This is a genomic window from Paludibacterium flexuosum (assembly GCF_037076605.1).
In the GTDB taxonomy this organism is placed as follows: Bacteria; Pseudomonadota; Gammaproteobacteria; order Burkholderiales; family Chromobacteriaceae; genus Paludibacterium.
This window is the reverse complement of the sequence record NZ_AP029060.1, coordinates 2,273,618-2,329,042: the sequence shown is the minus strand read 5'-3', so window position 1 is coordinate 2,329,042 and position 55,425 is coordinate 2,273,618. Positions and strand designations below refer to the sequence as shown.

Here is a 55,425-nt window from a genome sequence, read left to right as displayed (position 1 = left end):
AGAGCGCAGGGTGTCCTGGCGGCCGATGCCGTGCTCATCGCCTGTGGTATCTGGAGTGATCGCTTCTTTCGCCAGCATCGCTATCGCGTGCCGCTGGAGAGCGAGCGCGGCTACCACGTCACCCTGCCGCATGCCGGGGTGGCACTGCACCATTTCCTGCAATGCGCCAGCGAGAGTTTTGTCATCCTGCCGATGGCCAATGGCGGGCTGCGTCTGGCCGGCACCGTTGAACTGGCGCACCGGGATGCGCCGCCAGACTGGCGTCGCGCCCATCTGCTGGTTGACAAGGCGCGGCAGATCCTCGGCGACTTCGAGACCCGTGACATGAGCGTGTGGATGGGCAATCGCCCCTCCTTGCCGGACACCGTGCCGCTGATCGGCCCGGCGCCGGATCGGCCCGGACTATACTTTGCCACCGGTCACGGCCATCTCGGCCTGACCCTGGCCGCGACCACCGGCGCCCTGCTGACCGAACAAATCTGCCAGCGTCCGGCCACGCTGGATCTGACCCCTTACCGACTAGGCCGTTTCTGAGCGCAGTAGCACAACCACGGTGATACACCAGGAGGAGCATCGCAGATGAAGCAGAAAACATGGGCTGCATGGTTGGCCGGCGGTTCGCTGGCCTTGTCGCTGCCGGTTTACGCCGACACCACGGTGAAGATCGGTTTTGCCTCGCCGCTGTCCGGGCCGCAGGCACACTATGGCAAGGACAACGAGAATGCCATCAAGATGGCCGTCGACGATCTCAATGCCAAACCGATGACGGTCGGCGGGCAGAAAATCCACTTCGAGCTGGTATCGGAAGATGATCAGGCCGACCCGCGCATCGGTACCCAGGTCGCCCAGCGTCTGGTCGATGCCGGAGTGAAGGCGGTCATCGGCCACTTCAACTCCGGCGTATCCATCCCGGCATCGCGTTTGTATGCCGAAGCCGGTATCCCGCAATTGTCGGTATCGACCAACCCCGCCTATACCAAGTCCGGCTACAAGACCACCTTCCGGCTGGTCGGCAGCGACAGCCAGATCGGTGGCGCGCTGGGCCGCTATGCCGTGCAGCAGCTCAAGGCCAAACGCATCGCGGTCATCGATGATCGCACCGCCTATGGCCAGGGCATTGCCGATGAATTCGTCAAAGCCTTGCAGGGCATGGGCAAGCAACCGATCGCCCGGCAATACACCACCGACAAGTCGACCGACTTCGCCGCCATCCTGACCGCGCTCAAGGCACAGCGTCCGGATGTGATCTTCTATGGCGGGGCCGATGCCCAGGCCGCACCGATGGCGCGCCAGCTGAAACAACTGGGGATCAATGCCCGTCTGATGGGCGGAGACATGCTCAACACCCCGACCTTCATCCAGCTGGCAGGGGCCGATGCCAATGGCCACTATTCGGCGGTAGCGGGGGGCTTGCTGGAAGCACGTCCGGCCGGCAAGGCCTGGGTGGCGCGCTACAAGGCGCGCTTCAATCAGGATGTCGTCTTGCTCGGACCGCAGTTCTACGATGGCATGATGCTGGTGGCCGATGCCATGAAGCGGGCCAACTCGACCGAGCCGGCCAAATTCCTGCCGATGATTGCCAACAGCCGTTACAAGGGGGTGACCGCCGACTTCAGCTTTGACGCCAGCGGCAATCTGCAAAACGCCCCGGTGACGCTGTCACGGGTCGAGGGCGATCACTGGAGCGTGGTCAGCGTGGTGCACTGATCCACGGGGTCCCTAGTGCGGCCACCACCAGCTGGTATCGGTTGGCGGTGTACCGGCAGGGAGTTGCGGGTTGGTCAGCAGAATGACCCGGCGATGCTCGCGTCGCAGGCGGGCGATTTCCTGCTGATGGTACTGCTGGAACAGGGCCTTCAGGCTGCCATCGGCCAGCGCGGCGTTGAGCCCGCGACCAATGCGCTCGGCCAGCGCGGCATTGCTCTGGTTGACCCAGAAATACACTGGCAAGGGAAAAAACAGTGCCAATCCGGGCTCGGCGACCAGCCCGGGATACTTGGCCCGGAACATCTCCAGTTCCGGGCCAATCTCATTCAGCCCGCGCGGCAGGGCATCGAAGCGCCCGGCGGCCAGCATGGCAAACAACTCCTCATAACCCACCGTGGGCGTCACGCGGAAACCATTGGCGATCAGAATCGGGTAATCGGCCCATTGGCTGTTGAAGCCCAGCAGGATCTGCTGCCTGAGCTGGCGATCAGACAGCCGGGCAAAGCGCGTCTGTTCTTCCGCGCGCACCATCAGGATGCGGTAACCCAGCATGCCGCGCAGGATATCGAAGCGCACCGGGCGCAGGATTTTCTCACGCACCGGGGAGCAGGGAATGGCCACCACATCCAGTTGCGCACGTTCCAGCAGGGTGATGGCCCGCGACTGACTGACCGGGGGGCCTTCATAGGGCTGCAGCCGGTACGGGCCGTCTGTGGCGCGGGTATGCGACAACGCCAGATCCAGCACGCGCCAGCGATATTCATTGATCGGGCTGACGGGGCCATAGCGCACGACCAGCGTGCTTTGTGCGGCCAGCGGCAGACAGCTTGCTGCCATCCAGCATGCAATAACGATGCGTCCGAGCCAGTGTCTGGCAGTCATGACCGGGGTGGCCTTGTGCAGTGATGCTTTGATGGATACTTGCAGCCTACATGATGTGTATTGCAAAAAGGAAACAGTGCGGCCTTTGTGGCATGCGGCTGTGGTGCACTTGACCCGCTTAATGACAAAAAAATACAATGCGATACCGTTTTAATTCTTGGGGTTATACCTTGGACAGTCAGAGTTGTCAGTCAAACCGGCTTTCCCGTTAATCCTGGCCTGACCGCTGCCCTCTCTTGCGCCGCCGTCTTGTCCAGGCAGGCGGTGCGTATCCTGATCGTCGATCCGTACCTGAAAACACGTGTTTGAGCACCCGAGCCGAGCCCGGTGCGCAGTGTCTTGTGCTGCGTCCGCCCGGCGGGCGACCTGCTGCCATGGCCCGAATCTGCCAGATAAGGAGCATGCCATGAGCTTGATGCCGCATTTCGGTGAAGCCGAATTCTGCAAATCCCTGATCAGCCTGATCACCGCCTTCGTCATGGGGACGGCCATCGGCTATGAACGACAATTCCGCCAGCGGACCGCCGGACTGCGCACCAATACACTGGTGGCCGTCAGCGCTGCCGCCTTTGTCGATATGGCAGTGCGCATGGATGGTGCCGCCAGTGCCATGCGGGTCGCCGCCTATGTGGTCTCCGGGGTCGGTTTCCTCGGCGCCGGCACCATCATGAAAGAGGGCCTCAATGTACGCGGGCTGAATACCGCCGCCACGCTGTGGGGCTCGGCGGCGGCCGGGGCCTGCGCCGGTGCCGGTCTGCTGGACTCCGCCTTGCTGACCACCCTGTTCGTACTGGCCTCCAACACCCTGCTGCGTCCGGTCGTCAATTCGATCAACCGCCAGCCGATTGACGACCAGACCAGTGAAGTCACCTATCAGCTGTGCGTCATCTGCGACCGCGAAGAGCAGAAGCAGACCCTGACGCTGATCGACGATTTGCTGGAGGCCGCCCACTACCCCCTGGGCGACATGGATGTCGAGCCCTTTGGCGACGAGGAGGTCGAGCTGACCGCCACCCTGTTGTCGACCTCGGTCAAATCAGAAGAGCTGGACCGCATTGCCGATGTACTCAAGCAACTGCCACATATCAAGCAGGCCTTCTGGAACCCCAGCACCACCGAGTAAGACAGCTTGTCGCTGATTCGGGACAGGGAAAGCGCTGGAAAATCAGTGGTTTGCATTTTAAGTGCGACCAGCTGTCGCTCTCAGGAGACAGAACGGCGACCAGTGTCGGTGGGGGGGATGGCTAACTGACTGATTAAAAAGGATTCGTTCGGGCTGGCACGCCGTTTGCAATCAGGGTCGTGCATTGTTAACAAACCGAAAGGTAACCCGATGAAAAAAATCCTGATGGCCTTTGCCCTGATCGCTTCACTGCTGGCCTGCTTCAGCTGGGCAGCACAAAGTACCCCGGCAAACCAGGCCGGCTCGGCCTCCCAGCCGCATGCTGAAGCCAGCGCCGCCATGCCATCGGCCGACGCACCCGCTCAGGGTGACAGCAGCGTGAAGCCATAATCGCCATGGCTTGAACACGCATCGAACTTGGGAGCATCAAGCGGGGCAGCCAGATGGCTGCCCTTTCCCTTGAGTGGGGCGGCTGGCGCGTCACAACGGGGACATCATCCGTGCCGTGGTTGGCGCTTTCGCCCTGCGGAGCAGAGGGTTTTCCACAGACAAAAGGGGCCGCCTGATGGCTGCCCCTTTTGACTTTCAGAAAAAACGGTAAAAACTTAGTGCTCTGCCGCCTTGACCAGGTCTTCGACCACCTTCTTGGCATCGCCGAATACCATCATGCTCTTGTCCATATAGAACAGATCATTGTCCAGACCAGCGTAACCCGTGCTCATCGAACGCTTGACGATGATCACCGTGCGCGCCTTGTAGGCTTCCAGAATCGGCATGCCGTAGATCGAGCTCGACTTGTCCTTCTGGGCCGCCGGGTTGACCACGTCGTTGGCGCCGATCACCAGGACCACGTCGGTATTGGAGAAGTCGGAGTTGATCTCTTCCATTTCCAGTACCTGCTCGTAGGGCACGTCGGCCTCTGCCAGCAGCACGTTCATGTGCCCCGGCATGCGGCCGGCGACCGGGTGAATGGCGTAACGGACATTCACGCCCTTCTCGGTCAGCATGGTGGCAAACTCCTGCAGCGCATGCTGGGCACGCGATACCGCCAGACCATAGCCAGGCACGATGATCACCGAGTCGGCATTGGCCATCAGGAAGGCCGCATCTTCGGCCGAGCCCGAACGATAATTCTTCGGGCCGGACGGGCCGGCCGAGCCACCGCCGGCTTCCGCACCAAAGCCGCCCAGCAGTACCGAGACGATCGAGCGGTTCATCGCCTTGCACATGATGTAGGACAGAATGGCACCGCTGGCGCCGACGCAGGCGCCACCGATGATCAGTACCGGGTTATTGAGGGTGAAGCCGATGCCGGCCGCTGCCCAGCCCGAGTAGGAGTTCAGCATCGAGACCACCACCGGCATGTCGGCGCCGCCGATCGGGATGATCAGGGTCACGCCCAGCACCAGGGCAACCGCCACCATGGCCAGGAAGGCCGCATGGCTGTCACTGACAAAATAGGCGACGCCGAAGCCGACCATCACGATGGCCATCAGCAGGTTCAGCAGGTGCTGACCGTTGAACACCACCGACTTGGCGCCGAACTTGCCCGACAGCTTGCCGTAGGCGATCACCGAGGCCGTGAAGGTAATGGCACCGATGAAGGCACCGATGAACAGCTCGACCTTCTGGTCGGCACTGTGGGTCAGGCCGCTGTGGAACACCGAGGCCACAGCAATCAGCACCGCCGACAGACCGACCAGCGAGTGCATGGCGGCGACCAGTTCCGGCATGCCGGTCATTTCCACCGTGCGCGCCTTCCAGGCACCGATGGCGGCACCGGCGGCCATGGCCACGGCGATCAGGCCGAGGACCGGCTTGTCCATGATCAGGAAGGTGGTGCCGATGGCAATCACCATGCCGATAACGCCGAACAGATTACCGCGTCGCGCCGTCACCGGCGAAGACAGTCCCTTCAGTGCCAGCACAAACAGCACGGCGGCGATCAGGTACAACATCGCAGAGAGGTTTTGCATCATCGTTCCTTAGCGTTTCTTCTTGAACATTTCGAGCATGCGCTGGGTCACCATGAAGCCGCCGAAAATGTTGATACTGGCCAGAAAAATCCCGACGGCGCCGAGCACCGAGGTCAGCGTGATCGACTGACCGTTGATGTCGACCACCTGCAGCAGCGCACCGACGATGATCAGGCCGGAAATGGCATTGGTCACCGCCATCAGCGGGGTATGCAGGGCCGGGGTGACGTTCCAGACCACGTGGTAGCCCACGAAGACCGCCAGAACGAAAATGGTGAAACTGGTGATGAACGGATCAACCATAGTGTGTAACTCCTGTTCCTTTGAATGCCGGGGCCATCAGCCCTGAGCCTTGCCGAAGCGCACTTCGCCGTTGTGGGTCACCAGCGTGGCGTCGAGCAGGTCATCGGCCAGATCAATGGCAAAACCTTCCTTGCTGAGCATCAGGCTCAGGAAGGTCAGCAGGTTGCGGGCATACAGGCTGGAAGCATCAGCGGCCAGCAGGCCAGGCAGATTGTGCGTTCCAACCAGCGTGACGCCATGCTCGGTCTGGAACACTTCGCCACTGCGCGTCAGCGCGCAGTTGCCGCCACTTTCCGCGGCCATGTCGATCACCACCGAGCCCGGCTTCATGCCCAGCACGGTGTCTTCCGACAGCAGACGCGGCGCCGGGCGTCCCGGAATCAGCGCGGTGGTAATGATGATGTCGGCCTGTCGGGCGTGCTTGTCGACCAGCTCGGCCTGACGACGCTTGTAGTCCTCCGACATTTCCTTGGCGTAGACGCCGTCGTTTTCCGCCTTTTCCTCATCGGTCATCGGGACTTCGACGAACTTGGCCCCCATCGACTCGACCTGTTCCTTGGTGGACGGACGCACGTCGAAGGCTTCCACCACCGCGCCCAGGCGCTTGGCGGTGGCAATCGCCTGCAGACCGGCGACACCCACCCCGAGGATCAGTACGCGGGCCGGCTTCACCGTCCCGGCCGCCGTCATCAGCATCGGCATGAAATGCGGGTAGTACTGGGTAGCCAGCAGCACGGCGCGATAGCCGGCAATATTGTTCTGCGAGGACAGCACATCCATGGACTGAGCCCGCGTCGTACGCGGCAGCAGTTCCATGGCAAACGCCGACAGCTTCTTTTCCGCCATCAGCGGGAAAGTCGGGTTGGCATAGGGGTTCATCAGCGAAATCAGCGCGGCACCGGGCTTCATTTCCGCCAGCTCCTCGGCGGTGGCCGGGCGAACCTTGAGCACAATGTCACCCTGAGCCAGCGCAGCCTGACGGTTGTCCGCCAGCGTGGCACCGGCCGCGACATAGGCCGCATCCGGAATGGCCGACTTCAGACCCGCACCTTGCTCGACCACCACAGGGTGCCCCATGGCCACCAGCTTTTTCACCGTTTCCGGTGTCGCGGCCACGCGCGTCTCGCCAGCCGTATACTCGGCCGGAATTGCGATCTGCATCGTCTTCCTTTCACATAAAGTCAAATAGCATTAAAACCACGAAGCGGAGAATTCTGGCGCCCGAACGCGGCTTTTATTACGTTCGGGTAAACAAATCTAGTTTATGCCGGAATCCGGCGCAATACGTTTCCTGAATAGCTTGGCGTGAAGTTTTATCGCGCTTGCCGGGCAAACGAGAAAAACCACTGCTAGAGTAATAATCGTATAGCGACTGTTAGGTATGATAACCAAGAAAGCCGGTGAATATTGCATCGCAAAATATTTTCGCCCTGCAGGTGTTGAAATCGCGCGACGTTGTCGTTCGACAACAGCAGGCCTGACCGCGCAAACGCCCTGTCCGGCTGTCTGACAAGGAAAAGCGCCGACAGGCTGGTTGGCTCGTCGTAAGACTTTGGAAAAAATGGCAATATTCCGTTCGAATTCGATTAGTATTTTGACAATGTCGTTAAACCGGCAATTGCCGCCGCCATTCACAAGGATCAAGCATGCAGTCCTGGCCTTACCCGCGCATTTTTGCCCACCGCCTCGGTGGCGCCCTGGCCCCTGAAAATACCCTGACCGGGTTGCGGCGTGGCTACAAGATCGGCGCCCGTGCCGTCGAGTGTGACGTCAAGCTGTCTGCCGATGGGGTACTGTTCCTGCTGCATGACGATACCCTTGAGCGCACCACCAACGGCCAGGGCCTGGCCGGGGCGCTGACCATGGCCGAATTGCGCCAGCTCGATTGCGGCATCAAGCATCACAAGGCCTACCGTGGCGAGGTGCTGCCGACACTGGAAGAACTGGCCGCCTTTTGTGTCGAACATGGCGTGGCGGTGAATCTGGAAATCAAACCCAACCCGGGGCAAGACGAAGAAACCGGCCGCAAGGTGGCGCTGGCTGCCCGCGCGCTGTGGCAAGGCGCCGCCATCCCGCCCTTGTTGTCGTCGTTCTCCCCCGCCGCCCTGCGCGCCGCCCGCCAGGCCGTGCCCGAGCTGCCGCGTGGTTATCTGGTTGAAGAGATCCCGCTGGATTATTTGAGTGAAATGAGCCAGTGCGCTGCCGCGGCGCTGCATGCCGATCACCAGCATCTGACGCAGGCGCTGGTGCAGAAGCTGCACGGCCAGGGCTACCGGGTGATGGCGTATACGGTGAATGAGCCGCTCCGGGCTCGCAAGCTGCTGTCCTGGGGGGTCGACATGATTTGCAGCGACCGGCCGGATTTGTTGCTATCGCTGTAAGCGCGGCGAGTCGCCGGGCTGATGACGCGCCCCGCCGCGAGACGGCCGGGCGCGTTTATTGTTCTACCGGGGCCAGCAGACGGTGAATTTCTCCGGATTCCACCATTTGCCGCAAGGCTTTCTGCAGTTTGTCCTTCATGCCGTAATGCTGCGAATGTCTGGCCAGGACCACATTGCGCGGTCCGGTCTTGATCGGCGGGCCGGCCAGCACCAGACGATGGCGAAATTCCGGGCGTTCCAGCAACAATTCGGCCTCGCCACACACCATGATGGCCACATCGACACGACTGGCCACCAGCTTGCGCAGATTGGACAGCTTGTCCGGCGCGCCATCCTTGAGCAGATTCTTGTCCTGATCGAAGCGCGGGAAGTAGTGCGCACCGTTGGTAACGCCGATATGCAGGCGCTGCAGATCACTGTAAAGCTCGACGCGCGAGTCAGGATCATTCTGCCGGCGATAGAAGCAGACCGTGCTGCCCTCGGCAAAAGGCGGGCGCAGAAAATCGACGATCGCGTCGCGATCCGGTCCGGGTGCGATGCCGATGCCCAGGTCGGCATCGCCGCGCTTGAGCATTTCCAGGCAGCGCATCAGCGGGCAGGGGCGTACCTCCAGCGGCACGCCGACCCGGTCGGTCAGCTTGCGGATGATGTCCAGATAGGGACCCGATGGCGTGCCCTGGGCGTCAATCACCTTCCAGGGGGGCAAGGGACTGAATGCCAGCACCAGCGGCTGAACCGCGGGCGTGGCAAGGGGTGCGGCCAACAACAGGGGCGCTGACAGCGCCAGCAGGCTGGCCAGCAGAAAACGCTGAATGAGGCGTATGGCGATAGCCGGCATCGTGCTGCTTCTCGAGTGACCCACCTGGCCCTGTCAGACCGGTGGGCGGGTTCCAATGGCACTGGGCTGCCAGTACTTGCTTCAAGTCGCGGCCAAACCGCGGATTGCCCCGGCATGGGCCGCCGGGAACAACACCCTACTCGGGGTTCCCCTAGTATGAGGCAAGGCGCCCGCGACAGCAGGATTGTGATGGAAATTAGTAATGATAAATGACAGCAGAATCAAGCTTTTTGGGTTTTTGCCACAATCAACCGCCTGATGGCGCTGGCGGGCACCGGCACAGCCTGCCCGGGAAGGGCAGGCTGCCGTGTCGGACTTATCCCTGCAGCCGGAAATGACCGGCCTTGCTGCGCAGTGTACTGGCCAGCTCGATCAGCTGGTCCGCCGAGGACGACACCGACAGCACGGCCTGACTGTTTTCCTCGCTCATGCGCGCGATTTTTTCCACATTGTCGGCGATGTCATGGCTGGCCGAGCGCTGCTCGCCCAGGGCCTCGGAAATGCTGGCGACTGCAGACAGTACCTTGCGCACCCCGCCTTCGATCTGCTCCATCGCCTCGCCGGCGCGCTCCGCCATCGCGACACCGTCCCTGACCTTGTCGCTGCCGGTTTCCATGCTGAGCACCGCTTGTTGCGTGCCCTGCTGGATGGCGCTGATCATGTCGCCGATTTCCTTGGTCGAACGGGAGGTTTTCTCCGCCAGCTTGCGTACCTCATCGGCGACCACGGCAAAACCGCGGCCGGCCTCTCCGGCACGTGCCGCCTCGATCGCGGCATTCAGCGCCAGCAGATTGGTCTGATCGGCAATTTCCTTGATCACATTGATGATCTGCGAGATGCGGTCCGACTGGCTGCCAAGCTGGTGGATCACCTCGGTCGAGCGCTGAACTTCGTCGGCAATCAGATTGATCTCGCCGATCGTGCCATGGAACAGCTCTCCGCCCTGCACCGACAGTTCGCCGGCATCGCGGGCGATGCCATGAGCGTCCTGGGCGCTTTCCGCCACATGATTGATGCTGACACTCACCTGTTCGACCGAGGCCGCCACCGCGGAGGCGGCCTCACTCTGCTCGCGAGCCCGGCCGGAGACGTCCGCGGAGGCGCCGGACAGATCCCTGGCCGAGTGCAGCAACTGATCGGCGGCCGACTGGATGTCGCCGATCAGCTGACGCAAAGCCCTCTGCATCACCACCAGCCCGGCCAGCAGGCTGTCATGATCACCGGGGCGCAGCACGATCTCCGCCGACAAATCACCGCTGGCAATCGTCTGGGTCATGCGGGTGGCGAACTCCGGCTCGCCGCCCAGGCTGCGCGTCAGCCCGCGCACGATGATGGTGGCCACCACGATGCCGGCCAACAGCGCCAGCAGCAAGATGGCCAGCATCAGCAGGGTGGCGTTATGGATCTTGTCCTGCGCCGAGGCCAGGTCGGCGGCGGTTTTCTTGTTCACCTGCTCCACCACCTTGAGGATGGTCTGCTGGTGTACCTCATACGAGGCCTTGATCAGGGGCATAACCGACTGGATGCCATCCCGGTCGCCCTTCTGTACTGCCGGGACCAGCTGGCTGAACACCTGATCGTAAAAATCCTCGACCGACGCATGCGATTCCTTGAGGAAAGACTGCTGCAAATCGCTGTCCAGCCCCTGATTGGTCCAGTAGCGATAGCGCGCTTCATAGCGCTTGTGCAGGGCGTTCAGCTTGTCGAGCAGACGTCCCTGCTGACCCGGATCCGTCGTGTCGGCCAGCTGCATCGTCACCAGATAGGATTCGATGATGTTTTCCGGCGGCGGCTGCACCTCCGCCACCAGGTCCTTGCTCTGAACGATACGGTTATACAGCGGGCCGTTGACCTTGAGATCGTTGAGTGTCTTGAACGACCAGACACCATAAAGTGCAAAACCCAGGGCAAAAACGGCGAGGAGAATGGCGAAGCGATGCGCCAGCTTGAGCGTGCGACCTTGATGGTTCATGACGACATCCGGGTTGATGAGGGGCGGCAAGGCAGTCTTGCCGGAGGCCAATAATAAATTATCTTTATCTGAAAATACCAGTGTCATCAAGCGGCCGGCCGTCAGATCGGTTGGAACCAGATGTTCTATGACAGGCAAATGGCTTTTATACCAATAAATGCAACTCACCCGCGCCGAAGGTGCCTTTCCGGCGATCACACCATACAATATGCAGTTGCTGCATGATTAACGACTACCCTATGTGCCGATGCCGAGGCATCGGTGCCATCGCACCCGCTGGCGGATGATGCGCCCGAAAAGAAGGAATTGGTGAAGTGAGTCAGGCATGGCCGTGTTGAAGCGGCGTTATAGCCCGGTGCAACTGGGACTGTTGATCCTGTTAGGTGCCGCCTTGCTGGCCCCCCTGCTGGGGCAGGCGAGTACAGCGCAGTCGGGCGACCAGGCAAGGTATCTGCCGGCCCTGCTGCAGGGGACGGACTGGCTGTGGCTGCTGGTGCTGATCGTACCAGCCTGGGCGCCCTGGCGCCGCCAGGACGGGCGGCTGCACCTGTGCCTGCTGCTGGCCGTGGTGCTGCTGGACTACGCCATGCTGCGACTGGCCGGACAGACCGCACAGCGCTTGCTGCCCGACGATGCGGCCGCCGGACGTGTCTCGCTGGGTGCCGGCTTCTGGTTGTTGCAACTCTATGCCGTGCTGCAGGGGCGCGAATCCTTGCGCCAGCTCGAACTGTCCCGCCCGCTGTGCTGGCTGACAGCATGCTTGCTGTGCCTGCCGCTGATCTGGCTGCTGCACAGCGGACAATGTGACCAGCTGTCCCTGCTGCGGGCCTATCGCCGCCACGCAACGACAGTTGATCAGGCACTGTGGCGCCATCTGCTGCTGCTCCTCCTGACCATGTTGCCCGCCACGGTGCTCGGAACCGTACTGGGCCTGGCCTGCGACGAGCACCCCCGCATGGCGCGGCAACTGCTTGCCGTGCTCAAGGCGCTGCAGACCCTGCCCGCCCTGGCCGTATGTGCCGTGCTGTTCGTGCTGCTGGGGCCGGGCAGCCATGACGCTGCCCGAGTCAGCATCATGCCCTCCCTGCTGGTTTTGTTGCTGTTTGCCTTGCCGCCCGTCGCGCAGGGCACGCTGGCGGCCCTGCGGCAGATTTCCCGGACCGCGCGCGACAGTGCCCGCGGCATCGGCCTGACCGAGTGGCAATGCTTTCGCCAGGTCGAGCTGCCGCTTGGCCTGCCGGTCTACCTGTCTGCCCTGCGCACCACCACCCTCCAGACCATCGGTCTGGCTGCCGTGGCCGCACTGATCGGCGCCGGGGGCTTGGGCACCTTGCTGTTCGAGGGCCTGTCGGCCCGCGCCGTTGACCTGATCGGGCTGGGCGTGCTGCCCATCGTGCTGCTGGCCATGCTGGTCGACGCCAGCTTCCGGCTGGCCATTTCCCTGATAGGGGTTCCCCCACATGATTAAGATTTCCGGCGTCAACAAGCGGTATGGCGGCTGGTCGGCCGTCACGGACCTCAACCTGAAAATACCGGCTGGCCAATTCACCTCCCTGATCGGTCCGCCCGGTTCGGGCAAGTCCACCCTCCTGAAACTGATCAACCGGCTGGTCGAACCGGATACCGGCCTGATCACGGTCGATGGTCACGACATCAACAGCCAGGCCCCGGAGATGCTGCGGCGTCAGATCGGCTATGTCATCCAGTCGGTCGGCCTGTTTCCACACTGGACCGTGGCGCAAAACATCGCGGCCGTGCCGGCCCTGCTGAAATGGCCCGCATCACGCATCGACCAACAGGTCGACAGCCTGATGGCTCTGCTGGAACTGCCGCCGGAGCGCTTCCGCCAGCGCTATCCGCATCAGCTGTCCGCCGGGCAACAGCAGCGGGTCGCACTGGCGCGGGCAATGGCGGCCGAACCATCCGTCCTGCTGCTGGACGACCCGTTCGGCGGGGTCGATGCGCTGACACGCCAGAGCCTGCAGCAGGCCCTGGTCCGCATTCACCAGCAGTACGGCAAAACCGTGCTGCTGGTGACCCATGACCTGGACGAGGCGCTGCGCCTCGGGGAAAGAATCGTGGTGATGGATCAGGGGCAGGTGGTGCAGCAGGGCACCCCGCGCGAGGTTCTGTTGGCACCTGGCTGCGCGTTTCTGCGCCAGTGGGTCGATCAGAGTGATGTCGGTGTGCGTCTGCTGGCCCTGGATCGTGTCGAACATCTGGTACGGCGCAATGTGCACAGCAGCGGACAGCCAATTGCCGCCGACTGCACGCTGCGCGAAGCCTTGTCGATTTTCATCGCTCGCCATGTCAGTTGCCTGCCGGTGGCCGATGCGCAGGGGCAGATGCTCGGCACCCTGCACTTTACCGATTTGCTGGATGTGACCCGATGAGGCTTTCGATTGGCAAACCCTGGCGCCCCCTGCTTGGCTGTCTCTGCCTGCTGCTGATCTGGCTGCTGCTGTTTCCCGGCCAGGCCGGGCAGGGGTTTGCGACGCTGCTGTGGTACCAGCTGTCTCTGGCCGCTGCCGCCTCGGGGCTGGCGCTGCTGGCCGGCGTCGGGCTGGGCGTGCTGGTGACCAGACCGCAAGGCCGGGCTTGGCGACCCCTGCTGCACAGCCTGCTGGCCATGCTGCAATGGTTTCCGCCCCTGGTCCTGCTGGCCGTGGCGGCACTGCTGATGGGTGGTGGGGTGGGGCCGGCGCTGCTGGCCCTGATGCTCGGCGGGATGTTGCCGGTGGCACAGGCTACCCTGGACGGGCTGGATGCGGTGCCGGAGGCGACGCGTGAGGTCGGGCGCGCCATCGGCATGACACACTGGCAGCGGCTTTGGCAGATCGAACTGCCGCTGGCCGCGCCCGTCATGCTCGGCGGCATGCGCCGTGCGGTGATGCTCATCCTCGGTGGCGCCGCCCTGGCCGCGACGCTGGGGACATCGACCCTGGGTCTGCCTATCATCGCCGGACTCTCCGGCTTCCAGGCCGCCCCGGTGTTTCAGGCAGCGGTGCTGCTGGTTCTGCTGGCGCTGTGTGTCGACCAGCTGTTCGAATTGCTGGCCCAATCCCTGTCACGCCAGGTGCCCGGCGACACCCCCACCTGAATCAGGCTTGCTGCGGCAGCTGTTGCGCCCCGGTCAGGGTGGAGACGAAATCCACCGTCCGCGGATGCTGCGGTTGCCCGAACAGCGCCTGCGGACTGCCCGACTCGATGACCTGACCATCTTCCAGAAACACCACGTGCTGGGCGATGTTCGCCGCCAGACGCAGATCGTGGGTGGCCATCAGCATGGTCATGCCTTCCTGCGCCAGCTGGCGCAGCACCTCGACCACCTCGCCGGCCAGCTCCGGATCCAGTGCCGACGTCGGCTCGTCACACAACAGCACCTGCGGTTGCGGCGCCAGCGCACGGGCAATCGCCACACGCTGCTGCTGCCCGCCCGACAGCGTGGCCGGCCAGGCATCGGCCTTGTGTGCCATGCCGACCTTTTCCAGCAGACTCATCGCCCGGACCCGCGCCTCGGCCTTCGGCACCTTCTGCACGGTGACCAGTCCTTCCATCACGTTCTCGATCACCGTACGGTGCGGAAACAGCTGGAAGTTCTGAAAGACCATGCCGGTCTGACGCCGCAAGGCCTGCACGGCATGGCGCGAATGCTGACCGCGATGATCGAAGTCGATGCGATGCTCGCCCACTTCCACACTGCCGTGCTGCGGGATTTCCAGCAGGTTGACACAGCGCAGCAGCGTACTCTTGCCACTGCCGGACGGCCCAATCAGCGCCGTGACGGTGCCGGACTCCAGCGCCAGGTCGATGCCCTTGAGCACCGGGTTGTGGCCGAATTGCTTGTGGATCTGCGTCAGGCGAATCATGGTCGCGCTCCTTCCTGCGTCAGATGCTGGCCAAAGCGCAGCTCGAGCTTCTGCTGCCACCAGGACAGCACCGAGCTGAACAGCAGATAGATCAGCGCGGTTTCGGTATAGAGAATCAGCGGTTCATAGGTGACCGACGCAATGCGTTGCGCGGCCTGAAAGATTTCCGGCACCGTCAGTACGGCGGCCAGCGAGGTGTCCTTGATCAGCGAGATGAAGGTATTGGCCAGCGGCGGCACGGCCACGCGGGTGGCCTGCGGCAGAATGGTACGCTGCATCGCCTGACGCCAGGTCATGCCAATCGAGTAGGCCGCTTCCCACTGCCCCTTGGGCACCGACTGAATCACCGCGCGGATCACCTCCGAGGTGTAGGCGCCGACATTGAGCGAGAAGCCGATCAGCGCCGCCGGGAAGGGATCGAACACGATGCCCACCTTCGGCAGACCGTAGAAAATCAGGAACAGCTGCACCAGCAGCGGCGTCCCGCGGATCAGCCAGACGTAAAAGCGCACGATGGCCACCAGCGGGGCCGGCGCAAACAGCCGCACCAGCGCCGTGACGAAGCCCAGGCTCAGGCCCAGCGCGAACGACAGCAGCGTCAGCGGCACGGTAAACACCACCCCGGCGTAGAGCAGGGAAGGCAGGGAGTCCAGCATCAGTTTCAACCAGTCCGGCATGATGTCCTTTCAACAGAGTGGTCGGGCACAAAAGCAAACACCCCGGCGCATGCGCCGGGGTCGTCGGTGCCTGTTGCGGCAGCTTACTTGGAAACGTCGGCGCCGAAGTACTTGTGCGAAATCTTCTTGTAGGTACCGTCAGCGCTCAGCTCAGCCAGCGCCTTGTTGATGGCGGCCTGCAGTTGCGGGTTGCCCTTGCGGAAGATCACGCCGGAGGAATCGGCATTGGCATCGGTCGCCACGATTTTCACCTTGGCATTCGGCTGATGCTTCTTGAAGTCCAGGAAGGACAGGCTGTCGTTGATGGTGGCATCGACGCGGCCGGAAGCCAGCAGTTCGATGGCGTCATTGAAGCCTTGTACCGGCACGATTTCGGCACCGTTGGCCTGGGCGATCTTGCCGAAGTTGCTGGTCAGGGTGTTGGCCGATTTCTTGCCCTTCAGATCGGCAAACGACTTGATGCTGCTGTTGTCGCTGCGCACGATCAGCGCCGCCTTGGAGACGATGTAGGGATTGGAGAAATCGTACTTGGCCTTGCGGGTTTCCGTGATGCCGACTTCGTTGATCACGGCATCGTAGCGCTTGGCATCCAGACCGGCGATCAGGCCGTCCCACTTGCCTTCGACAAACTCGGCCTTCACGCCCAGACGCTTGGCGATAGCCTGACCCAGTTCGACATCGAAGCCGACCAGCTTGCCGCTGGCGTCATGGAAGGTGAACGGGGCATAGGTGCCTTCGGTACCGAACTTGATGACACCGGCAGACTTGATGGCGGCCAGATCATCGGCGAGGGCGGAAGTCGCTGCCAGCGGCAGGGACAGGGCGAGTAACAGGGTCGGGACGAGTTTCATGGATGCTCCTGGATTTTGGTTGGTTTTGCAGTGACTTTAACAGCAATAAATTAGTTCTAGAAATAATAATAACTTATGTTTTTATTTCGGGAGGGTATATATCGCGGCTGTCCTGAGCCAGAAACGCCCGCAAGGCAGAGAGAAAGACATCGACCTTTCGAGGCCGCAAACCCTGCTGTGGCAGCACCGCGCTCAGCGGCGTGCGCTGTCGTCCGCTCAGGGTGAACGGTGTCAGCACCGCCTGCAACTGGCCCTGCCGCAGCGCCTCGGCCAGCAACCAGTCGGGCTGTCGCAGCAGCCCTTCGCCTGCCAGCGCCCAGGCAAGCAGCGCCCGGGCATCATTGCTGACATGCCGGCCAGACACGGCCACTTCCAGCATTTCTCCTTCATGCTGGAAGCGCCAGCGGCTGTGGCGGCGGTAAGTCAGGCAGGCGTGTGCCGCCAGCTCGCGCGGATGCTGCGGTACGCCGTGTCGTGCCAGATAGGCCGGACTGGCACAGGTCAGATGATGATAGTGCAACAAGGGCAGGGCAATCAGGGAAGAGTCGGCCAGATGGCCGGTGCGCAAGGCCAGATCGATGCCTTCGCCCTGCAGGTCGAGTACCCGGTGATCGATGAGCAGCTCGACCTCGATGTGCGGATAATCGTGGCAAAAATCCGCCAGCCAGGGATAAATGAAATGCGCCGCCACCCCAGGCGTGGTCGTCACCCGCAACTGACCATGCGGCTCGCGCGCATGACGCCGTACCGCCTCCTCGGCCGCCTGAGCCTGCTGCAAGATCTGGCGTGCCTGACCGTACCACAAGCGGCCAGCTTCGGTCATGGCCAGCGCCCGGGTACTGCGCTGTAACAGACTGACGCCGAGATGGCGCTCCAGCCGGGAGATGGTGGCGGTCACACTGGCCGGAGCCAGATCCAGCACCCTTGCCGCGGCCGCCATGCTGCCGGCGTCCACCACCTGACAGAACACCCGCATCGCCTGAAGCTGATCCATGCTGCCCCTGAATTCTTCACAAAAAACGAATAATCAATCCATATTGCATGACTTTATTCGCCATGGCCAGTGACCTAGCCTGAGTACTTTCCCCCGAGATGGAGAACGAGTCATGCAAGGACAATGGTTTCACCTGATTCGCCGCCCAGACGGCATGCCGCGCCCGGAAGACTTTGCCCTGGTCAGCGGACCCTTGCCGGATCTGGCGGCTGACGAGGTGCTGGTCGAGAACCTGTTTCTGTCTGTTGATCCCTATATGCGTGAATGCATGGATGCCGAATGGGCATTGCATCAGCCGCTGGAAGGCCGCAGCCTGGGGCGGGTCATCGCCTCGCGAGCCGCCACGCTGCCGGTCGGTTCGCTGGTGTACCACCGCCAGGGCTGGCGCAGCCATGCCGTCCTCCCCGCCGCCGGGGCCGTGGTGCTGACGCCGCCACCGGGTGTGCCGCTGCGCGCCTGGCTCGGCCTGCTGGGCGGCACCGGCCTGACCGCCTATGTTGCCCTGACCCGTATTGCCCGGTTGCAGCCCGGCGAAGATGTTTTCATCAATGCCGCCGGAGGAGGGGTCGGCATGGCGGCGGCACTGATGGCACGCCGCTTGGGCGCGGGGCGCATCGTTGGCAGCACCGGCTCCGCCAGCAAGGCGCAAGCGCTGATGGCTCAGGGGATCTTCGATCAGGTGGTGGATTACCACGATGCCCATGCCACAGAAGCCTTGCAGGCCGCGTTGCCGGGGGGCGCGCAGATTGCGCTGGAAAATGTCGGCGGACAACAACTGGATCAGACGATCTCGCTGATGGCCGAGCGGGGACGTATCGCCTGGGTCGGTGCGGTCAGTTTGTACAACGGGTCCGGCGCCCCGCCTCAGCCGAAGTTATACGATGTCGTTGGCAAGAGCCTGACCTTGCAGGGTTTCCTGGTGCGGGATTACCGCCCCGTACAGGGCGAACTGGAAGATTGGCTGCTGCCGGCACTGCAACAGGGGGAACTGCCGCTGGCCGATACCGTGGTGCATGGCCTGGAACGGTGCGCCGATGCGCTGATCGCCATGCTGCAGGGAAAAAACCTCGGCAAGATGGTGCTGGCTCTGCAAGGCGCGGCGGCTCAATAACGGTCGCGTCCGCGGAATGCCCACCAGCCTGCCAGCCCGGTGAAGCTGGCCACCAGCAGCACCAGAATCCAGAAACCGTGCGGGTGGCTGGACAAGGGCACGCCGCCGACATTCATGCCGAAAAAGCCGGCCACGATATTGATCGGCAAAGCCAGCACCGTCACCACCGTCAGGGTGAACAGCGTGCGGTTGGTTTGCTCGTCCAGACGGGTGGCCAGCTCCTCCTGCAACAGCTTGATCCGTTCCACCAGTCCATCCAGATCGCTCAGCACCAGGGAAAACTCCTCGGTCGAGGTGCGCAGCGCCTGCACATCGGCCTCGGTCAGCCAGACCGGCGGGCGATTGAGCAGGCGCAGCAGCACACCCGGCTCCGGTGCCAGCAGGCGCCGGAAACGTACCAGCACCCGGCGCATGGCCGCCAGATCCGAGCGGTGGTGGCTCAGACGCTGTGCCAGCAGATTGTCCTCGATCACGTCCACCCGGGTGGTGGTCTCGCGCACCATGCCGACCAGCACATCCGCCTGATCCTGCAGCAAATGCACCATCAGGCTGACCGTGGAAGGAAACACCGTACCCTGCCGGACCGCAATGCGCAGCATGTCCACCGATCGCAGCGGCTTGAGGCGCGCGGTCACCAGTACCCGCTGGCTGGCATAGGCCCAGAGTGTGGAAATGTCCGAAGACAGCAGGTCGGCGCTGAAGGTCACGTCGTTGACCACCGCCAGCAAATCCGGCCCGAGCTGCTCGATACGGGTCGAGCGCGAGCCGGCATGGCGCGCCTCGTAGAACTCGTCCGGCAGCGGCAAGTGCTGGCGCAGCCAGCGCTCGGCCGCCGCATTGGCCAGATTGAAATGCAGCCAGACGAACACCCCTTCCTCGCGGGCGGCCAGACAAGCCTGCGCTTCACTGGCGTCCAGCGGCTCGCCGGGTGTCCCGGGGCGAAAGCGGTACGCCGTGATCAGACCGGCCTCGTCCGAGCCGTATTGGGAAGGTGCAATCAGATTTGCCATGCCGAGAGACGATCCTGCACTGGTTAGGGTGATCGGGGAGTGTATCCGCGCCAGATTACCATGTTTGTAGATTGTTCCATGCAGTCCGGATAGACGGATGCAGCAAGATAATACTTGACGAAAACCGTTGGCTTTTCTATCTTGGCACTATCCCAAGGGGGAGTAGCTCTTCGCTGTGGTGTCGTCACGACGGATTGCCGGAAACGGCCATCCCGGCATCCCAGGCAGCCCGTGTGCTGCGAGCAAGACCTTTGCTGCGTAAGCTGAGGTCCCCCTGTCAGGCAGAAAACGGCCCTCAGTCCGCAATGGATCCGGGCCGTTTTTTCGTGCGCCATGGTGGTGCCGCGGCCATTGTCTGACCGGGAGCGTCAAGTATGGAAACCATTGGTACCTGGTGGATGTGGGCAGGCTTCTTTGCCCTGGTCCTGTTTATGTTGCTGGTTGATCTGCTGCTGGTCGGCGGCGGGCGCGAACATCGCGTCAGCTTTCGCGAGGCGGCGAGCTGGTCGGTGATCTGGGTCGCCACGGCCCTGGGCTTTGCCGGTCTGCTGTGGTGGCATCTGGATGGCCAGTATGGCCGCGAGATGGCCGATACCAAGACACTGGAATTCATCACCGGCTACCTGATCGAAAAATCCCTGGCCGTTGATAACGTCTTTGTCTGGCTGATGCTGTTTGCTGCCTTCGCCGTGCCGCCCAGCCTGCAAAAGCGCGTGCTGGCCTTTGGCATCCTGGGCGCCATCGTGATGCGCACCGGCATGATCTTTGGCGGCGTCTGGCTGATCAACCAGTTCCACTGGCTGCTGTATGTCTTCGGCGCCTTCCTGCTGCTGACCGGCATCAAGATGTGGCGCACCGTCGACCAACCTGCCGATCCGGCCAACAATCGCCTGCTGCAATGGCTGCGGCGTCGCCTGAATGTCACCGAACAGCTGCAGGGCGAGCGCTTTGTCGTCATGCAGCACAAAGATGGGCGGCTGACACGTTTTGTCACCCCGCTGTTTCTGGTGCTGATCCTGGTGGAAGTCTCCGACCTGGTGTTTGCCGTCGACTCCATCCCGGCGATCTTTGCCGTGTCGCGCGACCCCTTCATCGTGCTGACTTCGAACGTGTTCGCCATTCTCGGCCTGCGCGCCATGTACTTCCTGCTGGCCGGCCTGGCGGATCGCTTCGTTCTGCTCAAGTATGGCCTGGCCGTGGTGCTGGTATTCATCGGCGCCAAGATGCTGCTGCTGGATGTGTGGCCGATCCCGGTACTGTTCTCGCTCGGGGTGGTGGCCGCCATCATCGGCACCTCGATCGTGTTGTCGCTGCGCAAGACCGCGTCCGGCGTGCCGCCGGCCAGCGGCTGGCGAGATGAAGTCTGACCCGGTCTTCCGCTGAAAGGAGCACAGACATGAAACGTATCGTGTTGTTTGTCCTGACCAACCTGGCGGTGCTGCTGACCCTGTCGGTCACCGCCCGCCTGCTCGGCGCCGATCGCTTTCTCGGCGCCCAGGGCATGCAGTTTGGCAGCCTGCTGGTGTTTGCTGCCCTGTTCGGTTTCGGCGGCGCACTGATCTCCCTGGCCATGTCGCGCTGGGTGGCCAAAATGTCGGTCGGCGCCCAGGTCATCACCCAGCCGCAAAACGAGCTGGAGGCCTGGCTGCTGGGCACGGTTCGCCGCCTGGCACAGCAGGCCGGCATCGGCATGCCCGAAGTCGCCATCTATGACGCGCCGGAGGTGAATGCCTTCGCCACCGGCATGCGGCGCGACGCCAGCCTGGTCGCCGTGTCCAGTGGCTTGCTGCACACCATGAGCCGCAGCGAGGCTGAGGCCGTGCTGGCGCACGAAGTGTCGCATATCGCCAATGGCGACATGGTGACCATGACCCTGCTGCAGGGCGTGATCAACACTTTTGTCATCTTCGTCGCACGTGCCGTCGGCTGGGCGGTCGAACGCATGTTGCAGGGCGAAGGACGGCAGGCGAGCTGGGCCTATTTCCTGACCTACTTCGTCCTGGAAATCGTGCTCGGCCTGCTGGGTTCCCTGATCGTGATGTGGTTCTCGCGCCAGCGCGAATTCCGTGCCGATGCCGGCGCGGCAAGGCTGGTGGGGCGAGAGGCCATGATTGCCGCCCTGCGCCGGCTGCAGGGCGGGCAGGCGGCCAGCCTGCCAGCGCGCATGGCGGCCCTGGGGATACACGGTCTGCCCGGCGGCAGACTGGGCCGGCTGTTTTCCTCCCACCCGCCGCTGGCGGCGCGGATAGCCGCCCTGCAATCCTGGCGTGCCGTCTGATCCTGCGTCAGCATGCGCTACCCACTAAACATGGAATGGAACCATGACGGAAACCTACACCGTGCTCGCCATCCTGATGATCGCCGCCGGTTTTGCCGGCATTCTCCTGCCGCTGCTGCCGGGCGTGCCGCTGATCTTTGGCGGACTGTGGCTGCTGGCCTGGCACGATGGCTATCAGCATGTCGGTCTGGCCCCGCTGCTGCTATTGGGCCTGCTGGCTCTGCTGGGCTGGCTCGCCGATTACCTGGCCTCGGCCTGGACCGTACGCAAGAGCGGTGCCAGCTCCCGTGCCATGTGGGGTGCCGGCCTCGGCAGTGTGCTGGGTGTGTTCGGCGGATTGGCGGGCCTGCTGCTCGGCCCGCTGCTGGGCGCCCTGCTGGGCGAACGCAGCAGCGGCCGCGACTGGCGCCAGGCCGGACGGGCGGCGCTGGCTGCCGGCAGCGGGCTGATCGTCGCCACCCTGGCCAAATTGCTGCTCGGGTGCCTGATGCTGGCAGTGTTCGGGCTGGCCTGGCTGTGGTAAGGCTATAATGACGGCATCAAACCGTCTTGCCAGAAAAAACACCATGTCCCCCGCGCTGACTGCCTTGCGTCAACTGATCGATCAGGCCAACCACATCGCCGTGCTCAGCGGAGCCGGCATGAGCACCGAGTCCGGCATTCCGGATTTCCGCTCCGCCAAAGGGCTGTGGACCCGCAACATGAGCCTGCCCGAAGTCGTGTCGATCGATTATTTCCAGCGCGAACCGGAGGCCTTCTGGCAGGCGTTCCGCGAGATCTTTCATCTCAAGATGGTCGGCGGCTATCTGCCCAACGACGGCCACCGCTTTCTGGCCGAACTGGAGCAGGGCGGCAAACAGCTCACCATCCTGACCCAGAACATCGACGGCCTGCATGGCCGGGCCGGCAACAGCCAGGTGCTGGAATTGCACGGCACCCTGCTGACCGCCAGCTGCCCGGCCTGCGGCAGCAGCCATGCCCTCGACTATGTCCAGCATCACACTCTGCCGCTGTGCCGCCGCTGCCATGAAGTGCTCAAGCCGGATGTGGTGCTGTATGGCGAAGCCGTGCCCCTGATCGAGGCCGCATTTCATGCGGCACTGGAGGCCGATCTGCTGCTGGTGCTCGGCTCCTCGCTCGAGGTGTCGCCGGTGAACCTGATCCCGGTCGAGGCGGCGCGCGCCGGCATCCCCTGCGCCCTGATCAACTACACCCCGACCCGCTTCGACGAGCTGTTCGACCCCTGCATTCACGCCGGCATCGGCGAAACCTGCCGCCAGCTGGCGGCGCTGGCGGCCTGAGTCCGCTCAACGGTCGGCGCGTGCCGCCGAGAAGTCGATATCGCCCAGCGCAATCAGCGGCCGGCGATGCTTCCACTTGTAGCCCAGCCAGAACAGCAGGAACAGCGGAATGCCGATATAGGTGGCCAGCACGCCGTTCCAGTCGATGTGCGCACCGCTGAAGGCCCCGACGTTCTGCCCCAGCATGATCACCAGACACAGCACAAAGGCGAACAGCGGACCGAAGGGGAACCACCTGGCACGATACGGCAGCACCGACAGATCCTTGCCCTGGGCGACCAGCGCCCGGCGGAAGCGGTAGTGGCAGATGGCGATGCCCAGCCAGGCGATGAACCCCGTCATGCCGGCACAGTTCAGCAGCCACATATACACCTTGCTGTCACCCCACAGCGAAGTCAGGAAACACAGCGCCGCCACGGCGGTCGTCAGATACAGCGCGTTGCGCGGCACCCCGTTGCGCGACACCTTGCCCAGCGCCCGCGGCGCCATGCCATTTTGCGCCATGCTGTAGAGCATGCGCGTGCAGGCATAGATGCCGGAATTCCCCGCCGACAACACCGCCGACAGAATCGTGGCGTTGACCACGCTGGCCGCCGCCGCCATGCCGGCACGCTGGAACACCAGGGTGAACGGGCTGGCGCCGACATCGCTCATATCATTCTTCAGCAACAGCGGATCGTTGTAGGGCAGCAGCAGGCCGACCACCAGAATCGACAGCATGTAGAACATCAGGATGCGCCAGAAAATCTGTCTTGCCGCACGCGGCAAGGTTTGAGCCGGATCATCCGCCTCGCCGGCGGCCACACCGATCACCTCGGTGCCCTGATAGGCAAAGCCGACCACCATCGAAACACTGATAAAAGCACCAAAACCGCCGACGAAGCCGTTGCCGCTGGCAAAAAACACCGGCAGGCCCGCCGCCAGACCGTGATACACCGGGCGGGTCATGATGCCGACAATCATCAGCAGACCGATGACGATGAAGGCGATGATGGTCAGCACCTTCAGCAGCGAGAACCAGTATTCCGCCTCGCCGAACCCCTTCACCGACACAATGTTCAGCGCCACGATCAGCGCCAGGGACAGCGCACTCCACACCCAGCCCGGCGTGGCGGGGAACCAGTAATGCATGATCAGCCCGGCCGCCACCAGCTCGACGGCGATCACCACCGCCCAGTTGAACCAGTAATTCCAGCCCAGCGCAAAGCCGAAACCCTCGTCGACAAAGCGGCTGCCATACACCTGAAATGAACCGGTCTGCGGCATATAGGCCGCCATCTCCCCCAGACTGGTCATGAGGAAATACACCATCAGACCGCACACCGCATAGGCCAGCAGCGCGCCGGCCGGGCCGGCACTGGCAATGGTGGCACCGGAAGCCAGAAACAGCCCGGTGCCGATCGAACCGCCAATGGCAATCATCGACAGATGGCGCGCGCGCAGGGCGCGGCGCAAGCCGCCGTTAGCTTGGTTGTCTTGCATGTCAAAACCTTTGGATCGGGATATCGCTATCTTGGGTCATGCCGCGCTGCGGCGGGCATCAGTCTAGACAGATCAATCAGATAAAATGAAATATTTCCAAAAATATGCAAAAAAGCTGAAATCAGCACGAAAAACGGCAAAAATCACATAAAAATCGTGGTTTGGAAAAATCTAGCATAAAGCAGGAAAACTAGACAAATGTTTAATTTGTCTAGTCATGTGAGCGAGGGGAAGCGCGAGACCCCGGGGCAGCCGTCAGCCGATGGCTTTGCCCGGGCGGGACGTTTGTACGGATAGTTCGGCGGGCGCCGACAGATGTTCGCCGGCAGTGGTTGCCGCCAGATGGGACGGCATGTGCAGGAACACCATGACGATCAGGGGCAGCAGGGTCGCCATGACCGTGCCGATGAATTGCCGGACGAATTGGTCGAGTACCGGGTGCATACTTTTCTCCTGTATCGCTGGCGGACGGCGCAAGCCGCCATCCGCCAGCAGTCAAATGGCCGGCCTAACAAGCCAGGGGGACAAAATCACGCTTGGTGACACCACACTCCGGGCAGCGCCAGTCATCCGGAATGGCCTCCCAGGGGGTGCCGGGGGCGAATCCTTCTTCCGGCCATCCGGCGCGCGGGTCATAGACCACGCCACAGGCCTGACAAAGATAGAGCGTTTCAGTCTGACTCATCATGATGTGTGCTTTCATTCCAATGGGTGGGGCCGGACAAACCGACAGTCGCACTGCTGGCAGACAGCCAGTCATAGGCACAGAAGCCCAGAACGGCAGCCAGCAACAGCAGGGCGAGCCAGTGATGATTGCGCGTCACCAGATCAGGGCCACGACCCGGGAGACGGCCGGTCAGCATCGACCAGGGCAGGTTTTGTTGACGCAGCAGCGAGGCCAGCAGTACCAGCCCGACATGAGCCAGGACCAGTCCCAGCATCAGATTGCCGAGCAGATCATGACCTTCTGCCACCCACTCGGGGGCGTCATGATTGCTCAGATAGCCCGTGAGCGTCAGGGGCACAATCCCGAACAGCAATAACAGCACCAGCAAGGCCATCACACCCTGCTGCCCCTGCCTGATCCACTGCTTCGGCGACGGCTGCCACCACCGGCCTTTGCGCAGCAGATCCGGCAACAGCCCGGCACGGCTTTGCCAGAGCGACAGTCGCGCCGGACTCGGCCCCATCAGGCCATACAGCAGACGAAAGACCAGCAGTCCGGCCAGTGCATAGCCAAGCGTCATGTGCAGGCTGCGCCAGGCCTCGCTTTCCGCGGTCAGCCAGGCGCCGGTAAAGCACAAAGCACTCAAGGCATGACACATCCGCACCGGCGCATCGACCACCCGGCGAGAGGCCGGAGCCGTCACCGGGGCGTCCTGAGCGGGAGATTCCATCCGGGTTGTCATGTCAGTCTCCCTGAAAGGCACGCATTTGCCCGACCGACAGCCCGGCCGGCAAGCGCAGCGCATCGTCACTGAAACGCCCTTGTTCGGCGCCGACATGGCAAGCCTGGCAATTCGCGGCACCCTTCACCGAGGGCAGGCGCCAGACATCCGGACCGATGGCCGAATGCTTGTGCATGAACCAGCTGCTGCGGGTAATCCGGTCTTGCGCTGGCGCCGAGCGCATATGCTTGCCTTGCCCGGCGTTGTCCTGCAGCCAACTGGCGATCAGCTTGACGCTGGCCGGGTCGATGCTGGCATCCGTCCCGAAATGCTTGTCCAGATTGCCCATGATGCGTTGCCAGGACTCGGCCGGCAGCAGCCCGGGGGGATACGCCAGATGGCAGGCCGCACATTCTTGTTGATAGGCCTTGGGCACCGTGCGCGGCATCGCGTGTTTGCCCTCGGCCAGGGCCGCCGGGATCCAGCCCGGGCCACTCAGTAATGCCACCAGCAAAATCGGCTTGGCAATGTGCATGGCCGTTCTCCTAGCGACGCAGGCTGATCAGAAAAGCCAGCACATCGGCTTTTTCCAGTGCGGTACATTCCCGCTTCAGCACGTCATTGCAGTTGCGCCGGAACCATTTGTCCGTCTTGGCCTGATCGGTCAGGGCAGCCGGATTAAATGCGGGGGCCAGGGGTGACAGGACCTTGCCGGTACCGGCATGCTTGCCTGGTGCACTGGGCGGGTTGCCGTGACAGGATGCACACGACCACTCGGCACCATGATTCCGGGTAAAGAACAGCTGACCACGAGCGGCCTGACCGGGGCTGCCAGCCTGCTGGTTCCAGTGTTGCAACTGAGCGGCCGGGGTGGTGTCGCCAGCCTGTGCCAGGGCACCAAGGCACAGGCAGGTCAAGCCGGCCAGAAGAGCGCATCGCTGCATGTTGTGACTCCTTTGCTGAGTGATGCTGCCAGTCTCCACCAACACACTTGAAGCCAGCCTGAAGGCCGTGTTCATCTGCCGTTCAGCTACAGTGAGATAGGGTGAAAACTCGCCAACACAGGACCACACCATGAAGTGGAGTTCATTTGCCGGCATGATGCTGCTGCCGGGGCTGCTGCTCCCGCCGCCTTGCCGGGCAGACACGGAGCAGGATGTCGCCCGCAAAGCCGTGCAGGCGGGCGAAATCCTGCCACTGGAAAAGGTCATGAAAGTCGTGCAGCAGGCCTTCCCCGGCGCGGTCCTGGAAGTCGAGCTGGATCGCCAGGAGCAGTTGTGGGTTTATGAGATCAAGCTGCTGCAGGACAATGGCGTCGTGCGCAAAGTGCGTTACAACGCCAGAACGGCAACCCTGATCGATAGCAGAACCAAGCCGCAGAGGGCAGGCAAAAGACATGGCCATCCCTATGCGCCGGGAGAGGGGGCATGAGACTGCTGCTGGTCGAAGATGAGCGGACCCTGCGCCAGCAACTGGCGGACACCCTGCGCACCAACGGCTATGTCGTCGATGAAGCCGAGCAGGGCCAGGAGGCCTGGTTCATGGGGGATACCGAAAACTACGATGCCGTCATCCTGGATCTCGGCCTGCCCGGGATGGACGGGATCTCGGTGCTGAAGCGCTGGCGGCAGAACGCCCGCAGCATGCCGGTACTGATTCTGACCGCCCGGGACAGCTGGCATGACAAGGTCGAGGGCATTGATGCCGGCGCGGATGACTATCTTGCCAAGCCATTTCATATGGAAGAGCTACTGGCGCGGGTCCGTGCGCTGATCCGTCGCGCCCATGGCCTGGCCTCACCATTACTCTCCTGCCACAACATCACGCTGGATACCCGAAGCGGCAAAGTCTGTGTCAGCGGCGTACCGGTCAACCTGACCCGCCATGAGTACCTGGTGCTGGCCTACCTGATGCACCGGCCGGATACCATCATCTCCCGCAGCGAATTGACCGAACACATTTACGCCCAGGATTACGACCGGGATTCGAATACCATCGAAGTGTTCATCGGGCGCCTGCGCAAAAAACTCCCCACCGAAGCCATTGAAACCCTGCGGGGACTGGGCTACCGACTGAACAAGGGATAACCATGCCGCTGTGGACCACGCTCCGGGACAGTTTGCGCTGGCGATTGCTGCTCGCCACCGCCATCAGCATCAGTCTGGCGCTGTTGCTGACCGGCTGGTCCCTGCAGCGATTGTTCCACGACCACGTGGATCGCCAGATGGCACAGATGCTCTCCTGGCAACTGGATCAACTCACCGCCCAATTCGACCTCAGTCCCCAAGGCGAGCCGGTGGTGGACCCCTCCCGGCTGTCCGACCCACGCCTGTCCCGCCCCTATGCCGGGTTGTACTGGCAAATTGATCAACTGAAAAACGGTCATGTCCTGCAACTTGGCCGCTTGCGCTCGCGCTCATTGTGGGATGTCACCCTGCGGCTGCCGGACGATGGGCTGGTGGCCGGCTCCCTGCACCAGCACGACATCAGCGGACCGGCAGACCAGCAACTGATGGCGCTGGAGCGCGTCGTTCGCCTGCCGGCGGCGCAGGGCAGCCAGTGGCGGCTGATCGTGGCCGCCGACATGCGCAGCATCCATCAGGCCATGAGTGCCTTTTCCGGCATGCTGACACTGGCACTCGGTCTGCTGTGCCTCTTGCTCATCATTGCCGCCCTGGTTCAGGTCCATGTCGGCCTCGCTCCGATGCGAGGATTGCGCCAGGCCTTGCAGGACATCCAGCAGGGACGAGCCAGCCAGCTTCAGGGACGCTTCCCCCAGGAAATGCAAGCGCTGGCAGCAGATTTCAATCTGGTCCTGCAGCGCAATGCCGAACTGGTCGCACGGGCTAGGATACAGGCAGGCAATCTGGCGCATGCCATCAAGACACCGCTGGCGGTCATGCGCCAAACCGCAGAACAACTGGCATCGTCACAGCCCGGCATGCGCGACATCAGTCAGCGGATGCAGGAGCAGATAGATCTGGCAAGTCGCCAGGTGCAATGGCACCTCGCCCGTGCGCGCGCCGCCGCCGCGGCAGAAGTGCCCGGGCATGCCGTCGAAGTCGGTCCGGTCATCGACGGATTGCTGCGCACCATGCAACTGGTCCATGCCGAGCGGCAACTGAGCATGCAGTGGGATCAGGCCAATGGCCGGCTTCGCTTTGCCGGCGAAAAACAGGACCTGCAGGAAATGCTCGGCAACCTGCTGGACAATGCCTGCAAATGGGCACGGCATCAGGTCACGCTGACGGTGACCACCCGGCAGGGACAACTGCAGTGCCAGATCCGGGATGACGGCCCCGGCATTGCGCCCGAAGCACTGGATGCCGTGCGGCAGCGGGGCGTGCGACTGGACGAGTCGGTACCGGGACATGGCATGGGTCTGTCGATCGTCGCCGAACTGGCAGCGCTTTACCGCGGGCAGCTGCAGCTCGAACCTTCACCGCAGGGCGGACTGTGCGCCACCTTGCGATTACCGATGATCCCCCCAACCACCTCTGCCGCGGAGTCACCGCCATGAAACATCACGCGATGGGATGGAATCTGCTGCTGCTGGCGATTCCCTTGCTGTCTTTGATGCTGCACTGGCTTGGCGCGGCCAGTGACTGGCACCTGCCGACCCGCTGGCTGCTGGTGTGCGCCACGATACCGGCCCTGCTGGTATTGCTGTTTGAAACCGGCAGCGCGCTGATCCGCCGGCAGTTTGGCGTCGACCTGCTGGCCATTCTGTCCATGCTCGGGGCCTTATGGATGGGAGAGCCGGCCACCGCGGCCGTCATTGCCGCCATGACCGCCACCGGCAGAGGGCTCGATCGCTATGCCACAGGCCGTGCCGAACGCGAGATGACCGCCCTGCTGGCCAGAGCACCCCACCAGGCCAATCGCCTCCACGCAGAACAGCTCGAACGCATCCCGGTCGAGGCCATCGCGCCGGGCGACCTGCTGCTGGTCAGACAGGGGGAGACTGTCCCGGTGGACGGGCCCCTGATGAGCGAATACGCCACCCTGGATGAATCCTCCCTGACCGGCGAGGCCCTGCCGGTCACCAGACAAGCCGGTGATCTGCTGCTCAGCGGCGTGATCAATGCCGGCGAAGCCATCCGCATGCGGGCGGCCCGCGCCGCGACAGACAGTACCTTTCAGGGCATCATCCGCATCGTCGGGCAAGCCAGCCAGACCCGCTCGCCAGCCACCCGGCTGGCAGACCGTCATGCCCTCTGGTTCATTCCGTTCGCCCTCCTGCTGTCACTGCTGGCCTGGCTGATCAGCCATGACCCGGTCCGTGCGCTGGCCGTACTGGTCGTGGCAACCCCCTGCCCGCTATTGCTGGCAGTGCCGGTCGCCCTGGTCTCCGGCATGTCGCGCGCGGCCCGGCGCGGCGTATTGATCAAGGGCAGTGCGGCGCTGGAACAGCTGGCCAGGGCGGACCACCTGTTCTTTGACAAGACCGGCACGCTGACCGGGGGAACCGCCCGCCTGACGGCGATCCGCTGCTTCGAGCCGCCGCATACACCACAGACACTGCTCAGGCTGGCCGCCAGCATGGACCAGATGTCCTGCCATGTGATGGCCACCGCCATCTTGCAGGCGGCACATGAACAGGGCCTGACGCCACTCCCCTTGCCGGAGGACGTGCAGGAAGTCGCCGGTGCCGGCCTGACCGGACGGGTAGGGACGCAGCAGGTTTGCCTGGGAACACTGGATTTTGTCCTGACCCATGCCAGCGCCGGACCCTGGTTCGAACAGGAACGCAAACGCCTGCCGCTGGAGACCGCCTCGGTGGTGGCCGTCGCCATCGATGGCCAGTTGGCCGGATGGCTGCTGCTCGCCGATCAGCTGCGTCTGGAAACCCCACGCGCCCTGCGCATGCTGCGCCGGGCCGGCGTGCAGAAAATCGTCATGCTGACCGGCGACAAGCAGGAGGTCGCCGAGGGCATCGGCACCGGCATCGGTGTCGATCAGGTGCTGGCGGAACTGACACCGGACATGAAGCTGCAGCAGATCCGTGCCGCTTCCGGTCAGCACTGCACCATGATGGTCGGCGACGGCGTCAATGACGCCCCCGCACTGGCGGCAGCCGGCGTGGGAGTGGCCATGGGCGTCCGGGGAGCGGCAGCAGCGGCAGAGAGCGCCGATATCGTGCTGATGGTCGACCGGCTGGATCGCCTGGCCGATGCCAAGCAGATTGCCATGCGGACCATGCGTATCGCCCGCCAGAGCGTCATGCTGGGCATGGGGCTGTGCCTGCTGGCCATGCTGACGGCCGCACTGGGCGACTTGCCGCCCCTGCAGGGCGCGCTGTTACAGGAGGTGATCGATGTGCTGGCCATCCTCTCCGCCCTGCGGGCACTGCTTGGCCAGTCCGCTCGCCCGGCGGACCGGACGCTGAGCACCGAACGGGTCAATGCCCTGCGCGAAGAACATCAGCAATTGCTGCCGCTGCTCAACCGCCTGACCGAGGTGGCCGCCTTGCTGCCGCAAGCCAGTGAAGCAGAGCAGTACCAGAGACTGCAGGCGCTCTGCCACCAGCTGACCGAAGAACTGCTCACCCATGAACAGCAGGACGAGCAAGGCTTGTATCCCGCCGTGACCGCCATGCTGCCCGGCGAAGACCCCCTGGCGGCACTGAGCCGCAGCCATCAGGAAATCCATCGCGAAGTGCGCAGACTGGCACAGCTCACCACCCTGCTGCAGACCAGCTGCACCGTGGCGGCCATTCAGGATATCCAGCGCAGTCTCTACGGACTGGAGGCCATCCTACGACTGCATTTCGCCCAGGAAGAAGAACTGTTCGGCAGCCTGCAGGCCTGAGCGGCCCCCGCCGGCTCAGCCCAGCGGATGAGCCTGGCGCGTCAGCGCGATGAAAGCGCGTGCCGCGAAAGACAGGCTGGCACCCTGGCGCCAGACCAGCGCCAGCCGCCAGCGCAGATCACTGCCGGTCAGCGGGCGCAACACCACCCCCTCGACCGCATGGCGCTGCGCCACGATGTCCGGCAACAACATCGCCCCGGCCCCGGCCGCCACCAGCGCCAGACCGAAACCGGGCTGACCAATGCGCGCCACTTCGCGCGGCGTAAAGCCGACCGACTGACACGCCTCGCGAATCAGCCGGTTGAGTACGAAACCATGCTCGAACATCACCAGCGGCGTCTCCGCCAGCGCACCCAGGGCAATCTCTGACTGGCCGGCCAGCGGATGCGAGCGCGGCAGCGCCACCCGGATCGGATCGTCATGAACAAACAACATCGCCATGTCCTCGCGCAACGGCAGGATGGTCGCCGCCAGCTCGATCTGCTCATCACGCACCGCCGCCGCCAGCTCCTCGCCCCCGCGCTCCAGCAGCGACAACTGAATCGCCGGATACTGCTCACGAAAGCGCGCCAGAATCGGCGCAAAAATCTCGCCACTCCCCAGCGGCGGCAGACCCAGCCGCAACTCGCCCCGCTGCAGCGCCGTCATATCCTGCAGATCCGCCAGCAGCCGCGCCCGGCCGGCCAGCAACTGGCGCGCGTGCTCCAGCACCAGCTCGCCCGCTGCCGTCACCTTCAGACCGACCCCGCGCTTGCCGCGCTCCAGCAACACCACCCCCAGCTCGTCTTCCAGTTGATGAATGGCCTTGCTCAGTGCCGGCTGGGTGATATGCACCCGCTCTGCCGCCCGGGCGAAACTGCCGCTCTGCACCACTTCCTCGAAGTACTTCAGTACGCGCAAGTCCATTGAATAACCAAAAGTTATCTAATCATGTAATTGTATTCATTATATTTATTTTTCAGCCGTGCATATACTCTGAATCCTGTTCCTTCGTGTTTCTCGAGGTTGATCGTGAAGTTGTCTCGTCTGTTGCGCACCGTGGTGCAAGTCGCGCTGATCTGCCTGCTGCTGTGGCTGTGCAACCTGCTGGTGGCCTGGAGCCACCTGCCCCTGCCGGGCAGCGTGCTCGGGCTCGGCATCCTCGCCCTGCTGCTGATCGGCAAGGTGGTGCCGGAAAACGTGGTCGAGCTGGGCGCCGCCTGGCTGCTGGCCGACATGCTGCTGTTCTTCATTCCGCCGGTGGTGGCCGTGCTCAAATACGGCACCCTGATCAGTCAGAGCGGCCTCTCCCTGTTCGTGGTACTGCTCGGCGGCACCGCCACCGTGATGATCGGCACCGCCCTGGTCGTCGATCGGGTCTTCGCCTTCGAAACCCGCCTGCGCGAGGGGAAACAACATGCCTGACTATCTCTGGGCCCTGCTCAGCCTGGCCGTCACCCTGACCCTGTACTACCTGGCCAAGCACCATTACGGCCAGACCCGCCGCTTCTGGGCGACCCCGCTGCTGGCGGCGCCGGCCGGCGTCATCCTGCTGGTGTACTCGCTGCAGATCCCGCTGAATGACTATTTCCGCTACACCCACTGGCTGGTGATGCTGCTCGGGCCGGCCACCATTGCCTTTGCCCTGCCGATCTACCGCCAGCGCCAGATGATCCTGCGCTACCCGATCACCATCCTGTCCGGCGTCGTCACCGGGCTGATCCTCGGGCTGGCCTCCAACTGGGCCCTGGCCCATCTGATGGGGCTGCCGGCGGTACTGGAACGCAGCGTACTGCCACGCTCGGTGTCGACACCCTTTGCCCTGCAGGTCTCGGCCAAGTTCGGCGGCATGCCCGACATCACCGCCATGCTGGTGGTGCTGACCGGCCTGATCGGCATGCTGTGCTGCGAACCGCTGTTCAAGCTGACGCGCATCCGCACCGCCCATGGCCGTGGTGCCGGCCTCGGCTCCTCCGCCCATGGCGCCGGCACCGCCAAGGCCCATGAACTCGGCCTGGAAGAAGGCGTGATCTCCAGCCTGACCATGATCTTCACCGGCATCGGCATGGTACTGCTGGCCCCCCTGGTCGCCAGCTGGCTGAATTGACCCCCTGACTTGAGCAAAACACCGGCGTCTTGCAGGATCAGGCAAGAAACCTGCAGGACTGAGATACCGGTTTTCAGCCCCTCCCCCCTAGACTTTCCTCCGTGTCATGTCGCCACCGAACCCGGCCGGTGGCGACCCGACGACAGCCCGTCTTGATTACACGGAGGCCCCTGCCATGTTTGCATCAACCCCCCGCTTTCCCTCCCTCGGAGGCTTGCTGTCGCTGTGCTCGGCACTGCTGATGAGTTCACTGCCACTCCTGTCCAAGGCAGACACCTTGCCGGCACAAGGCAGCGCCATGCACCTGAGTCAACAATGGGACAAGACCTTCCCCGAAAGCAGCAAGGTCAATCACCGCAAAGTCACCTTCGTCAACCGCTACGGCATCACCCTGGTGGCCGATCTGTATCTGCCGAAACAACACCCGGCCGGCCCCTTGCCCGCCATTGCCGTCAGCGGCCCATTCGGCGCCGTGAAAGAACAGTCCTCCGGACGCTATGCCCAGACCATGGCCGAGCGCGGCTTTGTGACCCTGGCCTTTGATCCCTCCTACACCGGAGAAAGCAGCGGCACCCCGCGCAATGTCTCCTCACCGGAAATCAACACCGAAGACTTCATGGCCGCCGTCGATTATCTCGGTCTGCAAGCCAACGTTGACCGCCAGCGCATCGGCATCATCGGTATCTGCGGCTTCGGCGGCATGGCCCTGAATGCCGCTGCCGCCGACAAGCGCATCAAAGCCGTCGTCACCACCAGCATGTACGACATGTCGCGCGTCATGGCCCGTGGCCTGGGCGACAGCATGAGCGACGCCCAGCGCAACCAGGTATTGACCTTCCTGAGCGAGCAACGCTGGAAAGACGCCGCCGCCGGCCAGCCGGCCCCCGGCAGCCACAGCTTTGCCTTCGATGCCGAGGGGAAAGTGCTGATGACGGCACGCGGCCTGCCGGAAACCCTGCCGGCCAACCCGCACCCGGTGCTGCAGGAATTCTTCGAGTACTACCGCACCCCGCGCGGCTACCACAGCCGTTCCGTCAACTCGACCGGTGCCTTCACCGCCACCAGCGCCATGGCCTTCATGAACATGCCCCTGATGAGCCACATCCAGGACATCGCCCCGCGGCCGATCCTGCTGATCGCCGGCGAACAGGCCCACTCGCGCTATTTCAGCGAAGACGCCTACCGGGCGGCGGCAGAACCAAAACAGCTGCTGATTATCCCGGGCGCCAACCACGTCGACCTGTACGACCGCATGGACGTCATCCCCTTTGACACCATCACGGCCTTCTTCAACCGCAACCTGAAATGACACGGCGCCGGGGGCATGGCCTCCGGCCAACCGGTGTCCGAGAACGAACCCGAATGCCACCAACCCAAGCCATCCCGCCGCCGGCACGCGCCGCCGTCTGGTCGCTGTCCCTGTGCGTCGGCCTGCTGATCGCGGCCGAATTCATGCCCGTCAGCCTGCTGACCCCCATGGCGCGCGACCTGCAGGCCACCGACGGCATGGCCGGACAAGCCATCTCCCTCTCCGGCCTGTTTGCCGTGCTGGCCAGCCTGACCATCGCCCGCCTGACTGCCCGTCTGGATCGCAAGCGGGTCTTGCTCACCCTGGCCGGCTTGATGCTGCTGTCACTGCTGCTGATGGCGCAGGCGGCAGACTTTACCGGCCTGATGCTGTCGCGTGCGCTGCTGGGACTGGTGATTGGCGGCTTCTGGTCCCTGGCGACCGCCACCGTCAGCCGACTGGTGCCGGCGCCCGCCGTCCCGGCCGCGCTCGGTACCGTCTACATGGGCAACGCCGTCGCGACCACCCTGGCCGCCCCGCTGGGCAGCTACCTGGGCGGCCTGATCGGCTGGCGCGGCGTATTCTGGCTGCTGGTGCCGCTGGCCGCCCTCAACCTGCTGGCACTCTGGCGCACACTGCCGGTCATGCCCCGTCAGGCCGCACGCGCCACGACATCACCCTGGCAGCTATTGCGACGGCGTCATGTCCGCCTGGCCCTGCCGGCCGTCATGCTGACCTTTGCCGGCGCCTTCTGCGCCTTCACCTATTTCCGGCCCTTCCTCGAGCAGCAAGCCCACGTCAGCCCGCAGCAACTGTCGCTGATGCTGTTCAGCCTGGGCATTGCCGGCCTGGCCGGCACCCGCCTGGCCACCGCCCTGCTGCCGCGCCATCTCTATCGCCTGCTCGGCCGCGCGCCCCTGGCGCTGACCCTGGTGACCCTCGCCCTGCTGATGCCGGGGGCCAGCCTGTGGGAGGTGGCCATGCTGCTGTTTGTCTGGGGCTGCCTGAACGCCGCCATCCCGGTCGGCTGGTCCGCCTGGCTGGCGCTGGGCGTGGCCGACCAGCAGGAAAGCGCCGGCGGTCTGCTGGTCGCCGGCATCCAGCTGGCCATCCTGCTCGGCGGCCTGCTCGGCGGCACCTTGCTCGACCATCTGTCGATCCAGGCCACCCTGCTTGGCGCCGGCAGCCTGATGCTGCTGGCGACCCTGCTGCTGGGCAACGGCCAGCAACTACAACCGGCACGACCGCCCGAAAGGCAAGCCTTACTCCCCAACCCTGTGGAACCATGAAGAAAGGACAATCATGAGCACATCAAACGTTAAAGCTTATGCGGCCACCTCCGCCACCACCCCGCTGGGCCCCTATCCGATACAGCGTCGCCGGGTGCGCGACAATGACGTCGAAATCGACATCCACTACTGCGGCGTCTGCCATTCCGATCTGCATACCGCCCGCAACGACTGGAACTGGACGGTGTACCCGATCGTTCCCGGCCACGAAATCATCGGCAAAGTGAAAGCCGTCGGCCCCGGCGTCACCCGCTTCAAGGTCGGCGACACCGTCGGCGTCGGCTGCATGGTCGATTCCTGCGGCCACTGTGCCGCCTGCGAAGACGGCTACGAGCAGCATTGCCACAGCGGTGCTACCTTTACCTATGGCTGGCCCGACAGCGAACTGGGCGGCATCACCCAGGGCGGCTATTCCGAGAAGATCGTCGTCAACCAGGACTTCGTCCTGCGCGTACCCGATCAACTCGACATGGCCAGCGCCGCCCCCTTGCTGTGCGCCGGCATCACCACCTGGGCCCCGCTGCAGGAAGCCGGCATCGGTCCGGGCAGCAAGGTGGCAGTCGTCGGGCTCGGCGGCCTGGGCCATATGGCCATCAAGCTGGCCAGCGCCCTGGGGGCGGAAGTGACCCTGATGACCCGCTCGGCCGGCAAGGAACAGGAAGCCCGGCGCCTGGGCGCCCACCATGTCGTGGTCAGCGGCGACGAAGCCAGCATGACGGCGGTGGCCAATCAGTTCCATCTGATCGTCGACACCGTGCCCTATGAACATGACCTGAACCCGTACCTGCCGACCCTGACCCACAAGGGCAAGCTGGTGCTGGTCGGCTACCTCGGCCCGCTGGAACCGACACTCAACTCGGTGGTGATGATCATGGGCGGACGCAGCCTGGCCGGATCGATGATCGGCGGCATTGCCGCCACTCAGCAAATGCTGGACTTCTGCGGCGAACACCACATTGGTGCCGATATCGAGGTGATTCGCATGCAGGACATCAATCAGGCCTATGAGCGTATGCTCAAGAGTGATGTGAAGTACCGTTTCGTCATCGACATGGCCTCCCTGAAGCAGGAAGGCTGACAGACACCGGGCCGCCTCGCCTGTGCCGGCGGCCCGGCAGAAACACAGAGGAAAACCTGCCCATGAACCTTGCCAGAGACACCGATTCAGCCGCCATGCTGGCCCGGCTGGGCACCATCATCGCAGCCCGCACCGTCGGCAACGAAGACCGGGAATCCGGCATTCCGAACCTGAGCTTCTACCGGCGCGAAAACCGCACCGAACCCTGTGCCTGTCTGGTGGAACCCAGCCTGGTGCTGGTGGTACAGGGCAGCAAGCAGATGCTGGTGGGCGACCAGCACTATCCCTACAATGCCGAACATTTTCTGCTGACCGCCATCGACCTGCCGGCCAGCTCGCAAGTCCTGGAGGCCAGCCAAGACACCCCCTGCCTGGGCATGGTGCTGCGCCTCGACCTGAGCATCATGAACGAACTGATCGCCCAGGGCGGCCTCTGCCCGCCGCCGGAGCGCCCGGCCGGCGGCCAGTGCATGGCCCAGGGCAAAGTGACCCCGAGCCTGCTCGACGCCTTCTGCCGCCTGCTGGCCCTGCTCGACCAGCCGCAACACCTGGCCGTGCTCGGCCCCCTGATCCAGCGCGAAATCCACTACCGCCTGCTGGTCAGCGAACAAGCCTCGCGCCTGTGGCACATCCTCTCCGCCGGCAGCAACAGCCAGCGCATCGCCCGCGCCATCGACTGGCTGAAAACCCACTACACAGAACCACTGACCATCGACGAACTGGCATCCCGGGCACAAATGAGCCCCTCCAGCCTGCACCACCACTTCCGCCAACTCACCGCCATGAGCCCGCTGCAATACGTCAAATGGCTGCGACTCAACGAAGCCCGGCGCCTGATGCTCAACGACGGACTGGAAGCCGCCACCGCCGCCTTCCGCGTCGGCTACGAAAGCCCGTCCCAGTTCAGCCGCGAATACGGCCGCCTGTTCGGCCTGCCCCCCAAGCGCGACATCAGCCAGATGACACGACAAAGCGCCTAGCCCAGTCACCCAGGGGTCAGGTCTTGTATTTTGCATCGAGACGCAAAATACAAGACCTGACCCCGTCATGATGGCCTTCCTGTTTTCTGAAGTTGCAGGCGGCAGGAAATCGTTGGCACATCCAGGCATCCAAGCGGTTTTGTCAGTGCGGAGGCTTCGATGTCCAGACCGTTACGTATCGAATTTGCAGGGGCAACTTACCATGTCACCACACGAGGTAATCAACAGCAGCAGGTGTTTCTGGACGAGCACGACCGGACTGGCTTCCTCACCCTGCTGAGTGATGTTTGCACGCATTTCAACTGGCAGGTCTATGCCTACTGCCTGATGGGCACCCATTACCACCTGCTGCTGCAAACCCTGCATGGCAACTTGTCCAGAGGCATGCGCCAGCTCAACGGCGTCTATACCCAGACGTTCAATCGTCGCCATCAGCGGGTGGGGCATGTGTTTCAGGGGCGATATCACGCGGTACTGGTCGATGCCGATGCGCATCTGCTGGAGGTCGCACGCTACGTGGTGCTGAACCCGGTCCGTGCCGGGCTGGTGCAACAGGTCGCGCAGTGGCGCTGGAGCAGCTACTCGGCCATGCTGCAAGACAGCACAAGCCCCTGGCTGGCCACCCGCAGCCTGCTGGCGATGTTTGCCGAAGATCGTGCCATGGCGCGCCTGCACTACCGGCAATTTGTCCAGCAAGGCCTGAGTGCGGCCTCCCCCTGGCACCAGTTGCAAGGGCAGGTGTTTCTGGGCGATGACGCCTTTGTCGCGCAAATGCAGCGCCGGGCCAAAAAAGTCGTGTCCGTGCCGACCGCCAGTGAAATCCCCAGGGTCCAGCGCCGACTGCCGGCACCAACGCTGACCCAGTGTGTGAGTCAAACCTCAGACAGGAATGAAGCCATCCGGCTGGCATGGCAGAGCGGCGGCTTTACCCTGGTACAACTTGCCGCTTATTTCGGCCTGCACTACGCCACCATCAGCCGGATCATTGCAGGGAAAAAGGCCGGCTGAAGCATCACGCCAAGACGGCGCAAAGACGGCGCGCAAAGACGGGGTCAGGTCTTGTATTTTGCATCGAGACGCAATAAACAAGACCTGACCCCGTCTTGGATGCTTTATTTGCCGATGCAGAAGCGGCTGAAGATGACGCCCAGCAGGTCGTCCGAGCTGAATTCGCCGGTGATCTCCGACAAGGCGTGCTGAGCCAGTCGCAGTTCTTCGGCGAAGATTTCGATCTGCTGCCAGCCGGTGGCGGCCAGTTCCAGATGGTGGGCGGCGCGGGCGATGGCGTCCATGTGGCGCGCCCGGGCCAGATACACCCCCTCGCTGCCGCCGCTGAAGCCAATCATCTGCAACAGCCGCGCCTTGAGCAGATCCACCCCGTCCTGCGTCTTGGCTGAAAGGTACACCGCCGGGTGGCCGTGGTGGGTGTCCTGCTGGGCGACATCGTCGGTCAGGTCGATCTTGTTGAACACAAAGACCAGCGGCAGGCTGGCCGGCAGCCGCGCCAGAATCGCCTCCAGCGCCTCGTCCACCCCCTCCTGACTATCCACCAGCACCAGCGCCAGATCCGCGGTTTCCACCGCCTGCCAGGTACGCTCGATGCCGATGCGCTCGACTACATCATTGGTCTCGCGCAGACCGGCGGTATCGATAATGTGCATCGGCACCCCGTCCAGCACGATTTCCTCGCGCACCGTATCGCGGGTAGTGCCGGCGATGTCGGTGACAATCGCCACCTCATCGCCGGCCAGCGCGTTCATCAGGCTCGACTTGCCGACATTCGGCTGGCCGACCAGCACCACATGCATACCCTCGCGCAGAATCGCCCCCTGACGCGCGGTGGCACGCACCTTTTCCAGCCGCTCGCGCAACGTTGCCAGCTTGCCGGTGGCATCCGCCGCCTTGAGGAAGTCGATGTCCTCCTCCGGGAAATCCAGCGTCGCCTCGACCAGCATGCGCAGCGTGATCAGCTCGTCAGTCAGCGCATGAATTTCGTCCGAGAACGCCCCCTTGAGCGACTTGAGCGCACTGCGCGCCGCCGACTCGCTGGCTGCGTCGATCAGATCGGCCACACTCTCCGCCTGCGCCAGATCCATCTTGTCGTTGAGGAAGGCCCGCTTGGAAAACTCGCCCGGCTCGGCCAGCCGCGCCCCCAGCTCGACACAACGCGCCAGCAGCATGCGCATCACCACCGGCCCGCCATGTCCCTGCAACTCGATCACATCCTCGCCGGTAAACGAATTCGGCCCGGGGAAATACAACAGCAGCCCATTGTCGATGGCATGGCCGTCGGCGGCCAGGAAATCGGTATACAGCGCATAACGCGGCTTCGGCGTCTTGCCGCCGGCAATCGCGCTGGCAAACGGCAGCAGATCGCGGCCGGAAATGCGGATGACGCCGACACCGCCGCGACCGGGCGCGGTAGCGATGGCACAGATGGTGACCGGACTGTAGGCAATGGACATGGTCGACTCTTGAAAGTGAAAAAGCCCAACCGCAGGCGGTCGGGCTCGTGGATCAGATCAGCCGTGAATCAGCTCTGTTGAGCAACCTTCTTGGCCTGTTCGATCGAGCGGTTGATGTACCACTGCTGCGCGATCGACAGGATGCTGTTGACCGTATAGTAGAGCACCAGGCCCGCCGGGAAGAAGAAGAACATGATCGAGAATGCCAGCGGCATGATCTTCATCATCTTCGCCTGCACCGGATCGGTGGGCGGCGGGTTCAGGAACGTCTGCAGGAACATGGTGGCCATCATGATGATCGGCAACAGGCCGACCGGCATGTGAATCACCGGAATGGTAAACAACGCTTCCGGACGAGCCAGGTCGGTGTACCACAGAATCCACGGCGCCTGACGCAGCTCAACCGACGACAGCAGCGCCCAGTACAGACCGATGAACACCGGGATCTGGATCAGCATCGGCAGGCAGCCGCCCAGCGGATTGACCTTCTCGCTCTTGTACATTTCCATGACCGCCTGCTGGAACTTGACGCGGTCATCACCGAACTGTTCCTTCAGACGCTCCAGACGCGGCGACAAGGCCTTCATCTTGCCCATCGAGCGATACGAAGCCGCGGTCAGCGGGTAGAACACCGCCTTGACGATCAGCGTCAGCAGGATGATGGCCCAGCCCCAGTTCGACACCAGACCGTGCAGCTTGGTCAGCAGCCAGAATAGCGGCGAAGCGAAGATATAGAAGATACCGTAGTCCTTGGAGTACTCCAGGCCATCCGCCACCTTGGTGATGGTGCTGTACTCTTCCGGGCCGGCATACAGCGGCACGGTCAGGTCAAAGGTCTTGCCCGGGGCGATCGGCTTCAGATCCAGCAGCGCGTCAGCCGAGTACAGACCATCCCTGGCACCCATGTCGAAGCGGCAGCTCTTCACCGCCAGGCACACGTCCTGGCCACCGGTCGGCTTCATCAGCCAGGCGGTCATGAAGTAGTGCTGCAGCATGCCGATCCAGCCACCGTGACCGTCCTTGGTGTAATCGCCCTTGCCCTTGACCAGATCGTCAAACTTCACCTTCTGGAACTTGTTGGCTTCGGTGTACACCGCCGGACCGGTAAAGGTCTGGGCAAAACTGCTCGCGCCTTCCGGTGCCTTGCCGTCGCGCATCAGGCGATAGTAGGCCGTCGGCGCGATCGGGGTGCTGCCGCCATTGGTGATCTCATAACGCACGCCGATGTCGTAGGAACCGCGCTTGAAGATGTAGATCTTGCTCACCTTGACGCCGTTGGCATCCGGGGCAGTCAGCTTCACTTCCAGCGAGTCACCGGTCAGCTGATAGCTTTGCTGAGCCGAGGTGAACACGGTCTTGTGCGTCGGCAGAGCCGGGTTGCTGTCCGCCAGCAGACCGGTCTGAGCCACATACACACGGCCATTGGTGTCGGTCAGCAGATCGAACGGCTTCTTGGCATCCGTGGTCGAGTCATGCTTCAGCAGCTGCAGGGAACGCAGATCGCCACCCGTGGTGTCGATTTCGGCGTGGATCAGGTCAGTATTGACCGTGATGCGCTGACCACGGGCCAGCTTGTCCACTTCTGCGGCACTGGTGTTGCCGGCAGGTTGGGCCGCGGCGCTGGCCGAGGCGGTCTGGCTTTGCACGACAGCGGCGGGCTGCGGCTTGGGCGCGAATTTTTCCTGCCAGATCAGCAGAATGCCCAAGGACAGCACGATAAACAGGATAAGGCGCTTGGAATCCATCTTGGTTACCGGAAAGTTAGGGTACCGGGTCATAGCCGCTGCCGCCCCAGGGGTGACAGCGCGCAATCCGTTTTGCCGCGAGCGCGGTGCCTTTGCAGGCACCGTGTTTCCTCACTGCTTCGATCGCATAGCTAGAACAGGTGGGCATAAAGCGGCACCGGGGCGCGAGCCACGGGCTGATGGCCAGCTGATAGAAACGGATCAGGAGGATGAGGAGTCGCGACATCGAGCTAGTTTAGCAAACAGAGCCGACAATGCGATGACAGCTTCGGAACTTTTGTCGCGATCAAAGACAAGCTTGGAGCGCACTACAAAGTCCATGCCACCGAGCTGGTGCTGGTTGAGCCGGAACCACTCGCGCACGGTGCGCTTGATATAGTTGCGGCGAACCGCCCGTTTGGCGACCTTCTTGCCGACCACCAGACCCAGACGGGGGTGGCCCAGATCGTTCGGCCGGGCAAACACCTGAAAGAGAGCATTGCTGCGTGCCTGCCGCATACCAAAAACGGATGAAAAATCATCCGTTTTCAGAAGCCGGTGGGCGCGGCGAAAGCTGTAGTCCAAGTCCGGTTATACGGCCAGACGCTTACGACCCTTGGCGCGGCGAGCAGCCAGGACGGCGCGGCCACCACGGGTCTTAGAGCGGACGAGGAAGCCGTGGGTGCGCTTGCGGCGCGTGGTAGAAGGCTGATAAGTACGCTTCATGATGCGGTGTTCCTATTATCGAAACGGTAAAGAGATAAACGCGAGATTTGACAACATGTTACAGGAAAAGTCAACCGCTAATTTTTTATGCGCCTGTGGATAACTAGGGCAAAAACCATTAGAATGATGGCTGTTTGCAGAACCCCGGCCGAGTCCTTGTGCCTGAACCAACCAACAGGTGCCAACCGGGGTCCTTCGTATCCATGCCGAATACCGCTCCGGGCGCGGCAACGCGCCGGAGCTCCCGCCGCCTTCCAGCTCCGGATCACGGCGGGATTTTGCTTTAAGAACATTGCGTAAAACATTAATGACCGAACTGGATCAATTCTGGCCGCTGTGCCTGGCTCGCCTGGAATCCGAACTGTCGTCGCAACAGTTCAATACCTGGATCAAGCCACTGGCCGCTGAAGCAAACGAAGACTGCGTTGCGCTGCTCGCGCCCAACCGCTTCATCATGCAGTTCATCAAAGACCGCTTCCTCGGCCGCATCGAGGAAATCGCCGTTGAACTGATGGGAGAAGTGCCGGTTGAACTGCGCCTGGGCACGCCGCAGGCACGCCCCGCGCGCAGCGAACCCGTGGCCGCCGCCCCGGTCAGCGCGCCTGCCGCCAGCAAAACCCAGAGCGGCGACAACGCGCCCGCCGCCCCGGCCGCGCCGTCCATCATCACCCCGTCGCGCCAGGCCGCCGCGGTCAAGGCCATTGGCGCCGGCCACGAAAGCACCCGCCTCAACCCGGCCTTCACCTTCGACACCCTGGTGACCGGTAAAGGCAACCAGCTGGCCCGCGCCGCCGCCGCCCAGATCGCCGACAACCCCGGCGACCCGGCCTACAACCCGCTGTTCGTCTACGGCGGCGTCGGCCTCGGCAAAACCCACTTGATCCAGGCCATCGGCAACCACGTCTATCAAAAGTCGCCGCAGGCACGCATCCGCTATATCCATGCCGAGCGCTACGTCGCCGACATCATGCGCGCCTACCAGCACAAAGCCTTCGACGAGTTCAAGCGCTACTACCACTCGCTCGACCTGTTGCTGATCGACGACATCCAGTTCTTCTCCGGCAAGAACCGCACCCAGGAAGAATTCTTCTACGCCTTCAACGCCCTGATCGAAGGCGGCAAGCAAGTCATCATGACCTGCGACACCTACCCGAAACAGATCGAAGGCATGGAAGAACGCCTGATCTCGCGCTTCTCCTGGGGCCTGACGGTCGAAATCCAGCCGCCGGAACTCGAAATGCGCGTGGCGATCCTGATGAAAAAGGCCGAAGCCGACAACATCAAGCTCGACCACAACGTGGCCTTCTTCATTGCCCAGAACATGCGCTCCAACGTGCGCGAACTGGAAGGCGCGCTCAAGCGCGTGGTGGCCTACGCCCGCTTCACCAACCAGAGCATCTCCATGGAGCTGGTCAAAGAAGCGCTGAAAGACATCCTGGCCGCCGGCAACCGCCAGGTCACCGTCGACACCATCCAGAAAACCGTTGCCGACTACTACAAGATCAAACTCTCGGACATGCACTCCAAAAAGCGCAGCCGGGACATTGCCCGCCCACGGCAAATTGCCATGGCGCTGGCCAAGGAGATCACCCAGCTGAGCCTGCCGAACATCGGCGAGGCCTTCGGCGGGCGAGACCACACCACCGTGCTGCACGCCTGCAAGACCATTGCCGAAATGCGCACCGTGGACAGCGACATCGCACACGATTACGAAACATTGCTATCCATGCTTCGCAACTGATGGCCATGATTAATTCACCACTCGTTCCTCTTCGGGAGTCCGGAACATGCTGATTCTGCAAGCCGAACGCGATGCCCTGCTCAAGCCGCTGCTGGCGGTGACAGGCATTGTTGAACGCCGCCACACGCTGCCCATCCTTTCCAACGTACTCATTGAAAAGAAGGGCGCCGAAGTCGGCTTTCTCGCCACCGACCTGGAAATCCAAATCACCACCGCCAGCGCCGAAGCGCTGCCGGGCGAAGATTTTCGACTGACCACCTCGGCCAAAAAGCTGCAGGACATCCTGCGAGCCATCCCGGACAAGGCCAGCGTCACCCTGGAACAACAGGACGGACGCCTGACCCTCAAGGCCGGCAAATCGCGCTTCAACCTGCAGACCCTGCCGGCCGAAGACTTCCCCCTGCTGCCGGTCAACGGCAGCCCGGAAGCCAGCTTCAGCGTCAGCCAGCGCGAACTGCGCCGCCTGATCTCGCAAGTGCAGTACGCCATGGCCGTCCAGGACATCCGCTACTACCTCAACGGCCTGCTGATGCAGACCGAAGGCAACCAGGTGCGCCTGATCTCCACCGACGGACACCGCCTGGCCTTCTCCTCCACCCAGGTCGAAGCCAGCCTGCCCAAGGCCGAAGTCATCCTGCCGCGCAAGACCATCCTCGAGCTGTACAAACTGCTCGCCGACAGCGACGACGCCATCAACATCGAGGTACTGGCCAACCAGGTGCGCTTCACCTTCGGCTCCACCGTCATCATCAGCAAGGTGGTGGACGGCAAGTTCCCCGACTACAACCGCGTCATCCCGCTCGACAACGACAAGATCTTCCTGATCGAGCGCGTGACCTTCCTGCACGCCCTGCAACGCGCGGCCATTCTCGCCAACGAGAAATTCCGCGGCGTGCGCCTGGTGCTCAAGCCCGGTGCCATGTCCATCCTGTGTACCAACAGCGAACAGGAAGAAGCCGAAGAAGAACTGGAAATCGGCTTCACCGGCGGCAGCCTGGAAATCGGCTTCAACATCAACTACCTGCTGGACGTGTTGACCAACCTGCCGGCCGACACCCTGCAGCTGGCGTTTGGCGATGCCAACCGCAGCGCGCTGTTCACCATCCCGGACAACAGCGACTTCAAATACATCGTGATGCCGATGCGCATCTGACGCGCGCGGGGGCAGCCGCCCCCGCACTGACAGACACACGAAGAAGAAGGTTTTATGAGCGAACAGGAATACGGCGCGGACAGCATCAAGGTACTCAAAGGCCTTGATGCCGTACGCAAACGCCCGGGCATGTACATCGGTGACACGCAAGACGGCACCGGCCTGCACCACATGGTGTTCGAAGTACTCGACAACGCCATCGACGAAGCCCTGGCCGGCCACTGCGACACCATTCGCGTGATCATCCACCCGGACAACTCCATCTCGGTGGAAGACAACGGCCGCGGCATCCCGACCGACATCCACCCGGAAGAAGGCCGCTCCGCCGCCGAAGTCATCATGACCGTGCTGCACGCCGGCGGGAAATTCGACAGCAACAGCTACAAGATTTCCGGCGGCCTGCACGGCGTGGGCGTCTCGGTGGTCAACGCCCTGTCCGACTGGCTGCGCCTCAAGGTGTGGCGTGACGGCAAGGTGCACGAAATGGAATTCCGCCATGGCGAAGCCGTGGCGCCGCTCACCGTCACCGGCCACACCACCCACCGTGGTACCGAAGTGCACTTCCATGCCGACGGCGAAATCTTCGGCAACATCGAATTCCACTTCGACATCCTGGCCAAGCGCATCCGCGAACTGTCCTTCCTCAACAACGGCGTCGCCATCACCCTGATCGACAAGCGCAACGGCAAAGAAGAAAACTTCGCCTACTCCGGCGGCGTGGCCGGCTTCGTCGAATACATGAACCGCAACAAGACGGTGCTGCACCCCAAGGTGTTCTACGCCATTGGCGAGAAAGACGGCATGAGCGCCGAAATCTCGATGCAGTGGAACGACTCCTACCAGGAATCGGTACAGTGCTTCACCAACAACATCCCGCAACGCGACGGTGGCAGCCACCTCACCGCGCTGCGCCAGGTGATGACCCGTACCCTGAACCAGTACATCGACGAAGGCGGTGACGCCAAAAAAGCCAAGGTGGAAACCACCGGCGACGACATGCGCGAAGGCCTGACCTGCGTGCTCTCCGTCAAGCTGCCTGACCCGAAATTCTCCAGCCAGACCAAAGACAAACTGGTGTCGAGCGAAATCGGCCCGGTGGTCAACGAAGTGGTCGGCGAAGCGCTGAAAAACTTCCTGCTGGAAAACCCCAACGACGCCAAGATCATCTGCGGCAAAATCGTCGAAGCCGCCCGCGCCCGCGAAGCCGCGCGCAAGGCACGCGAAATCACCCGCCGCAAGGGCATCATGGACGGGCTGGGCCTGCCGGGCAAACTGGCAGACTGCCAGGAAAAAGACCCGAAAATGTCCGAACTGTACCTGGTCGAGGGTGACTCCGCCGGCGGTTCGGCCAAGCAAGGCCGCGACCGCAAGTTCCAGGCCATCCTGCCGCTGAAGGGCAAGATCCTCAACGTGGAAAAAGCCCGCTTCGACAAGCTGCTGCAAAGCCAGGAAATCGCCACCCTGATTACTGCGCTCGGCTGCGGCATCGGCAAGGAAGAATACTTCCCGGACAAGCTGCGCTACCACCGCATTATCCTGATGACCGATGCCGACGTGGACGGCTCGCACATCCGTACCCTGCTGCTGACCTTCTTCTACCGTCAGATGCCGGAACTGGTGGAACGCGGCCACATCTACATCGCCCAGCCGCCGCTGTACAAGGCCAAGCACGGCAAACAGGAACGCTACCTCAAGGACGACTACGAACTTGACCAGTACCTGCTGCAACTGGCCCTGGACAAGACCGAGCTGATCCCGCGCGAAGGCGCCGCCCCGCTGACCGGCGAAGAGCTGGGCAAGGTGGCACGCCAGTTCCTGCTGGCCCGCGCCGCCATCGAACGCGAAAGCCGCGTCATCGACCCGCTGCTGCAGGAAGCCATGCTCAAAGTACCGCGCCTGTCGCTGGAAACCGAGCAAGAGGCCAATGCCGCCATCAGCCAGCTCAACGCGCAGATCCCGGCCGACGACCTGGCCCTGGAACTGATGCACGACAGCAAGAACGACGGCTCGATGATCAAGATCATCCGCAAGCTGCACGGCAACGTGATGGTGTCGGTGCTGGACCAGGACTTCCTCGACTCCAACGATTACAACGAGCTGGTACGCACCGGCGACATGCTGCGTGGTCTGCTGGGCGAGGGCGCCTGCGTGCGCCGCGGCGAAACCGTGCGCCCGGTGAGCGAGTTCGGCGAAGCACTGGACTGGCTGCTGGCCGATGCCAAGAAGGGCATGAGCATCCAGCGCTACAAAGGTCTGGGCGAGATGAACGCCGAACAGCTGTGGGAAACCACCATGGACCCGACCGTGCGCCGTCTGCTCAAGGTACGCATCGAAGACGCGATGAGCGCCGACGATGTGTTCACCACCCTGATGGGCGACAACGTCGAACCGCGCCGTGCGTTTATTGAGAGCAATGCGCTGATTGCGCGGAATATTGATGTTTGATGTTGTAGGTAGTCAGAGTTAGTGAGATTTTTTAGCAAAAAGTGAGAAAGTCTCAAGCCCGAACAGAGCCCCGCAAATTGCGGGGCTTTTTCTTGGGCCATTTCCCCCCTGGTGACTCGTCAGCGTCGCTGCCTAGTCGAACCCGGGATGGCGCCGATCTGGTGACGCTGCTATGTGCGCTGCAAAGCTGTGAGTTGGCCGTAATCGCCCCACGACCCATGCCGACCAGGCACACAGGGATTACTGCTAGATCGCCAACAGTTTGAGACCTGGTTCAATGCACGCCTGCCTGAGAAGGCTGAGTTTGCTCTGGCTGCGGCAGCACGCTACCTGGGCTTGAAAGAGCATGTGCTGTACTGGCTGCGTGATCGGGGCCTACTCGACTTACCAGGAAAGAGATGCAACAAAACAAAGCTGCGCTTGAGTCGGGCCAGCCTGGATCGCTTCAAAGAACGCTACGTCTGGGGGCATGGCTTGGGTGAGCTGACTGGATTCGGCGAAAAATCGGCATCACGCGCCATGCTGCGCCGAGGCGTGTGGCCGATTACCGGGTCAACAGTAGATGGCGGCACAACCTATCTGTTTCTACGAGCAGATGTCATGGCTTATCTGGATCGCATGGCACAAGCTTTGTAAGCTACGACAAAAGAATAGGGGAAAACAGATGCTGGTTTTTCTGGATACCGAATTCACGGCGTTTCATAACCCGGACCTCATCAGCATTGCGCTGGTCAGCGAGCATGGCCACGAATTCTACGCCGAGCGAACCGATTTTCGTCGAGAAGACTGCACGGACTTCGTGCTGCAAACGGTCTTGCCACTGCTTGGCCGGATACCTGGTGCGGCCTGTACTTTGATCGAGCTATCAGATCGGCTTCGCCGCTGGTTTGATGGGCTGCCGGAGCCTGCGACTGTCGTTTTTGATTTTCAAACAGATTGGGATTTGCTTCTGCGAGCGCTTGTTCTTCGGGTAGGTGACGTCGCCCCCAAGAACCTAAAAGACAAGCTTCTGATCAGCCCTGACATTGAGAATTCGCCGTTTTTCGCAGAGGCGTATCTCCTAGCGTTGAATTCAGGATTACCTGAACACCATGCATTGGGGGATGCCCGGGCTCTGCGCAATGTTTACCAGCATGAATAGAGTCATAACGGCAACTTGGACCACACTCAACTCAAAGACTCTTTAGAAAGATACGGAGTAACTACCCAAACCAGTCCGAATTGCTACCTCAGTTGAGGTATACCAACAGAAAAAAATCAATTAAGGATCTAACCGCCTCAGCTATCTGAAACCAAATGTGAGCAGCCTCATTCCGGCAGAGGATCAGTTGGATGAACACTAAAATTCAGATCCTCTAGGCGCACCCTCTCGGTCTCAAGCTCTTCAATGGCCTTCTTAAGCATTCGCCCTTTGATTGTGTGTTTTCGTTCTGTGCTGTCGTAGACACGGAGCTCCCTTGGGCGCCACTTCAACGTAACATGACCACAAGGTACCAGACCTACGACGTTGCGACGAGGCTGAATTTTTTCGCCTGCATTCAGCCGATAGACACTTGGGAAGAAGCTCTCCCCCGTTTGGTCAATTACCTCAAGTCGCTCGAAGTAGATGGCCGTAGACGTCGGGTTAATGATCTTGACTCCCAGAGCGAGAAATGTTCCGACGCCGTCGCCATTGATTTCAGTTGTGGCGTAGCAAATTATTTTCAGGCGAGAACGGTCCGTGACCGATTTGATCACGCTCGGTACTAGTGCGCCGATAACGCGACTAAGAAACTCCACCATCGATTGCACTCCTAATCGCGAGTAAAGCGAGGGATGAATTCATCTTAAAGGGACGGGGCAGGGAGTTGTAGCCAGCGATCACTAGAAGAGATCGTTAGTGATCGGGTCGCTCTCGATATGGCAACATAGAAAAGTTTTGCCTGGGCTCTGGTTTCACGAGAGAAGTGGCGGGCGTCGGGAATGACAACGTGGTCAAACTCCAATCCCTTAAGTAGCAAAGGGGTTGATACTGTTCGTTTGGGTAGTTTACGGCCAATCTTGCTACTCCGCTGGCGAATATTGCTGGTGGCTGTAAGCATGCATTCGGCACGTCCTGTAACAAGCTCGGTCGCAGACTTCTCTGCATCACGCCACAATTCGCCTCGATAAAGCTTCAAAAAGGGCATACGGCGCGAGAGCCTCATGATTTCTACTGCAGCTGCGGCACCATTCCCTTCACCAAGACTAGGCAATGCTTGGCGAATGGCATCCCTGACCGCTTCAGTTTCAGCATCCGGTTGATCGTCTTGTGCACGTTCTCGCCTTTGAAAGCAATCAGCAAGCAAAGCTCGAATTGCTTGTTGTCGTCGCACCCCATCAGCAGCGGAGTCCCACTGTTCAGCAAATTGCTGAAGGCGAGCGGCAGCAACCTCCTCTATTGCCTGATAGCCCCCGTTGGCCGCCTTGGCCAGTTGGTAACACAAACCCTTGCGGCAATGAATTGCAGCAAAGCTTCCTTCCTTACCATCAATTCCCTCGAATAATGTACCCATGTCGAAGGCATCATTAGACTCTCGGAAGATGATTCGTGGATCGTGAAGATCAATGGGTTCTCCCCGCAGCAGTTTCACTCGGGTCTCCGCAATCCACTGGCCAAGCCCTGGGTTCTTACCTTCCCAACGATATGGTGTCTCAAGTGTGTCTGCGAGTGGAAACTGCTCATGAATCTCGCCATCCCAGCGCAAGGTCGCTCCAGCGAACTCAAAGATCCCCTGCATCGGATCGCCGAAGATCAAAGTAGGAACGATGCTTGATAGCTCGACTGCTAAAGCGTGCTGCAGTCTGTGGCAATCTTGATACTCGTCAATGAGGACACGGTCGTACGAAGAGACGACTACATCACGAACAGCTGACACTCCCAAGGCGTTGTGCGCCCCTCGATAAAGTTGATCCCACTCGGCTCCCTGGGGCATGCCAGTTGGAGGCTGAGCTACCCCTGGGAAAGCGTAAGCATATTTCATTGACCATCCAGCGATGGTGTCTACTGACACATTTCGATTCGAGATACCTAACCGCTGGAGCCGAGCCCTGATCGCATGGACACCCGCATGTGTATGGGTAAGAATTAAAGCCCGCTGGCCAAGAGCTGCGACTTTGGCAATTATCTCTGTTTTGCCATGGCCCGCTGGGGCGACGATAGCTGCGTTACCTATTGCAAGGAGATCGGCTGCTTCAGGCATAGAGCCAAGCCTCCACTTGATTCATGGTTGTTGCCAATGGAGACCTCGGAGCAGCCTCCATGACACGCCAAACAATAGGAGCCAATCCGCGCCCGATTCTCTGGTCTTTAAACCATTTCTTACGAGCAGCTACCTCTGCAATTGCTTCTCGAAGTTGCTCAGCGTCCAGATTCCCGAGGAGTGCCCACGCCTTGAAAGTGCCTCGAATTTCTTCAAGCGATATCTCTGGAAACTTAATGTCTAGGTTGTTGTCGATGGCATCGATCCCGCGCTCCTCTCTGGCGTAGTCAAGCAGTTCCTGAACCTGCTCATCGGTCGCAGCAGAGAAGATAGCCTGCTCTGTGTTAAGTCCCCCTCCGTATTCAAAGATAGGAATGTTCTTTTCGGCCAATGCAGCCAAGTTGTCAGAAGAGATTGCGGTATCAGAGTCTCGATAGATGGCGCAGCAGTAGCCAAGTTCGGCAAGGGACTGTGCGATTTGACTCGCTTGTTCGCCGTTGCCATCTGCGATTGAGGCAGCAAGCTGCTCGATAGGTTTGCCGCCGTGCCGTGGCGGCCATTGTTCCCGAATGCCGAGCAGCATACCGACTTCGGTGTTGCCCTCTGTGATAAGCACCTTATGTGAGAATAACGCCCGAGGAGTAAACCTCATCAGTGCCTGGATGGTCGCCGGCGTGATTGGTGCCAATACATTAACGACACGATTTGGTCGGGCTATCTGTACCACGCGCAGGCTTTCCGCCTTTGCCTCTCCAAGGGCTACTTCAGAATGCGTAGTCATCAGTATTTGTCCAATTGGTCGGAGGGCCGCCTGGGCCATGCGCTGGTCAGCCTTCAATTGAGCGATCGCACCGATGATACGGTGAGGTTCAAGCCCATGCTCGATCTCATCGACAAGGACGATGGCCCCCTCACTGATTGCTGACTTCTGGATCGCCAAGGTGGCAAGGCGACGGGAGCCTAGTCCTGCTAGACGTAGCGGGACTCCATTGTCGTGTAATGCAATTGAGCCTGATGATAGCCCTGAGCGCCCTAGCTCAAGGCCAGGTTCATAGCTGCCTTCGACGTAGGTTCCAAGCCCCTTGGCGAGCTCCTCTGCACGATCCGCAGCATCGGCCAGTGATTTGATGCTCCCAAGGTTGGCGCTTGCCTTAGCCGCCCGGTAGGCCTCCGCTAAACGAGCCCCAGCTTCAGTGGTGTCGCCAGTTAGTCTAGACAGGACTGATCCCTGGCCCCAAGCGAGGTGGCGTGAATCTTCACCAGCTAGCCGCACGAGTCCAAAGAGAGCTCGATCACGATTAGATAATGTCCGACTATCGTCGACGCGTTCGCAGACAAGCTCCCAAACAGGCTCCATCGTTGCGTCGACAGTAAGGCGCACGGTCAAAACCGGTTCATCATCGTCTTCAGGCTCATCACGTAGATCCCCGAGCTTAGTCCAGCCCCGGATGTAAAGGCCAAATCGCTCATCCGACTTCAATGCCTTGGAGAGTTCCCCAACGGTCGCTTCGATAATGACTGGGCGTGAGGTGTTGCAGCCTAAGAAGTCTGACTCTGTGAACGCAAACCAGCGGGATGACAGCACTGCCTCAATGGCATCAAGTATCGTGGATTTTCCAGAGTCACCGGCACCAATCAGGCAGCAGAAAGCGGCCCCAGGCTTCCAATCCAGTTTCGCGATGCCACGAAAGTTATTGACCTGGAGTTTTCGTATCTGCATAGGGATCACTTAGCGTTGTATGAATAAATCCCATAAATACTACATTCAAATATTGTAATGATCTACTTAATGCTTATGGCAACTGAATGGCGCTCTGTTGTTCCACAACTCATTAACCCAAATATATATTGCGAGTTCCTATGAACTTCAGTAGTGTAGAGAAGACGTCGCTTCATGGTCGACGTGCTGCCCACCCTATAAGCCCTTGCGGCTGCAGCAAACTGGAAGCACCATGTTTCTTAATGAATATTTCCTGTTCCCTCTTGGGCATCAGGGAATGTGGGTGGGCGTCTCTGATGTCAGCTCTTAATGAGCAACGGATTTACCATGACGACACTTTCTCCTTCCTTCCGCCGCGAAAATTTTCTCCGTCAAGCCAAGCGATTAGTGCGACGCCTTGATGTACCGCTTTCTACTGCTCGGGACATCTTGGCACAAGGCCCTTATCGCTGTGCTAACAAAGAAGATTTGGACGCACGATTTGGTAGTGACAAGCTGGACGAACGAGTACGGCTTCTTAGTGCATTGCCTGATGACGAAACTGCCAAGACGTATCTGCTCACAAACGCAGATACTCTCGCCCGATCATTGAGCCAGCGTGTGCTGACAAACTGTGATCGGTTGGGGCTACACGAGTTGTTGCGGTACGTTTTCGGTATTCGTGACAGCAAAGTCACTATGAAGGATCTGACAGCCTCGATTGATATCAGCAGTTGGCAACCTTGCGGCATTGGACCAGATCCATACGCAGTAATCTCAAGCGTTACCAGTATCAATGGCGTCCCGTTACGGCTGATTGGTACGCGAGTTTATATGCCGACTTACTTCAGATTTGGGGATGAGGTCACAACCCCACGAGAGTGGGCTGAGCCGGATTTTGAAGAATTCAAAGTTATGTGGTCAAATCCTCGCGCATGGCATCAGGCGGCTTATGACTATCTGATGTCTGATGATGACACTGCGATGCTTCACCTGCCACAGATCGTCCTAGATGACATGATGCGTCGCCATTCTAAGTGGTTTTCTAGTGCCCTTTCCAATTGGGAGATAAATGCGAGATATAACGACGAGAATGAAGCATTCCTACCCTATGTGATAGAGCAGTTGGGGTGTTATCTAATTTTTGGCTTTCCATGCCCACTAAACAAGAAAAATATAATTACTACTGATCACAGCATTCCAATCAGCCATAACTACGGCAACCAGAGCATGATAATGCTGCTCGATGGACAAGAAATATGCTTAGAGTGGTTTTCAGTCGATTCAAAGACAAGGACTCATCTTGGCGATTTTTCAATGGCATTTGAACAGGTTTTCAGCACTGTTCTTTCGCATGAGACATGCGATACAGATCTGTATTTCCTAAATGGATGGGATTCTAGTATTTTCTTTATTCGCCCTGCATCAGAGTTTGATGTGAGGCAGCATTTGAAGGTAGAGGCAGAGCCAGAGCAAGGTCATGTGGCTGTCTTTCTACAAACCGATCATCCCGATATTGTTGGGGAGATAATAGATAAAGTTGCAGTACGTACACTGGTAAAAAATGACTCAGAAA

At 61.6% G+C, this 55,425-nt stretch carries 57 protein-coding genes (2 of these 57 only partly in view); 30 read left to right on the top strand and 27 right to left on the bottom strand.

Annotation, left to right across the window (positions count from 1 at the left end; genetic code table 11):
• Together AACH39_RS11100 and AACH39_RS11095 are read left to right on the top strand one after the other, a co-directional pair.
• A protein-coding gene (locus AACH39_RS11100; protein WP_215779737.1) for an FAD-dependent oxidoreductase crosses the window boundary here: on the top strand, positions 1-534 show its 3' portion. 735 nt of this gene lie to the left of the window's left edge; the window shows 534 of its 1,269 coding nt (coding positions 736-1,269); its start codon lies beyond the left edge, outside the window; its stop codon occupies positions 532-534.
• Between the two features lie 45 nt (positions 535-579).
• Positions 580-1,707: a branched-chain amino acid ABC transporter substrate-binding protein gene (locus AACH39_RS11095; protein ID WP_215779740.1), complete on the top strand. Its 1,128-nt coding sequence runs from the start codon at positions 580-582 to the stop codon at positions 1,705-1,707.
• Between the two features lie 12 nt (positions 1,708-1,719).
• Here AACH39_RS11095 and AACH39_RS11090 read toward each other — a convergent pair whose 3' ends face one another.
• On the bottom strand, positions 1,720-2,544 hold the full coding sequence (locus tag AACH39_RS11090; RefSeq protein WP_215779742.1) for an ABC transporter substrate-binding protein: 825 nt from the start codon (positions 2,542-2,544) through the stop codon (positions 1,720-1,722).
• A gap of 451 nt (positions 2,545-2,995) precedes the next feature.
• Here AACH39_RS11090 and AACH39_RS11085 point away from each other — a divergent pair, with 451 nt between their 5' ends.
• Together AACH39_RS11085 and AACH39_RS11080 are read left to right on the top strand one after the other, a co-directional pair.
• The gene (locus tag AACH39_RS11085; RefSeq protein ID WP_215779744.1) at positions 2,996-3,712 is read left to right on the top strand and encodes an MgtC/SapB family protein; all 717 of its coding nucleotides are present in this window, start codon (positions 2,996-2,998) and stop codon (positions 3,710-3,712) included.
• A 210-nt stretch (positions 3,713-3,922) separates the two neighbouring features.
• Positions 3,923-4,102, top strand: a complete 180-nt coding sequence (locus AACH39_RS11080) for a hypothetical protein (RefSeq protein ID WP_215779746.1) — start codon at positions 3,923-3,925, stop codon at positions 4,100-4,102.
• A gap of 215 nt (positions 4,103-4,317) precedes the next feature.
• On the opposite strand, the gene AACH39_RS11075 is transcribed toward AACH39_RS11080, so the two are convergent.
• The 4 genes from AACH39_RS11075 to AACH39_RS11060 form a co-directional block, all read right to left on the bottom strand.
• Complete coding sequence (locus tag AACH39_RS11075; protein WP_215779748.1) at positions 4,318-5,688, bottom strand: NAD(P)(+) transhydrogenase (Re/Si-specific) subunit beta; 1,371 nt, start codon at positions 5,686-5,688, stop codon at positions 4,318-4,320.
• A gap of 9 nt (positions 5,689-5,697) precedes the next feature.
• Positions 5,698-5,991: a proton-translocating transhydrogenase family protein gene (locus AACH39_RS11070; protein ID WP_133683066.1), complete on the bottom strand. Its 294-nt coding sequence runs from the start codon at positions 5,989-5,991 to the stop codon at positions 5,698-5,700.
• A gap of 36 nt (positions 5,992-6,027) precedes the next feature.
• Positions 6,028-7,152, bottom strand: coding sequence for a Re/Si-specific NAD(P)(+) transhydrogenase subunit alpha (locus tag AACH39_RS11065; protein WP_215779750.1), 1,125 nt, complete (start codon positions 7,150-7,152; stop codon positions 6,028-6,030).
• A gap of 96 nt (positions 7,153-7,248) precedes the next feature.
• Positions 7,249-7,635 (bottom strand): hypothetical protein, encoded by a 387-nt coding sequence (locus AACH39_RS11060; protein ID WP_338619974.1) that lies wholly within the window; start codon positions 7,633-7,635, stop codon positions 7,249-7,251.
• A 2-nt stretch (positions 7,636-7,637) separates the two neighbouring features.
• Here AACH39_RS11060 and ugpQ point away from each other — a divergent pair, with 2 nt between their 5' ends.
• Positions 7,638-8,372: a glycerophosphodiester phosphodiesterase gene (gene ugpQ, locus AACH39_RS11055; RefSeq protein WP_215779753.1), complete on the top strand. Its 735-nt coding sequence runs from the start codon at positions 7,638-7,640 to the stop codon at positions 8,370-8,372.
• Positions 8,373-8,427: 55 nt separating this feature from the next.
• On the opposite strand, the gene AACH39_RS11050 is transcribed toward ugpQ, so the two are convergent.
• Complete coding sequence (locus tag AACH39_RS11050) at positions 8,428-9,210, bottom strand: transporter substrate-binding domain-containing protein (RefSeq protein WP_338619971.1); 783 nt, start codon at positions 9,208-9,210, stop codon at positions 8,428-8,430.
• Between the two features lie 316 nt (positions 9,211-9,526).
• Positions 9,527-11,182, bottom strand: a complete 1,656-nt coding sequence (locus AACH39_RS11045; protein ID WP_338619970.1) for a methyl-accepting chemotaxis protein — start codon at positions 11,180-11,182, stop codon at positions 9,527-9,529.
• 325 nt (positions 11,183-11,507) lie between these two features.
• Here AACH39_RS11045 and AACH39_RS11040 point away from each other — a divergent pair, with 325 nt between their 5' ends.
• From AACH39_RS11040 to AACH39_RS11030, 3 genes are read left to right on the top strand one after another with little or no spacing between them, the layout of a single operon-like run.
• Positions 11,508-12,650 (top strand): ABC transporter permease, encoded by a 1,143-nt coding sequence (locus AACH39_RS11040; RefSeq protein WP_338619968.1) that lies wholly within the window; start codon positions 11,508-11,510, stop codon positions 12,648-12,650.
• A complete protein-coding gene (locus AACH39_RS11035) occupies positions 12,643-13,575 on the top strand; it encodes an ABC transporter ATP-binding protein (RefSeq protein ID WP_338619966.1) in 933 nt (310 codons plus the stop codon). Before AACH39_RS11040 ends, AACH39_RS11035 begins: the two co-directional genes overlap by 8 nt.
• Complete coding sequence (locus tag AACH39_RS11030) at positions 13,572-14,282, top strand: ABC transporter permease subunit (protein WP_215779764.1); 711 nt, start codon at positions 13,572-13,574, stop codon at positions 14,280-14,282. Before AACH39_RS11035 ends, AACH39_RS11030 begins: the two co-directional genes overlap by 4 nt.
• Before the next feature lies 1 nt (position 14,283).
• Here AACH39_RS11030 and AACH39_RS11025 read toward each other — a convergent pair whose 3' ends face one another.
• The 4 genes from AACH39_RS11025 to AACH39_RS11010 all read right to left on the bottom strand — a co-directional run bounded on the left by AACH39_RS11025 (position 14,284) and on the right by AACH39_RS11010 (position 17,573).
• On the bottom strand, positions 14,284-15,051 hold the full coding sequence (locus AACH39_RS11025; RefSeq protein ID WP_215779766.1) for an amino acid ABC transporter ATP-binding protein: 768 nt from the start codon (positions 15,049-15,051) through the stop codon (positions 14,284-14,286).
• Entirely contained in the window at positions 15,048-15,728 is a 681-nt protein-coding gene (locus AACH39_RS11020; protein ID WP_215779768.1) for an amino acid ABC transporter permease, read from the bottom strand. The genes AACH39_RS11025 and AACH39_RS11020 overlap by 4 nt, the downstream gene beginning before the upstream one ends.
• 83 nt (positions 15,729-15,811) lie before the next feature.
• Complete coding sequence (locus AACH39_RS11015; RefSeq protein WP_215779771.1) at positions 15,812-16,579, bottom strand: amino acid ABC transporter substrate-binding protein; 768 nt, start codon at positions 16,577-16,579, stop codon at positions 15,812-15,814.
• Positions 16,580-16,652: 73 nt separating this feature from the next.
• On the bottom strand, positions 16,653-17,573 hold the full coding sequence (locus AACH39_RS11010) for a LysR family transcriptional regulator (protein WP_338619962.1): 921 nt from the start codon (positions 17,571-17,573) through the stop codon (positions 16,653-16,655).
• Between the two features lie 112 nt (positions 17,574-17,685).
• Between AACH39_RS11010 and AACH39_RS11005 the strand changes: the two genes are divergently transcribed.
• Positions 17,686-18,684, top strand: coding sequence for an NADP-dependent oxidoreductase (locus AACH39_RS11005; RefSeq protein ID WP_338619960.1), 999 nt, complete (start codon positions 17,686-17,688; stop codon positions 18,682-18,684).
• Here the strand turns inward: AACH39_RS11005 and AACH39_RS11000 are convergent.
• Entirely contained in the window at positions 18,678-19,694 is a 1,017-nt protein-coding gene (locus tag AACH39_RS11000) for a transporter (RefSeq protein WP_215779778.1), read from the bottom strand. The genes AACH39_RS11005 and AACH39_RS11000 overlap by 7 nt on opposite strands.
• A 374-nt stretch (positions 19,695-20,068) precedes the next feature.
• On the opposite strand from AACH39_RS11000, the gene AACH39_RS10995 reads away from it, so the two are divergent.
• Genes AACH39_RS10995 through AACH39_RS10980 form a run of 4 tightly spaced genes read left to right on the top strand, consistent with a single transcriptional unit; the run spans position 20,069 to position 23,273 of the window.
• Positions 20,069-21,061 (top strand): TerC family protein, encoded by a 993-nt coding sequence (locus AACH39_RS10995; protein WP_338619958.1) that lies wholly within the window; start codon positions 20,069-20,071, stop codon positions 21,059-21,061.
• Between the two features lie 29 nt (positions 21,062-21,090).
• Entirely contained in the window at positions 21,091-21,972 is an 882-nt protein-coding gene (gene htpX, locus AACH39_RS10990; protein ID WP_215779783.1) for a protease HtpX, read from the top strand.
• Between the two features lie 43 nt (positions 21,973-22,015).
• The gene (locus AACH39_RS10985) at positions 22,016-22,495 is read left to right on the top strand and encodes a DUF456 domain-containing protein (protein WP_215779785.1); all 480 of its coding nucleotides are present in this window, start codon (positions 22,016-22,018) and stop codon (positions 22,493-22,495) included.
• 43 nt (positions 22,496-22,538) lie between these two features.
• Positions 22,539-23,273, top strand: a complete 735-nt coding sequence (locus tag AACH39_RS10980) for an NAD-dependent protein deacylase (protein WP_252346133.1) — start codon at positions 22,539-22,541, stop codon at positions 23,271-23,273.
• Between the two features lie 6 nt (positions 23,274-23,279).
• On the opposite strand, the gene AACH39_RS10975 is transcribed toward AACH39_RS10980, so the two are convergent.
• From AACH39_RS10975 to AACH39_RS10950, 6 genes are all read right to left on the bottom strand, one after another.
• Positions 23,280-24,755: an amino acid permease gene (locus AACH39_RS10975; protein WP_338619954.1), complete on the bottom strand. Its 1,476-nt coding sequence runs from the start codon at positions 24,753-24,755 to the stop codon at positions 23,280-23,282.
• 255 nt (positions 24,756-25,010) lie between these two features.
• The gene (locus tag AACH39_RS10970; RefSeq protein WP_338619952.1) at positions 25,011-25,199 is read right to left on the bottom strand and encodes a hypothetical protein; all 189 of its coding nucleotides are present in this window, start codon (positions 25,197-25,199) and stop codon (positions 25,011-25,013) included.
• A gap of 64 nt (positions 25,200-25,263) precedes the next feature.
• Complete coding sequence (locus AACH39_RS10965) at positions 25,264-25,440, bottom strand: rubredoxin (RefSeq protein ID WP_215782775.1); 177 nt, start codon at positions 25,438-25,440, stop codon at positions 25,264-25,266.
• Positions 25,427-26,164, bottom strand: coding sequence for a cytochrome b/b6 domain-containing protein (locus AACH39_RS10960; protein ID WP_338619951.1), 738 nt, complete (start codon positions 26,162-26,164; stop codon positions 25,427-25,429). Before AACH39_RS10960 ends, AACH39_RS10965 begins: the two co-directional genes overlap by 14 nt.
• Before the next feature lies 1 nt (position 26,165).
• Positions 26,166-26,678, bottom strand: coding sequence for a diheme cytochrome c (locus AACH39_RS10955; protein WP_215779793.1), 513 nt, complete (start codon positions 26,676-26,678; stop codon positions 26,166-26,168).
• Positions 26,679-26,688: 10 nt separating this feature from the next.
• Positions 26,689-27,087: a DUF1924 domain-containing protein gene (locus AACH39_RS10950; protein ID WP_215779795.1), complete on the bottom strand. Its 399-nt coding sequence runs from the start codon at positions 27,085-27,087 to the stop codon at positions 26,689-26,691.
• 130 nt (positions 27,088-27,217) lie between these two features.
• Here AACH39_RS10950 and AACH39_RS10945 point away from each other — a divergent pair, with 130 nt between their 5' ends.
• Genes AACH39_RS10945 through AACH39_RS10930 form a run of 4 tightly spaced genes read left to right on the top strand, consistent with a single transcriptional unit; the run spans position 27,218 to position 31,954 of the window.
• Positions 27,218-27,574: a PepSY domain-containing protein gene (locus AACH39_RS10945; RefSeq protein ID WP_338619950.1), complete on the top strand. Its 357-nt coding sequence runs from the start codon at positions 27,218-27,220 to the stop codon at positions 27,572-27,574.
• Positions 27,571-28,230: a response regulator transcription factor gene (locus AACH39_RS10940; protein WP_215779809.1), complete on the top strand. Its 660-nt coding sequence runs from the start codon at positions 27,571-27,573 to the stop codon at positions 28,228-28,230. The genes AACH39_RS10945 and AACH39_RS10940 overlap by 4 nt, the downstream gene beginning before the upstream one ends.
• 2 nt (positions 28,231-28,232) lie before the next feature.
• Positions 28,233-29,663: a sensor histidine kinase gene (locus tag AACH39_RS10935; RefSeq protein WP_215779811.1), complete on the top strand. Its 1,431-nt coding sequence runs from the start codon at positions 28,233-28,235 to the stop codon at positions 29,661-29,663.
• Positions 29,660-31,954: a heavy metal translocating P-type ATPase gene (locus AACH39_RS10930; protein ID WP_252346134.1), complete on the top strand. Its 2,295-nt coding sequence runs from the start codon at positions 29,660-29,662 to the stop codon at positions 31,952-31,954. Before AACH39_RS10935 ends, AACH39_RS10930 begins: the two co-directional genes overlap by 4 nt.
• Positions 31,955-31,969: 15 nt before the next feature.
• On the opposite strand, the gene AACH39_RS10925 is transcribed toward AACH39_RS10930, so the two are convergent.
• Complete coding sequence (locus AACH39_RS10925) at positions 31,970-32,860, bottom strand: LysR substrate-binding domain-containing protein (RefSeq protein ID WP_215779813.1); 891 nt, start codon at positions 32,858-32,860, stop codon at positions 31,970-31,972.
• Between the two features lie 105 nt (positions 32,861-32,965).
• Here AACH39_RS10925 and AACH39_RS10920 point away from each other — a divergent pair, with 105 nt between their 5' ends.
• The 7 genes from AACH39_RS10920 to AACH39_RS10890 all read left to right on the top strand — a co-directional run bounded on the left by AACH39_RS10920 (position 32,966) and on the right by AACH39_RS10890 (position 39,683).
• On the top strand, positions 32,966-33,358 hold the full coding sequence (locus tag AACH39_RS10920) for a CidA/LrgA family protein (protein ID WP_252346135.1): 393 nt from the start codon (positions 32,966-32,968) through the stop codon (positions 33,356-33,358).
• Positions 33,351-34,040, top strand: coding sequence for an LrgB family protein (locus tag AACH39_RS10915; protein ID WP_215779816.1), 690 nt, complete (start codon positions 33,351-33,353; stop codon positions 34,038-34,040). The genes AACH39_RS10920 and AACH39_RS10915 overlap by 8 nt, the downstream gene beginning before the upstream one ends.
• 175 nt (positions 34,041-34,215) lie before the next feature.
• On the top strand, positions 34,216-35,349 hold the full coding sequence (locus AACH39_RS10910) for an alpha/beta hydrolase (protein WP_338619949.1): 1,134 nt from the start codon (positions 34,216-34,218) through the stop codon (positions 35,347-35,349).
• Between the two features lie 53 nt (positions 35,350-35,402).
• Positions 35,403-36,617 carry an MFS transporter gene (locus AACH39_RS10905; protein ID WP_338619948.1) on the top strand — a complete coding sequence of 405 codons (1,215 nt, stop codon included), beginning with the start codon at positions 35,403-35,405 and terminating at the stop codon, positions 36,615-36,617.
• A gap of 13 nt (positions 36,618-36,630) precedes the next feature.
• Entirely contained in the window at positions 36,631-37,695 is a 1,065-nt protein-coding gene (locus AACH39_RS10900; protein WP_338619947.1) for an NAD(P)-dependent alcohol dehydrogenase, read from the top strand.
• Between the two features lie 62 nt (positions 37,696-37,757).
• Positions 37,758-38,675 carry an AraC family transcriptional regulator gene (locus AACH39_RS10895; RefSeq protein ID WP_215779824.1) on the top strand — a complete coding sequence of 306 codons (918 nt, stop codon included), beginning with the start codon at positions 37,758-37,760 and terminating at the stop codon, positions 38,673-38,675.
• A gap of 159 nt (positions 38,676-38,834) precedes the next feature.
• Positions 38,835-39,683, top strand: coding sequence for a transposase (locus tag AACH39_RS10890; protein ID WP_338619945.1), 849 nt, complete (start codon positions 38,835-38,837; stop codon positions 39,681-39,683).
• A gap of 104 nt (positions 39,684-39,787) precedes the next feature.
• Here the strand turns inward: AACH39_RS10890 and mnmE are convergent, their stop codons facing one another.
• The 5 genes from mnmE to rpmH all read right to left on the bottom strand — a co-directional run bounded on the left by mnmE (position 39,788) and on the right by rpmH (position 43,590).
• On the bottom strand, positions 39,788-41,140 hold the full coding sequence (gene mnmE, locus AACH39_RS10885) for a tRNA uridine-5-carboxymethylaminomethyl(34) synthesis GTPase MnmE (protein ID WP_338619944.1): 1,353 nt from the start codon (positions 41,138-41,140) through the stop codon (positions 39,788-39,790).
• Positions 41,141-41,208: 68 nt separating this feature from the next.
• Positions 41,209-42,885: a membrane protein insertase YidC gene (gene yidC / locus AACH39_RS10880; protein WP_215779832.1), complete on the bottom strand. Its 1,677-nt coding sequence runs from the start codon at positions 42,883-42,885 to the stop codon at positions 41,209-41,211.
• 16 nt (positions 42,886-42,901) lie between these two features.
• Complete coding sequence (gene yidD / locus AACH39_RS10875; protein WP_215779834.1) at positions 42,902-43,111, bottom strand: membrane protein insertion efficiency factor YidD; 210 nt, start codon at positions 43,109-43,111, stop codon at positions 42,902-42,904.
• Positions 43,087-43,449 carry a ribonuclease P protein component gene (rnpA, locus tag AACH39_RS10870; RefSeq protein ID WP_215779836.1) on the bottom strand — a complete coding sequence of 121 codons (363 nt, stop codon included), beginning with the start codon at positions 43,447-43,449 and terminating at the stop codon, positions 43,087-43,089. Before rnpA ends, yidD begins: the two co-directional genes overlap by 25 nt.
• A 6-nt stretch (positions 43,450-43,455) precedes the next feature.
• On the bottom strand, positions 43,456-43,590 hold the full coding sequence (gene rpmH / locus AACH39_RS10865; RefSeq protein ID WP_008955801.1) for a 50S ribosomal protein L34: 135 nt from the start codon (positions 43,588-43,590) through the stop codon (positions 43,456-43,458).
• Between the two features lie 307 nt (positions 43,591-43,897).
• Here rpmH and dnaA point away from each other — a divergent pair, with 307 nt between their 5' ends.
• The 5 genes from dnaA (at position 43,898) to AACH39_RS10840 (ending at position 50,070) form a co-directional block, all read left to right on the top strand.
• Positions 43,898-45,331 (top strand): chromosomal replication initiator protein DnaA, encoded by a 1,434-nt coding sequence (dnaA, locus tag AACH39_RS10860; RefSeq protein ID WP_215779838.1) that lies wholly within the window; start codon positions 43,898-43,900, stop codon positions 45,329-45,331.
• Between the two features lie 46 nt (positions 45,332-45,377).
• The gene (gene dnaN / locus AACH39_RS10855; RefSeq protein ID WP_215779841.1) at positions 45,378-46,484 is read left to right on the top strand and encodes a DNA polymerase III subunit beta; all 1,107 of its coding nucleotides are present in this window, start codon (positions 45,378-45,380) and stop codon (positions 46,482-46,484) included.
• A gap of 54 nt (positions 46,485-46,538) precedes the next feature.
• Positions 46,539-48,929 carry a DNA topoisomerase (ATP-hydrolyzing) subunit B gene (gene gyrB / locus AACH39_RS10850; protein WP_338619939.1) on the top strand — a complete coding sequence of 797 codons (2,391 nt, stop codon included), beginning with the start codon at positions 46,539-46,541 and terminating at the stop codon, positions 48,927-48,929.
• A 336-nt stretch (positions 48,930-49,265) separates the two neighbouring features.
• Positions 49,266-49,565 (top strand): hypothetical protein, encoded by a 300-nt coding sequence (locus tag AACH39_RS10845; protein ID WP_338619938.1) that lies wholly within the window; start codon positions 49,266-49,268, stop codon positions 49,563-49,565.
• 28 nt (positions 49,566-49,593) lie between these two features.
• On the top strand, positions 49,594-50,070 hold the full coding sequence (locus AACH39_RS10840) for a hypothetical protein (protein ID WP_338619936.1): 477 nt from the start codon (positions 49,594-49,596) through the stop codon (positions 50,068-50,070).
• A 167-nt stretch (positions 50,071-50,237) separates the two neighbouring features.
• Here AACH39_RS10840 and AACH39_RS10835 read toward each other — a convergent pair whose 3' ends face one another.
• Genes AACH39_RS10835 through AACH39_RS10825 form a run of 3 tightly spaced genes read right to left on the bottom strand, consistent with a single transcriptional unit; the run spans position 50,238 to position 53,870 of the window.
• Positions 50,238-50,711 carry a hypothetical protein gene (locus tag AACH39_RS10835; RefSeq protein ID WP_338619934.1) on the bottom strand — a complete coding sequence of 158 codons (474 nt, stop codon included), beginning with the start codon at positions 50,709-50,711 and terminating at the stop codon, positions 50,238-50,240.
• A 44-nt stretch (positions 50,712-50,755) separates the two neighbouring features.
• Positions 50,756-52,150, bottom strand: a complete 1,395-nt coding sequence (locus tag AACH39_RS10830) for a UvrD-helicase domain-containing protein (RefSeq protein WP_338619932.1) — start codon at positions 52,148-52,150, stop codon at positions 50,756-50,758.
• Positions 52,143-53,870: an ATP-binding protein gene (locus AACH39_RS10825; RefSeq protein WP_338619931.1), complete on the bottom strand. Its 1,728-nt coding sequence runs from the start codon at positions 53,868-53,870 to the stop codon at positions 52,143-52,145. Before AACH39_RS10825 ends, AACH39_RS10830 begins: the two co-directional genes overlap by 8 nt.
• Before the next feature lie 327 nt (positions 53,871-54,197).
• Here AACH39_RS10825 and AACH39_RS10820 point away from each other — a divergent pair, with 327 nt between their 5' ends.
• Positions 54,198-55,425, top strand: the 5' portion of a protein-coding gene (locus AACH39_RS10820; protein ID WP_338619929.1) for a hypothetical protein. Its footprint extends 431 nt past the window's final position; 1,228 of the gene's 1,659 nt are visible here — the first part of the coding sequence; the start codon lies at positions 54,198-54,200; its stop codon lies beyond the right edge, outside the window.

Coding starts and splice junctions, on each gene's coding strand:
- AACH39_RS10980 (WP_252346133.1), top strand. CDS start 22,539: ATGTCCCCCGCGCTGACTGCCTTGCGTCAACTGATCGATCAGGCCAAC.
- AACH39_RS11025 (WP_215779766.1), bottom strand. CDS start 15,051: ATGATTCGCCTGACGCAGATCCACAAGCAATTCGGCCACAACCCGGTG.
- AACH39_RS10830 (WP_338619932.1), bottom strand. CDS start 52,150: ATGCCTGAAGCAGCCGATCTCCTTGCAATAGGTAACGCAGCTATCGTC.
- AACH39_RS11070 (WP_133683066.1), bottom strand. CDS start 5,991: ATGGTTGATCCGTTCATCACCAGTTTCACCATTTTCGTTCTGGCGGTC.
- AACH39_RS10890 (WP_338619945.1), top strand. CDS start 38,835: ATGTCCAGACCGTTACGTATCGAATTTGCAGGGGCAACTTACCATGTC.
- AACH39_RS10975 (WP_338619954.1), bottom strand. CDS start 24,755: ATGCAAGACAACCAAGCTAACGGCGGCTTGCGCCGCGCCCTGCGCGCG.
- mnmE (WP_338619944.1), bottom strand. CDS start 41,140: ATGTCCATTGCCTACAGTCCGGTCACCATCTGTGCCATCGCTACCGCG.
- AACH39_RS11010 (WP_338619962.1), bottom strand. CDS start 17,573: ATGGATCAGCTTCAGGCGATGCGGGTGTTCTGTCAGGTGGTGGACGCC.
- AACH39_RS11075 (WP_215779748.1), bottom strand. CDS start 5,688: ATGCAAAACCTCTCTGCGATGTTGTACCTGATCGCCGCCGTGCTGTTT.
- AACH39_RS10900 (WP_338619947.1), top strand. CDS start 36,631: ATGAGCACATCAAACGTTAAAGCTTATGCGGCCACCTCCGCCACCACC.
- AACH39_RS11000 (WP_215779778.1), bottom strand. CDS start 19,694: ATGGCAAATCTGATTGCACCTTCCCAATACGGCTCGGACGAGGCCGGT.
- AACH39_RS10995 (WP_338619958.1), top strand. CDS start 20,069: ATGGAAACCATTGGTACCTGGTGGATGTGGGCAGGCTTCTTTGCCCTG.
- yidD (WP_215779834.1), bottom strand. CDS start 43,111: ATGTCGCGACTCCTCATCCTCCTGATCCGTTTCTATCAGCTGGCCATC.
- dnaN (WP_215779841.1), top strand. CDS start 45,378: ATGCTGATTCTGCAAGCCGAACGCGATGCCCTGCTCAAGCCGCTGCTG.
- AACH39_RS10910 (WP_338619949.1), top strand. CDS start 34,216: ATGTTTGCATCAACCCCCCGCTTTCCCTCCCTCGGAGGCTTGCTGTCG.
- rpmH (WP_008955801.1), bottom strand. CDS start 43,590: ATGAAGCGTACTTATCAGCCTTCTACCACGCGCCGCAAGCGCACCCAC.
- ugpQ (WP_215779753.1), top strand. CDS start 7,638: ATGCAGTCCTGGCCTTACCCGCGCATTTTTGCCCACCGCCTCGGTGGC.
- AACH39_RS10960 (WP_338619951.1), bottom strand. CDS start 26,164: ATGACAACCCGGATGGAATCTCCCGCTCAGGACGCCCCGGTGACGGCT.
- AACH39_RS10840 (WP_338619936.1), top strand. CDS start 49,594: ATGCTGGTTTTTCTGGATACCGAATTCACGGCGTTTCATAACCCGGAC.
- AACH39_RS11020 (WP_215779768.1), bottom strand. CDS start 15,728: ATGCCGGACTGGTTGAAACTGATGCTGGACTCCCTGCCTTCCCTGCTC.
- dnaA (WP_215779838.1), top strand. CDS start 43,898: ATGACCGAACTGGATCAATTCTGGCCGCTGTGCCTGGCTCGCCTGGAA.
- yidC (WP_215779832.1), bottom strand. CDS start 42,885: ATGGATTCCAAGCGCCTTATCCTGTTTATCGTGCTGTCCTTGGGCATT.
- AACH39_RS10965 (WP_215782775.1), bottom strand. CDS start 25,440: ATGAGTCAGACTGAAACGCTCTATCTTTGTCAGGCCTGTGGCGTGGTC.
- AACH39_RS11030 (WP_215779764.1), top strand. CDS start 13,572: ATGAGGCTTTCGATTGGCAAACCCTGGCGCCCCCTGCTTGGCTGTCTC.
- AACH39_RS11085 (WP_215779744.1), top strand. CDS start 2,996: ATGAGCTTGATGCCGCATTTCGGTGAAGCCGAATTCTGCAAATCCCTG.
- AACH39_RS10940 (WP_215779809.1), top strand. CDS start 27,571: ATGAGACTGCTGCTGGTCGAAGATGAGCGGACCCTGCGCCAGCAACTG.
- htpX (WP_215779783.1), top strand. CDS start 21,091: ATGAAACGTATCGTGTTGTTTGTCCTGACCAACCTGGCGGTGCTGCTG.
- AACH39_RS10935 (WP_215779811.1), top strand. CDS start 28,233: ATGCCGCTGTGGACCACGCTCCGGGACAGTTTGCGCTGGCGATTGCTG.
- AACH39_RS11065 (WP_215779750.1), bottom strand. CDS start 7,152: ATGCAGATCGCAATTCCGGCCGAGTATACGGCTGGCGAGACGCGCGTG.
- AACH39_RS10905 (WP_338619948.1), top strand. CDS start 35,403: ATGCCACCAACCCAAGCCATCCCGCCGCCGGCACGCGCCGCCGTCTGG.
- AACH39_RS10835 (WP_338619934.1), bottom strand. CDS start 50,711: ATGGTGGAGTTTCTTAGTCGCGTTATCGGCGCACTAGTACCGAGCGTG.
- AACH39_RS10930 (WP_252346134.1), top strand. CDS start 29,660: ATGAAACATCACGCGATGGGATGGAATCTGCTGCTGCTGGCGATTCCC.
- AACH39_RS11040 (WP_338619968.1), top strand. CDS start 11,508: ATGGCCGTGTTGAAGCGGCGTTATAGCCCGGTGCAACTGGGACTGTTG.
- AACH39_RS10925 (WP_215779813.1), bottom strand. CDS start 32,860: ATGGACTTGCGCGTACTGAAGTACTTCGAGGAAGTGGTGCAGAGCGGC.
- AACH39_RS10915 (WP_215779816.1), top strand. CDS start 33,351: ATGCCTGACTATCTCTGGGCCCTGCTCAGCCTGGCCGTCACCCTGACC.
- AACH39_RS10825 (WP_338619931.1), bottom strand. CDS start 53,870: ATGCAGATACGAAAACTCCAGGTCAATAACTTTCGTGGCATCGCGAAA.
- AACH39_RS10970 (WP_338619952.1), bottom strand. CDS start 25,199: ATGCACCCGGTACTCGACCAATTCGTCCGGCAATTCATCGGCACGGTC.
- AACH39_RS11035 (WP_338619966.1), top strand. CDS start 12,643: ATGATTAAGATTTCCGGCGTCAACAAGCGGTATGGCGGCTGGTCGGCC.
- AACH39_RS11015 (WP_215779771.1), bottom strand. CDS start 16,579: ATGAAACTCGTCCCGACCCTGTTACTCGCCCTGTCCCTGCCGCTGGCA.
- AACH39_RS11080 (WP_215779746.1), top strand. CDS start 3,923: ATGAAAAAAATCCTGATGGCCTTTGCCCTGATCGCTTCACTGCTGGCC.
- AACH39_RS11050 (WP_338619971.1), bottom strand. CDS start 9,210: ATGCCGGCTATCGCCATACGCCTCATTCAGCGTTTTCTGCTGGCCAGC.
- AACH39_RS11045 (WP_338619970.1), bottom strand. CDS start 11,182: ATGAACCATCAAGGTCGCACGCTCAAGCTGGCGCATCGCTTCGCCATT.
- AACH39_RS10950 (WP_215779795.1), bottom strand. CDS start 27,087: ATGCAGCGATGCGCTCTTCTGGCCGGCTTGACCTGCCTGTGCCTTGGT.
- AACH39_RS10945 (WP_338619950.1), top strand. CDS start 27,218: ATGAAGTGGAGTTCATTTGCCGGCATGATGCTGCTGCCGGGGCTGCTG.
- AACH39_RS10955 (WP_215779793.1), bottom strand. CDS start 26,678: ATGCACATTGCCAAGCCGATTTTGCTGGTGGCATTACTGAGTGGCCCG.
- AACH39_RS10985 (WP_215779785.1), top strand. CDS start 22,016: ATGACGGAAACCTACACCGTGCTCGCCATCCTGATGATCGCCGCCGGT.
- AACH39_RS11095 (WP_215779740.1), top strand. CDS start 580: ATGAAGCAGAAAACATGGGCTGCATGGTTGGCCGGCGGTTCGCTGGCC.
- AACH39_RS10895 (WP_215779824.1), top strand. CDS start 37,758: ATGAACCTTGCCAGAGACACCGATTCAGCCGCCATGCTGGCCCGGCTG.
- AACH39_RS11090 (WP_215779742.1), bottom strand. CDS start 2,544: ATGGCAGCAAGCTGTCTGCCGCTGGCCGCACAAAGCACGCTGGTCGTG.
- AACH39_RS11005 (WP_338619960.1), top strand. CDS start 17,686: ATGCAAGGACAATGGTTTCACCTGATTCGCCGCCCAGACGGCATGCCG.
- gyrB (WP_338619939.1), top strand. CDS start 46,539: ATGAGCGAACAGGAATACGGCGCGGACAGCATCAAGGTACTCAAAGGC.